Below are 57,671 nucleotides of genomic sequence, written 5' to 3' on the forward strand. Positions count from 1 at the left end.
TGCGCCGCAAAGACCGTTTGCGAGGCAACTCCAGACTTTCTGCTCCCCACTTGCATCATGTTATGCAGCGCTCTTCACTTATCGGTTAAAACAGTTCTGACCCTAGCCCCAGTAGTTAATGCATCTGGAAAATAATGTGAATAGTGGGCTGGAAAGTGCGTCAAAAAAATGTTCCATAGAAAAAGACTTCCAGAGCATTAGCCCCGAAAGTCTTTGAATAAAAACTATTAGTCAAGAATACGAACGTTAACGGTACGTCTTCCCCACTGCAAAGCCTCAGCTACAGTCTGGAAGTGAATGTCAATGATATTGCCACGGATTGCTCCACCCGTGTCTCCGGCAATGTAAACGCCCATGCCTTCTACTTCAACCATTGTTCCCAGTGGAATAATAGACGGATCAACAGCAATGACACGCGGGTTGACTCTTAAATCGATACCTGTCGCTGTATGTGTACTCAGGCTGGGCTGTCGAGTGGAGTAGCCTGTCGCTTGCATGCGCAAGGTTCTGCCTGAGCTCTGCTGGCTACTTGATTCTTCTGCTGGCGCTGAGCTGCTTTCTTGAGCTGGTGCGCTTGCAGTTGAGTTTGATGAGCGGCTGCTTGACGAGCTGTTACTGTTTGATGAGCGGCTGCTTGAACTTGACGCGCTCGCTGTCTGAGAAGATTCGGTAGGTGCCGAAGCGGACGCTTGAGCTGTTGAAGAACTTGTTGAAGAAATAGAAACTTCCTGTTCACTACTTTGCTGCTCAGCTGCCGCTCTTTCTTCTGCTTCTCTTCTAGCTGCAGCACGAGCTGCTTCTGCTCTCGCCACACGTCTGGCTTCTTCAATACGCGCTTCCTCAGCTGCTTCGCGTTCTACCAGCGTATTTAGCTGAGCTTCGTTGTCTCTGATTAAAGCTTGAAGCGAAGCCACCTTTTCATCATAATCAGCTTTCTGCTCCTGAGCCACTTCTCTGCTGTTTTGCAGTTCAGCTTGAGCTGTCAGTAGATTTTCATTTAGCTCGACTAAGACTTGAACCTCTTCTTGTGCAAGTTCAAGCTGCTGGTTACCTGCATCGGTCAGGCGCATAATAACAACGGCACGATTTAACAGATCGCCCAGACTTTGAGCTTCCAGTATAGTCAAAACAATATTCTGGTTGGTTTCGTTCAGCTGCAGGGACTGCAGTCTTTGACGAGCCTGTTCCAATCGTTCCTCAACAATTTTCTCCTGATCGTGTACTTCTTTCTCAGCTGTTTCGATTTCAACTTGCTTTCCATCGATTTCCTGATCAAGTTCAGCCATTTTAGTGCTTAATATGCTGACTTCTTCCATGACGGTATTCATTTCTCTCATCAATGAATCGATTTCAACTTGCTTATGTTCTTGCTGCTCCTTAAGAACTTCAAGGGTATCAGCTGAAGCAGATGGGGCATAGGCAAATGTTATCAATGCGGTCATTGCAACAACCATACCAGCTAAATTCTTTTTCATGGCGATAAAGAACAATCCTCTCTGTTTTGAATTTGAGATATCTTAAAATCAAATGTACAATGCCACGCTATTATACCGATAAATAAAATGAAGTACATTTCTATAATCTTACAATTTATTACAAGAAAGGGATAAATATGTCCAAAAAAACCTATTTATTCAAATTAATACATTGCCTACCAGCGATGTATTCGCTATCATTATTTTTGTAACATTCATGTAATCTTAGTGTGATTTTTGGACATACAGAGGTTAAATCAAGTAAAATAAAGAAGAATAAGTCTAGACAATCGCTTGAATGACTCAATAAGGAGTGTGTTTTAATGAAAAATGAACGGTTCAGTCTGATCGACGTCGGTTCAAATACAATTCGTCTAGTAGTTTTTGAGATGGACGAATACCAGGGTATCACGGAGCTTCAAAACATTAAGACCCCCGCTCGTCTAGTTCAGTATGTCAACGAGCAGAAAAACATGACTCAGGAAGGAATTGATGTTTTAGTCTCCGTCCTGAAGAGTTTTGCAGAAATTTCTCAGCGCTACAATGTGGACGGCTTTCGGGCCATTGCGACAGCAGCCGTTCGCCAGTCCGGCAACCGGAATGATATTATTCAATCAGTCAAAAATGAAGTTGGACTGGAACTGGAACTCCTTTCAGAAGAGAAAGAGGCTTTTTATGGAAATTATGCTGTCCGCCACACAATGGATTTGACCGATGGCATCAGTATCGATATCGGCGGTGGCAGTACTGAACTGACCCTATACAAGAATAAGGAGGTTCAAGCACTGCACAGTTTTCCTTTTGGAGCCGTCTCCTTGCAGAAGCGATTTTTTGAAGGCAAACAACACAGTGACAAAGAGGCTATCAGTAAGGCAGCCAAGTGGGTTAATGAACAGTTTTCCAGCTTCAGCTGGCTGATTGACGCTCAGGTCCCGCTGGTTGGAATAGGCGGTTCAGCCAGAAACTATGCTGAAATTAACCAGCGTCAGACTGACTACCCCATTGCTGGTATTCACCAGTATAAAATGACGCCCGATGAACTGACGGATACTTTTGAGTTACTCCGTTCTACTCCTTCAAAAAATATGGGCAGCCTGGACGGCCTAAGTGAGGACCGCCAAGATATCATTATTCCCGCAGGTATCGTCTTTACTGAATTGATGAAAGTCATCGGTGCCCCTATCTTTGCCATCAGTAATCGAGGTCTGCGGGAGGGGATTATCCTCGAAAGACTGAATAAGGAATACAGTGAACCCTACGATTTATATGGCATCAAGAGGCAGACCGTTCAGCGTCTGTTCAAGCAGTATGATATTCGGCCAATTAGTGCTCATCAGCGAATCATTCTCGCTGATCAGCTTCTGTCCCTTTTAAAAGAAAAGAAACTGCTGTCTATTGATGAGGAGCAGCTGTATTTGGTCCACTATGGAGCTACTCTCTATTATTTAGGCAGTTATATAGAAGATGATTCCAAATCCCAACATACCTTTTACATTATATCCAATACCAACCTCTTCGGCTTCGACCACAAAGACCGGGTCCGGCTGGCCCTAGTTGCCAGTTACAAAAACCGTTCGCTCTTCAAACAGTATGTTAAAGCGGTAGACAGCTGGTTTGAAGAAGAGGAAAAAGAAACCCTGCTCTATCTCGGTTGTGTCATCAAATTTGCTGAAGCTCTGAGTGATTCCCATGTTAACTTTGTCCAGGGTATGGATCTCAAGCAAACAGACAAAGAGAGCTTTGAACTGCATATCACCTATTCAGGCGATGCCATCGCAGAAAAGTATCGGGCAAACAAGCACAAGAATCACCTGGAACGGGTTCTGGGCAAACCCCTTGAGCTCTTTTTCCACAACGAAAATCAGCCTGCGGAAGCCATAAAGGGAGGAGACGCATGAACAGACCACTTCCTGATATCGAACATCCCGATTACTATCAGAACAGGGAGCTTTCCTGGCTCGATTTCAATGCCCGGGTCGTGGAAGAGGCCACGGATGACTCGAATCCTCTTTTAGAGCAGCTGAAATTTCTAGCTATAGGCAGTTCAAATTTGGATGAATTTTATAAAATACGTGTGGCCGGCCTCCAAGATCAGCTGAAGATGGGGGTAATGGAAAAAGACACGAAAAAGCAATGGTCTCCTAAAAAACAGCTGCAGGAAATCACGGCCAAAAATAGGCAGAATGTGGCCCGTCAGTACAGCTTGTTCGATGAGAAAAAAGAGCAGCTGAAAACACGTGGAGTCTTTTTTAAGAGGGTTCAGGATTTAGGAAAAAAAGACTATACGAAAGCCAGAAATCTGTTTGTCAAAGAAATCGAGCCGGCTGTCACTCCTTATGGTATCGATGCCTATCGTCCTTTCCCCCATTTAAGTGACGGGGTTCTCCACCTTTTTGTCACGCTGACAAAAGGCGGCCAAGACTACACGGCCATCATTCCCGTGCCGGCACGCCTGGCTAGGCTGCATTCTATCGACAGTGATGCGCATACCTATCTTCTAATGACTGAAGACATTATCCAATCATTTCTGCCGGACGTTTTTCACGGGTATGAGGTGAGCTGCAGCTTTGCTTTTCGGATTACCCGCAATGCCGATCTGGAAATACAAGAAGAAGGCGCAGATGATCTGCTGTCGGTTATTGAAGATTATCTTGAAAAACGGAAAAACGGAATGGCTGTCCGCCTGGAAATTCAGCAGCCAGCTGACGGAATAGATATAGAAGCAGAAATCAGTGTGCTGAAAAAAGCTTTATCCATTAAACAGCGGGATATTTATGTATTGAACGGCCCCATCGACCTCACCCTTTTATTTGAGGGTGTCGACCTGCTCAAAGACAAACATATTACAGATACTTATGTCCCCTTTGAGCCTTACCTGCCTGACACATATAAAAGAAAGAGCGTACACGAACTGGCAGACCGCTTCGATCTCTTTTTTCATCACCCTTTTGACTCTTTTGAGCCGGTCATCCGCTTTGTTCAAGAAGCTGCCAAGGATCCGGCCACTGTGTCAATCAAACAGACTCTCTACCGGGTAAGCCGAGATTCGCCGCTGATCGAAGCCCTAAAATCTGCTGCCAAAAATGGTATCCAGGTGACCGTTCTTGTTGAACTTAAAGCTCGCTTTGATGAAGCGAATAACGTCCACTGGGCCAAGGAGCTAGAAGAATCGGGTGCCCATATTCTTTATGGTGTCAAGGCACTCAAAACGCATAGCAAGGCTACTCTGATTGTCAAGAAAAGCTCTTCCGGCTTCAGACGTTATGTTCATTTGGGAACAGGAAATTACAACGAACAGACAGCCCGACTTTATACCGATATGGGCCTGATCACGACCAACAAGGAAATCACGCAGGACGTATTCACATTCTTCAACTATTTAAGCGGCTATGTGGAAGACCCCCATTATCATCACTTGCGTGTGTCCCCATTTGATATACGGGATATGTTTATTGAACATATCGAAAAAGAAATTCGCCTGCATAAGCAGTTCGGCAGTGGCCACATTATTGCCAAGATGAATTCACTGACAGATAAGAAAATGCTGCTTAAACTCTACGCTGCCAGCCAGGCCGGTGTGAAAATTGAGCTGATCGTCCGAGGCATTTGCTGTCTAATTCCCGGCATTCCTGGTGTAAGCGACAACATCACGGTCCGCAGCGTCATCGGACGCTTTCTTGAACACAGCCGCATCTACTACTTCAATCATAATGGAGAAGAAAATCTCTACCTGTCCTCAGCTGATATGATGACCCGCAATATGATCAAGCGTGTAGAGATTGCCTTTCCAGTGCTTGACCCTAAACGTAAAAGTCATATTCTGTCCATTTTGAAACTGTATCTTTATGATAATTCTAAAGCCTGGGAACTGGGGGCGGATAGTCTCTACAGAAAAACCCATCCCGGACAAACCAGTGTCCATGTACAGGACCTTCTTATGAGCTTGAGCCGGGAAGTACTGGTCGAAACAAGTAGTGACCGGTTCACCAAGGTTCGTAAACGTAAGCAAACATGGCGAGACCTCTTCCGCTGAATATCCAGCAGTGGATTCTGCCTCACCCCCCATTTGCTGCCTTGTTGAAAACTGCTATATAACGTTTTGCTTCAGGCTTGTCTTCTTTAAGAGGCTCTGCCTGAAGCTTACTTGCGTTCAGAGTCCAATTCTATCTACCCCTCAAACTCTTGGATATTCAACTCAAGAGCTTCCTCTACTGGCTTTTAATCTGCTATAATAAAAACGAAGAGGAGTGGGTAAAATGCCGACGATACAAGACATTGCAGAATATGCCGGGGTCTCTTCCGCGACCGTATCCCGTGTCATAAACTCAAGTGGATATGTCAGCAAAGAAACCAGACAGGCCGTTCAGCAGGCCATCGATCTGCTCAATTACAGCCCCAACAAAAACGCACAGCATCTGCGGACGGGCTCAACAAAAAATTTGGGAATTGTCAGTACCCAGTTCAATGATACAGCGGTGGCACGAATCAATTCTTTTATCAGTACCGCCTATGCAGCCGACTATACAACGACTCTTTTCGTAACCAATGGTGACCGCAGGCGTGAACTCGAGGCCTTTGATATGTTAAAAGCCAAGCAAATCGATGGTATCTTTCTCATTTATCGGGCTAACGACTGGGCTACTCTTGAAGGCTATGCGGCTTTCGGACCGGTCGTGACCCTACATAATGTGGAGTCTGATCAGATTCCGTCTGTCTATATCGATCATTATCAGGGACACCGACTGGCTCTAGACTACCTGTGGCAGACTGGCTGCCGAAACATCCTAAACCTTTACGGCACGGCAGCCGGCCGCAATACAAGGCGACGGGTTCTAGCCTACCAGGACTTCTGCCAGGACAAGCAGATCCGCCCCCATCCAGCTGAACCCTTTATCCATACCCTATCTGCTGAAAAAGTTGACGAGATCATCAACTGGATCCTCCAGCAGCCGAATAAACCGGATGGTGTAGTGACCCACTCAGACTCGATTGCAGCCCTGGTCGTGTCCAGGATTAGGCGAAAAGGATTGCGAGTGCCTGAAGACATAGCCGTAATTGGTTTTGACAACCTCGATGTAAGTGAAGTCATGGACATGACCACCGTCGACTACGGTATAGAAGAACAAGGGCAAAACGCCTGCCGGCTGCTGCTTGAGAAACTGGATCAGCCGACAGAACCCTTAACTCCGCTGTCTTTCCGGCTGATTGAACGGCTGACTACACGATCGAAATAAGCTCCGGCTGCAAAAAAGCTGCGCACCTTTTACAGATGCGCAGCTTTTCTATTTGATTGAAACACATGACCTGTCTTGCTCTCTCGTCCAGCGTTTCTCTTTATCAACAAGACCACTTTTTAGTCAGCTTTTTTGAGCCTGCTTAATCTGACGGTCGATTTTTTTAAGCTCTCTTCTCCGGTTCAAGGAAGCCTTGATCAGCCCTTTTTTGGGAGATAATACAAAGATCAGGAGGGTTGTGAACCCTGTAACGGTGGCAATCATACCCGCTATCGTTGTATCCAGTGCAAAAGCCAGCTGGACACCCACTACACTGTTTACGATAGCCAAGACGATACTTAAGGCGATCATGATATACAGCCGGTCAGTCAGCAAGTAGGCCGCCAGAGGGGGACCAACCATGAAGCCAACTACGAGAATCGAGCCTACAGAGTCATACGCTCCAACAGCAGTCAGTGATACCAAAGTCATCAGTCCATAATGGACCAGTACCGGCGAAAAACCGACGGCTGCTGCAAAGGCAGCATCGAAAGTAGTGAGTTTCAGTTCTTTGTAAAACAAAAAGATGAACAAACTATTTAAAATCAAAATCACCAGCATCGTCCATAAGGCTCGTGGTCCCAGGTCCATCCCCATGAAGACGAAGCGTCTGAACGGGGCAAAGGCGACTTCGCCCATCAGTACAGCATCAACGTCCAGATGAACATTCCCGGCATAACGAGTAATCAGAATGATTGCGATACTGAAAAACAGGGGAAAAATGATCCCGATAGCTGCATCATTTGATAGCAGCTTGGTCTGCTGCAGGGCTTCAATAGCCCAGACAGTCCCTACCCCGACCAAAGTTGCTCCAATCATCAACCAGGGAGATCTCAGATCCTGGGTAATGAAAAAAGCCAGAACGATTCCTAAAAGAACCGTGTGGGTAATGGCATCAGACACCATAGTTGTCCCTCGTAAAACTAGAAAGACGCCGGGCAGGGCACAGGTGACTGCTACAACAACAGCTACCATAGTGATCTGTGTAATCATGCTCATCCTTTACCCTCCTCTAGACTTCTGATCTGCTTCATGAAGGCTCTTTGTCTTTTTTTATAGGCGAAGTGATTGGCCAGAATGCCCCGTTTAGGAGAAAAGAATAAACTGATAAACACAAAGAAACTCACAACGACCACAATGGTTGGCCCCGTTGGAATACGGGCAGCCAGCGAGCTGATAAAGGTTCCCATCACTCCGGAAATAAAGCCAATGACTCCAGCGATGATCATCATCAGACTTAGACGGTCAGTCCATTGACGGGCTGCTACAGATGGCCCGATCAGCAGCGCACTGATCAGGATCACTCCAACAGATTCCAGCCCTAAGATGATGGTGATTACAATCATTGTCGACAGGAGGGTTTCCGTTATCTTACTGGAAAAGCCCAAGGTCCGAGCAAACATCGGATCAAAAGTGAATACTTTAAATTCTTTCCAGAACAGAACAACCAGCATCAGCAAAACAGAGCCTACAACAGCAATCAGCTGAACATCCCGTCTAAGCATCGCGCTTGCCTGCCCGAAGATAAAGTTGCTGAGTCCTGCCTGCCTCGCATTGGGATTGTTCTGGATAGCTGTCAGGATAACCAGTCCTAGACCGAAAAAGCTGGAAAGTACCAGAGACAGGGCACTATCCAGCTTAACGACCGTTTTCCGGCTCATGACCTGAATAATCAGCGTTGCTAGCAAGCCAGCAATCATTGCTCCCAGTAACAGAAGGGACAGCTCTTTCCTTTGAATAAGCAAAAAGGCAATACCTATTCCAGGAAGAGCAGCATGACTCAACGCATCGCCCAGCAAACTTTCTTTTCTAAGCGTAGCAAATGTGCCGATCACCCCGCTTAGTAGACCGAGAAAACCTGTTCCTAATGCAACGACTTGAAAAGTATAGTCATTCAAGAGCAAAACAATCTGGTCGATCATGACGGGTGTCCACCTTCTCCCAGATTTCTGTCCTGATGGTAGGTCTGGTCGATTGCCTCTTCTGTAAAGGCCTCCTTAACAGAGCCTTCAGCAATCACTTCCCTATTGATCAGCACGACATCATCAAAATACTGCTTGACTGTCTGCAAGTCATGGTGGACAACGATTACCGTTTTTCCTTGTCTGACCAACCCCTTCAGTAGTTGCATAATGATTCGCTCCGTCTTCATATCTACACCAGCTAGGGGTTCATCCATGATGTATATATCCGCCTCCTGTGCCAGTGCACGGGCCAGAAACACCCGCTGGCGTTGGCCTCCGGAAAGCTGGCTGATCTGCCTAGAAGCAAAGGTAGGCAGACCGACCTTCAAAAGCATTTGCTTGGCAATTTCCTTGTCCTTTTTACCTGGTCGTCTGATCCAGCCCAAATGACCGTAGCGGCCCATCAGAACGACATCCATAACGGTTGCCGGAAAATCCCAGTCTACTGTCGTATTTTGCGGAACATAGGCGACTCGGTTTTTGACCGCTTTGTATGCACGGTCCTGCTGGTCATCGACGGAGAAACTGATACTGCCTGTAATCGGCTGAATAAAACTCAGCATGGACTTGATCAGGGTGGATTTGCCGGCGCCGTTAGGACCAATCACCGCTGTCAGACGCTCTTTTTTGAATTGGATAGAAATATCCCATAAAACGGGCTTGGCATCGTAGGCAACGGTCAGATGATCGACCCTTATCGCTTCGGCTTTATCCACAACAGTTCCTTCTTTCTCTAATAAATTCTTGCTTCTGCTTAGTTAGTCAGACCATCGACAATCGTGTCGATATTGGCTCTGAACATTTCAATGTAGGTATCTGTTCCGTCATCCGGACTTCCCAAGGCGTCAGAGTAAAGCTCCCCTGCATTTTCCACTTCGTGTCCTCGACTGGCAGCTGCTTCAATCAGGGCTTCGATTCCTCTTGGAGATACCGATGTCTCGACAAATACTGCATTGATTTCATTGTCTGCCAGGAAATCAGCCAGACTACTGATGTCTGCTGTCCCTGCTTCTGTCTGAGGGTTCAGACCCTGAAGTCCCAGCACTTCAAAATTAAATTCTTCGCCAAAATACTGGAAGGCATCGTGTGCAGTGACCAGGTATCTTGACTGTTCAGGTACTTCTTCAATTCTTTCTTCTATATATTCTCTTAACTCGGCCAGTTCGTCAAGGTAGTTTTCTGCATTCTCTCTGAAATAGTCTTCACTTTCCGGCTCTTTTTCACTTAAGCGATCAGCTACATGCTCTGTTACCGTTTCCCAGTGGGCAACACTGAACCAGATATGCGGATCGTATTCCAAATCTTCCTCGTCTTCTTCTGGATCCAGCAGTACTGAGGTGTCCATTGCGTCTTCAGCAGTGATGGTAAAGACACCCTGCTGTTCCAGCTGGTCAAACACTTCAACGAAGCGCTCCTCAAGCATCAAGCCATTATATGCTACGATGTCTGCTTCAGTCATCGCATTGACATCAGATGTAGACGGCTGGTAATCATGCGGGTCGATTCCAGGACCCATCAGGCCTGTGACCTCAACTCGCTCGCCACCAATCACTTCCATCAGATCGGCCATCATCGTGGTGGTAGCAACAACATTCAGCTCAGCTGCTTCTGCAACCTCTTCAGTTGATTCAACTGCTTGCTCATCAACCGCTTCTTCTGTTTCTCCATTTCCACACGCTGCCAGCAGCATGACACTTCCAAATAGTAGACTTGCTCTGATCTTTCTCATTACCTAACACTCCTATAATATTTAAATTTAGTCTTTAACTTTTTTTAGTCTACCCTAAAAATATTTTACAGTCAACCCTAGTTTATTTTTCAGGCTCATTTTGACCTTTCTGCTTAAATATGGTACAACTTTAGAATAGATGAATAATATAAAGGGGTAACTTTATGACACCCAATAAAGAAGATTTTATAAAAGCGATTCATGAACTCGGAGGCCAGGATACTGTGGTCACCAACAAAGAGCTGGTCCGTTCACTTTCCATCTCAGCCGCATCTGTCACGGAAATGAACAACCGGCTGCTCAAGGAAGAGCTGATTACCCACCTGCCTTACCAGGGGGTTCAACTAACTGAAAAAGGGCTGCTTATCGCCAATCAGCTGATCCGCAAACACCGGATATGGGAAGTCTTTCTGGCTGAAAAGCTTGGTTACGACTGGAATGAAGTGCACGCCGATGCAGACTTACTGGAGCACGCTTCATCGGATTTTTTGATTGAGCGCCTGAATATCTTTCTCGGCGAGCCAACTTTCGATCCTCATGGAGGCGTCATTCCGAACAAAGACGGGACTATTCCTGAAATTCACTCCACCCCACTCATTGAATGCCAGACAGGGGACCGTTTCAAAATAAAAGAAGTTGACGACCAAGAAGACTTTCTGGAGTACCTTTTGTACAAAAAGGTCAAACTCGGAAAGGAATATACAATCAGCGATATCGAGCCCTACGATGGGCCCTTTACACTGGAAGCCCTTAATGGAGAGCGGACTCTGATTGGACACAAGGCAGCTTTTAAAATACTTGTTGAACTTCTGAACTGACTGACAGAGGTCTTCCCTGCAAAGGTCAAACCGTTTAAAAAAAGCGCTCCTATGAGCGTTTTTTTTGTTATCCTGATAATATATAAGCATAAAAAGAGAGAGGTGGGGTTGATGTGACAATCATGAACCGGAAGATTGAACAAATAGACGCTCTAAGCTTGCTCAGCCTTCTCCTGTCACTGATTCTTCTTTTTTTCGTGTAGGAGAGTGGAGGCTTTGAATCTCGGGCAAACTTTGTTCGCTAGGTCAAAAGTTTTGGCTCTTGTGCTGTTGTCTTATTTATCCTGCTCCAGATCCTGCAGCTGTTTCTTCCTCTGCTTCCTTCAGCCATGACCGATATAGCCGGAGTCGTCCTTTTCATCCTTGTGATTGGAGTCGTCAATAGTTATGTAAGCATCAGCATGTGTTTTATCCTTGCTTTCCTACAAGTACGCCGCTACGGTGAAACAGCTCTCAGTAGCCTTGTCAGCCAAGCCAGACTTCAAAAATACGAGGCGAATCTAACCAACAGCAAGTCATTCTCACGTTGTTTCACTCTGATCACTTTTCTTCCTTTTGCTCCTGATAATGTTATCTGCTATTTGGCTGGACCCTCTGATATGAGCACGCATCGCGTCATCCTGCCCATTTTGCTAAGAAACCCTCTTTCCGTTGCTTTCTACAGTATCGGCTGGTTCAATCTGCTTCAGTTTATCGGTTTCCTGTGACGCATTAAAGAGACTTGCTCACTTTATTGTCTGGTCTAATTTCTTCTATATAAGTTCTTTCTGCATGGTATACTCTTGTTAGAAAGAGGAAAGGAATTTTGCTATGGATATCAAACAGCCCCTTGAATTGCGCATCCCGTATCTGGAAGACCGCCTGTATGAAAAAAATGATTTGGGTCTCAATTATCATCAGAATTATTCAACGTTTAAAGTCTGGTCTCCCCTTGCCAAAGAAGCCTGGCTCTGCCTATATGACTCCGCTGATGCCTTAGATCCTGTCCGCAAACTCCGCATGACTGCCAGAGAAAATGTCTGGTCTATTAAAGTCAGCGATGATTTGAACGGGTATTTCTATACGTATGTTTTTGTGCACGATAAAAAAGAAGTGGAAACAGCCGATCTGTATAGTACAGCTGTCGGCCTGAACGGTGACCGCTCGGCAATCATCAACTTAAGCGACACCGATCCTGAAGGATGGCAGGAAGATTATTTTGATCAGGTTGATGCTATTACTGAAGCCATCATCTACGAAGTGCATGTGGAAGATTTTTCGAGTGACGAAGCAGCTGATTTCAACCCGGACTTCCGCGGGAAATACTTGGCTTTTACTGAAACAGGAGTGACTGTGGAAGGTGTCTCTGACCAGCCAGCCGGCCTGGACTATCTGACTGACCTGGGTATCAATTATGTTCATGTCTTACCTGCCTTCGATTACCAGAATGATGAAGAATCTAATGCTTACAACTGGGGCTATGATCCTAAAAATTACATGGTACCGGAAGGCAAGTATGCCACAGATCCCGCTGACCCGACTGCACGCATCAGAGAATTCAAGGCCATGGTCGCCAGTCTGCATGCCCGGGGAATCGGTGTCATTCTCGATGTCGTCTACAATCACACCTTTGATCTTGGTCGATCCGCCTTCCAGAAAACCGTACCCGACTATTATTACCGACAGAACCAAGACGGTTCTCCTGCCAATGGTTCCGGCTGTGGCAATGAAACTGCCAGTGAACGACGAATGATGCGTAAATACATCATTGATTCGCTGATGTACTGGATTGAAGAGTACCACATCGACGGTATCCGTTTTGACTTGATGGGCCTGCATGATGTGCAGACGATGAACCTGCTGAGAGAGACGCTGAATGCCAATGGCCATGAAAAGGTCCTAATATACGGCGAGCCATGGAACGCAGGCAGTGTTGCTATATTTGAACCCAATAAGCCCGCGGACAAGTACCATGTGGGAGAACTGGCCGATGGAATTGCGATATTTAATGACGAATTCCGTGATGCTATTAAAGGTCCAGTTTTTGATGCCGGTCAAGGCGCCTTTCTTCAAGGAGCCAACGGTCGTGAAGGCAGTGCCTATTCAAACAGCGATCTGATTGCTAGTATTTTGGCCAATACCCAGCAGCATGTCGGCCGCTTCAGTCTTCCCCAGGAAAAGAACTGGGCCCGTACACCAGCACAGGTCGTTACCTATGCCTCGGCTCACGACAATCTAACACTTTACGACAAGCTGGTCGCATCGCGCACCGATCGCAGCTCCTACGGACGAAACGTCGAGCTGATTCAACTGAATAAAATCAATGCGGCCCTTTTGTTCACTTCCCTGGGCGGTACCTTTTTCCAGGCTGGTGAAGAGTTTGCCCGGACCAAAGCCGGAGATGAGAACAGCTACCGCTCTTCCATCAACATCAATCAGCTGGATTGGAGGCGTGCTTATGATAACAAAGATTTAAGAAACTACTACAAAGGTATGATTCAGATTCGCAGACACTACCGGCCACTTCAGGACAGGACCAACAAGACCGGTGACAATATCACTTTCTCTCAGTTGAGAGAAAACGTCATCGCCTACACCATTCCCAACACGTCGGGTGAAGGCGACTGGTCAATCATGGCGGTGATTGCCAATACAAGCGACCATTCCGACTGGGTCGAATTGAAAAGCAGTTTCCCGCTTCCCGATGAATGGACGATTTTAGCCAACCGGCATACAGCGGGAACCCGTTCTCTAGGAACAGTTATCGGCAATCTTCTGCTGATCAATTCGAAGGAAGTTCTGGTTCTCGTCGCCTGATTGCGCAAAAAACTTTAATGATGAAGGAGATCCTCAGTTATGGATATCAAGCAATTGTCCTATTTTGTAGCCATTGTCGAAGCGGATTTTAATATGTCGCAGGCTTCCAAGTATCTTCACTTGTCCCAGCCGGCTCTAAGTCAGACGATTTCTAACCTCGAACGTAATGAAAATGTCCAGTTGTTCGAGCGCTCCCACGGCAGACTTCAAAATCTAACAGCTGCCGGAGAGATCCTGTTTGCCCACGCTAAAGACATTATCAGCAAATACGAACTCATGATGGAAGACCTTCAAGAAGAGTCCTCCCAGCTTAAAGGCAATCTGAAAATCGGCATTCCACCGGTTGTGATTTCAGTCGTCTTTCCGGAAATTTTACCGAAGCTGCTGTCGGAAAACCCCAAAATCGGCTTCGAAATCAAAGAAGCGGGTGCCGTAGAGCTCAAAAAAGGTCTGCTTCTGCAGGAACTGCCCATTGCTGTCTTGCTAAAGCCAACGGAACTGGACAGCGAGTCTGTAGAAGAGGTTCAGCTGTCCAGAGATACCCTGTCAGCTTTTATGAGCAAAGACCATCCCCTTGCCTTGAAGGACAAGCTGGAGTGGGCCGATTTGCATAATGAGAAAATGGCCCTGTTTGATTCCACCTATATGATCCATCATCAGTTGCAGAAAAAGTTTGCCAGTTTGCAGATCAAGCCGCAGCTCTCCTTGCAGTCTGCTTCGTGGGATCTACTTTTAAATGCCACCCGTAATTCCAGTCTGATCACTATTTTGCCGACTCCAGTCGCCAAGTATTATTCCATGACCGATGTAATCCGAAAGGAATTTGTCCACCCCCTGTACTGGGAAGTGGTTCTTTGCCGGAGAAAGCAGAAGCGCTATTCAAGAGTCGAAAACTATGTCTTCAACTACATGCGTGACTACTATGCTCTGGACAGTCAGTTACAGGCCCGCGTCGGATCGGCAAAGAGCTGATGCAGAGGATCTGCCTCCGCTAAAACTCTGCTCCGAAAAAAAGGCGATACTTTCAGCTATAAACTGAAAGTATCGCCTTTTTTATTTTCGCTTTTAATATATGCCTACTGAAGCCAGTCCAATAGCCACGATAGCAGACAGAATGGGAATAATGATTCCGACGACGGCAATGTCCATGTAACTTTGCTTGTGTGTCAGTGTCGTAATGGTCAAGAGGGTCAATACTGCTCCGTTATGTGGCAAAACATCGAGTCCACCTGAGGAAATGGAAGCAATACGGTGGAAAGCTTCCGGAGCAATACCGGTTGTCTGAGACAGCTGGAAGTACTGTTCTCCCAATGCTTCCAGTGCGATTCCCATTCCCCCGGAAGCTGATCCGGTCGCTCCAGCCAGCAGGTTGACGGCTACCGCTAAAGATACCAAAGGATTACCCGGAATCGACATCAAAGCGGAGGTCAAAACGGCAAAGCCAGGAACGGCCTGAACAATCGTACCAAAACCGACAGCGGCACTGGTATTGATAATAGCGGTGACCGACCCTTTGGCTCCATCGTTGATTGAGCTCGTGATCCCAATACTTTTAATTCTCGGCAAGCTCAGTAGCAGGATCAGTAAAATCCCTGCAAAGAGTGCTACCACAATATTCCACTCAAGTACGTTTAGCGTAACCAGAACGGAAACCAGCGGAAGCAGCGACAGGAAGACATTAGGGACTTCACCTGCTACTTCTACTACAGTGTTGTCTTTAGGTTCATCAAAGACTTCGCCATTTTTAACCAGCTGACTTTGTCTCCACATCAGATAGAAATACCCCCCGATAGCCATGACCAGCGCCGCTGCAATCCCCATAACGGGGGCAGCTGTCGGTGTAGTCTGGAAATACGGCATGGGGATTAGATTCTGGATCTGAGGTGTTCCCGGTATAGCAGTCATCGTAAAGGTAAATGCTCCTAAAGCAATCGTTGCCGGTATCAAGCGTCTAGGCAAGTTCGCCTCTCTAAAGAGCGAAAGAGCCAACGGATAAACGGCAAAGACAACGACGAACAGGCTGATTCCCCCGTAAGTCAGCACAGCCGCTGACAGAAAAACACCCAGAATGGCCCTTTTCTTGCCTAAGAGTCTGGATAAAGTCAAGGCCACCGAACGTGCCATACCTGTATCTTCCATCAGCTTCCCAAAGATTGAACTCAGCATGAATACTGGGAACCAGGTCTGAAGAAAGCCGACCAAGCCGGACATGTAAATGCCGGTATACGCTTCCAACAGGTCCAGCCCGCCTGTCCAGGCGACAAAACCAGCCGCCAGCGGAGCCACCCAGATGATTGAATAGCCCAGATAAGCCAAGCCCATCAATATAAATAAGCCAACAATAATTCCTAATACTTCCACATTTCTCACTCCTCTTTCTACGTAGGTGATTTGTTCGATTCACTAGGCAGTCCCTTACCTAAAGTGTATTCTTTACACACGGAAAGGCCGGTGAAAGCCGACCACAGCCTGCTTCCACCGTCACTCTTTCGCTATTTACTGGGCAGTGTACCCGCCGTCAAGCACAAGTGCCTGACCGGTAATCCCCTGCGCTTTTTCACTGCTGATGAACATGGCATAGTGTGCAATTTCGGATACGTCCAGCAACCGTTTTTGCGGAACCAGCGGATAAATAACATCCTGAAGGACACTTTCCAGGGGTACATTGCGTGTCTGAGCCAGGTCATTCAGTTGTCCTCTGACCAATGGGGTATCCACGTAACCCGGGCAGATCGCATTAACCGTCACACCGTATTCAGCTGCTTCCAAAGCAGCTACTTTCGTCAGTCCAATAACTCCGTGCTTAGCACTGTTATAGGCGGATTTCCCAGCAAAGCCGATCAGACCATTAATGGATGCCATATTCAGGATACGTCCGAATCCCTGCTTCTTCATAATTGGCATAGCATGCTTAATTGCCATGAAAGGAGCCGTCAGCATGACTTTGATCATAAATTCATACTTGGCTGTAGGGAAATCTTCGATAGGTGACACGTGCTGTAAGCCGGCATTGTTCAGCAGTACATCCAGACGGCCGTATTTTTCAACTGTCTGTTCGATGGCAGACTTGATATCTTCTTCAGATGTGACGTCCACTTTGATCCCGAGACAGTCTTTTCCATCCTTTTGAAGTGCGCCGGTCACTTCTTTTACTTTCTCTTCATTGATATCCGTGAAAACGACTTTGGCCCCAGCATTCAAAAACTCCATCCCAATAGAGTGTCCGATTCCACTTGCTGCTCCTGTAATAAATACGACTTGTCCTTCTACCATATCTGATTCCTCCAATTTTTATTTGCTTGGTCATGATTTTCAAAAAGTGCATTTAGATGTCTATCAGACTTGCATCTGCTTGAGGTCTTTATCCACGTACAACTTGGCTTCTGTAGCCTCCTGGACGTCTTCGACCGTAAAGTCAGGATTGATTTCCGTCAGCAGCAGGCCTTCCGTTGTGACCTTGATCACTCCCATTTCGGTAATGATTGTGTCTACTGCCCCCTGAGCTGTCAGGGGAAGATTACATTCCTTCAAGATCTTGTGATTGCCCTTAGCCGTATGCTGCATGGCTACGATTACATTTTTCGCTCCATTCAGCAAATCCATCGCTCCACCCATACCTGGAACCAGTTTACCTGGAATCATGTAGTTTGCGATGTTTCCTTTCTCATCGACTTGCAAGGCACCCAGTACCGTCAGGTCCACGTGTCCTCCACGAATGATCCCGAAAGAGACCGCTGAATCAAAGAAGGCTCCACCCGGCTTGATGGTGACCGGCTGTCCACCGGCATTGACAATATTAGGATCGTGAGTCTCTTCCGTCTGCGATGGCCCCAGGCCAACAAAGCCGTTTTCCGACTGAAACAGCACTTCGATATCATCCGGAATGTAGTTGGCTACCTTAGTCGGCAAGCCAATCCCCAGATTGACGATTGAGCCGTGCTCCAGTTCTTTCGCTACCCGTTTTGCAATAAATTCCTGAATCTCATGTTTATCCATTGACTGCCCCTCCATCCACTATGCGGTTAACGAATACACCCGGCGTGTGCACGAAGTTCGGGTCAAGTTCGCCGTTTTCAACGACTTCGTCCGCTTCAACAATCGTCACTTTGGCTGCTGAAGCCATTACGTTACTGAAATTGTTGGTTGATCCCTGATAAACCAGGTTACCGTTCCGATCTGCCTTAGCTGCATGAATCAGTGCATAATCAGCTGTCAGAGGCGTTTCCAGCAGATACTCCACACCTTCCACAGTGATTTTTTGCTTGCCTTCTTCAACCAGTGTCCCTACTCCAGTTTCAGTTAGGAAGCCACCTAGGCCATAACCACCCGCTCTGATGCGTTCAGCCAATGTACCCTGAGGTACCAATTCGACATCGGTTTCACCCTCGTTCATTTGGCGGCCTGTTTCCTTATTTGTTCCAATGTGTGAGGCATAGAGTTTCTTGATCAGCTTGCGGGCGATCAGCTTACCTGAACCGGTCGTAATCATGCCCGTATCTGAGCTGATAAGGGTGATATCCTTGACTCCTTGTTCAATCAGCGCGTCAATCAGTTTTTCCGGTGCGCCATTAGCCATGAAGCCTCCAATCATCAAGGTATCTCCATCTCTGATATCCTTGATGGCTTCTTTAATGTCCATTACTTTATCCATACTTCTCCTCCTAGCGCTCAACTACCGCAGCGATTCCCATACCACCGCCGATACATAAGGTAGCCAAACCGGTTTTTGCATCTCTTTTAATCATTTCATGAATCAGTGTTACCAAAACACGGGCTCCGCTGGCTCCAATTGGATGCCCCAAAGCGATCGCTCCCCCGTTGACATTGACGATTTCAGTATTCAAGTTCAGATCTTTCACGACGCTGAGTGACTGGGCTGCAAAGGCTTCGTTCGCTTCGATCAGGTCCAGGTCTTCTACTGACATACCGGCTTTTTTCAGCACTTTTTGTGTCGCCGGGATGGGTCCACATCCCATGATTTCTGGACTGACACCTGCACTCGCATAAGCTTTCAGTGTGACAAGCGGCGTCATACCCAGTTCGTCAGCTTTTTCCTTGCTCATCATAATCAGAACAGCGGCCCCGTCATTGATTCCCGATGCATTCCCAGCTGTGACTGAACCGTCTTTTTTAAAGACCGGACGCAGTTTCTGCAGTTTTTCAAAGGTCATGCCGAACTTAGGGTATTCATCGGTATCCACGACTACCGGTTCACCGCGTCTCTGAGGAACCTCGACCGGAATGATTTCATCCTTGAACCGGCCGGACTTGACGGCCGCTTCTGCCCGGTTCTGACTGACTTCTGCAAATTTGTCCTGCTCTTCTCTGGTGAAGCCATACTTTTCATTGATGTTCTCTGCCGTATTTCCCATGTGATAGTGGTTGAACGCATCCACCAGTCCATCTCTGAGCATGGTATCAACGACTTTCATGTCTCCCATTTTCTGACCCCAGCGGGCATTTTCCATTACATGCGCTGCATTGCTCATACTTTCAGTTCCACCGGCGATAACGACGTCCGCGTCTCCCACCATGATAGCCTGAGCAGCCAGGGCTACAGACTTTAGTCCGGACCCACACAGCTTATTCAGTGCAAAGGAGGGCACTTCCTTTGGAATGCCGGAATGGATTGCAATTTGTCTAGCCACATTTTGCCCCAGTCCCGCACTGAGCACGTTCCCAAAAATCAGTTCATCCACTTGGCTTGGATCCAGCTTTACCCGCTCCATTGCTCCTTTGACGACTGTAACTCCTAAATCGACTGCTGATACATCTTTCAGTGCTCCTCCGTGTGAGCCGATCGCTGTGCGCGCCGCTTCAACTATGACTACTTCCCTCATTGTTTTCCTCCTATAAGATTAAGTATATGCAGACCTCTTGTCTGAACTGATTACTTGAGCTTATTCCCTTTTCAAGCAATCGCTTACAATATGATAATAATAGGTTTTTTAAGCTAAGTCTAACTCTTAATAATTATAGACTATATAAGTTACAGTTATATATATTAGCGTGCTTACTGACCGAAGACTTCCCTGATGTTTCTTTTTTATGCTCCAGTGCCCTCTTCCGTTCTTGTCGCCTCAATATCCAGCTGTGAGAGTAAAGTCCACCTTGATTCAAGACATATAAAAACTGGTCTGCTGACCACCTGAATACTGGGAATCACTTCTTGACACTGCACCGCTTTTAAAGCGTTGGCACGAAATATAGACTACCGCAATAGCAGAGTATTGTAAAAGCTGGTGCAACAGTCCGGATTGACTCTGCTAAGGGGATTGTTTATGCTTGAGTCGGTGGTATAAGCCTGTGCACAATTGTCAGGCTGCACATATCCATCTGCGGGCAAACCGTGCATAAGAGCCGCGGATGGTTTATGAAGAACAGACCGCCTCTCTCATCTTTGCACTCAAGCAGGAAGTCCAGCTTTCTATTAATCGGGAACCTGACAGACAATTCAGTACACAAAATAAACTATATGAGGAGAAAAAAATATGGGACTCTTTGATTTTTTAAAAGGAAATAAAAAAGAAGCAGGCACCCCTTATTCCGAAGCAGATGCTGATCCAGATAACCAGGCTCAGGCTGTGCAGTATGAAACCCGCCTGACTGCACACGAGCTACAGGCCGACAAAGAACGTGTTCAGACAATTGTTGAAAAGATGGTCGATGAGGATCCCTTCAAACATTATTATGGTGGACTCAGCTTAAAAGATGTGACTCCCCTGACCCGTCGTACCTTTAAATATGCCGAGGTTACTACAATGAATGTGGACTTTCAGCCGGACGGTCCACATGGTGTCCTAGTGGAAGTCGAAGGGCTGCCGCTCGGCCAGCTGTCAGGTGAAAAGGCAGAAGCAATTAAAGCCTACACCAAGAAGTATGTACCGACCGGTTTTGTTTATGTCTCCGGTGGTCCTTATATCGAGTACAGCCAGGAAGAAGAAGCCGGCATTGAAGGACACACCCCACTCGGACTGGATATTTTTGTTCAATTCAGCTGATTGGTCCTATGTGAGCACACGATCCGGCTGGCTGTCTGTAAAAAAATAGACGACTCCTTATAAGAGGCAACTCAGAGGAGATCACCCTCCACTTGCCGCGCAAACACACTTTGCGGGGCAACTCAGTGGAGATCACCCTTCCACTTGCCGCGCAAACACACTTTGTGGGGCAACTCAGAGGAGATCATCCTCCACTTGCCGCGCAAACACACTTTACGGGGCAGCTCAGAGGAGATCATCCTCCACTTGCCGCGCAAACACACTTTACGGGGCAGCTCAGAGGAGATCCTCCCTCAATTGACTAGTTACAACACTTTATAGGTATTTCTATATTGAATGAGATTGTTTATGTTGAGGAAAAGTCAGCGTGTCGAAACAACTCAGGGGGTGTCTCATAAAAGCAAGGAAAAAGAAGCAGCCCCTGTATGGTTCTCACTGACAAATAGGGGCTGCTTCTTTTTTGTAATCATTAAATAAGGATCTTACCAGATTCTTTCTGATTTTTTGATTCTTACTGGAGGGGCTTGCGTTTGAAAAGGGCCGCTCCTGAAAGAGAAACCACCAGGATCAGCAGACTAGCGAGTATAAAAGCTCTAACCAAAGAAGCGTCTCCTTCAGCCAAGATCAGGATTTCAACGTTACGGGTTGCGAGTTGCAGTGGACTCCACTCCTGAAACAGAGGGAAAAGATTGCCGATAAAGAGTAAGCCAACTAGGCCAGCGACCGCCAGCAGTGGAGCATAACTGCTTTTGAACAGGACGGCAGCTCCCATGAGCACACTTGCCAGCATCAAGCCAAAGGTGTACAAACTTACCGCCGGTAGTATAAGTCCGTCAAGGGGCCCTTCCGGAAAATAAAGGAGTGTATAGCCCAGTGTGACAGTATAGCTGAACCAGTAAGCTGCTGTCCAAGTCAGCAGAAGGACCGTCAGTTTGGCCATATAGATCGTTGTCCGAGGCAAACCTTTGGTCACCATATGGACCAGTGTGCCTTGACTGTATTCTTTGGCCAGAACCGGACTGAACAGCAGGACAAACACGACCAAACCAATCTGATTGATATTTGAAAAAAACTGCATCCAGGAATCGATGTGGGTCGGTTCGGCCAGTATGATGGTCACATTGTCATCGACCAGATTCTCAAGCAGTTCAGGGAGAAAGCGTGCACTCAATGGACTCAAGAGCCCGATAAAAGCAAAGACGATCCCCGTTATAAAGAATTTATAGTTGCGGAGCTGTTCTTTTAGTTCTTTTCTAATAAAGGCGGCATACCGCATCATTGGACCACCTCCATAAACACTTCTTCGATTGTTGGTTCTTTGCGCTCCAGTCTCAAAGGGACGACTGAAAGGGTGTGTACGATACTGAGCACTGTCTTCATAGCTGCTTTGGAATCCGGACTGGTCCCCTGGACCGTGCAGCCCTCAAGGACTGCATTCGCCAGCCTAGCATCAGATTTTAATACGCTGAACACGGTCAGTGCCTCTGCTTCATTTTCCAGCAGCAGGCTCCATTTTTCAGTTTCAGTCTGCGCCTTCAATTCCTGAATCGATCCCTGTCTAACAATCCGGCCGGCATCCAAAATAGCCACTTCATCACAGACCGTTTCCACGTCACTCAGTATATGGGTGGAAAAGATGACTGTCGTCTTATCTTTGACTTTTTTCAGAACCGTCAGGAGTTGCTGCCGTCCAATCGGGTCCAGAGCGGATGTGGGTTCATCACAGATCAAAAGCAGCGGATCATTGATCAAGGCCTGAGCAATACCCAGCCTCTGCTTCATCCCTCTGGAATAATGAGAAATCCGCTTTTTATTGTCCTCCAGGCCGACCATGTCGAGCAACTCCGCAATCTTTTGCTTTCCTCTCTTCCGCTCGATCCCGCTGACATCCAGACACAGCTTCATATACTCCCGGGCAGTCAGGAAAGAATAAAATTCCGGCACATCCGGCAGATAGCCGACTAAACGGTTGGTTGCAGTATCGCCATACTTGACTGTTTCTCCACCAATCGTGATCCTGCCCTGGTCAGCCTTCAACAGGCCGAGGGCGATGTTCATTGTCGTCGTCTTTCCTTCCCCATTTTTTCCAATAAAACCAAAAATCGACCCTTCCCTGACTGAGAAATCCACTCCATCCAGAACCACCTGGTCTCCGAACGCTTTTTTCAGACCAGACACTTCCAGCACTCCCATCAGTCCTCTTTCCTTCCAAAAATCAGGTAGATAATCGGACCAATCAGATTGACAAAGATGATGACCAGAGCCCAGATGATTTTATTGCTCTGATTCAGCTGCTCATTTCTTACCAGGTGAACCAGGGCTGTGATCAGCAGAACCAGTTGTAGTAAAACCAGTGGGATAATGATTGGCAAGTAATCCATCATATTCAGCATCATATCTTTTCCTCCTCATTAACTATTGTTGCCTTAATTAAACCATTTCCGGTTAATTATTTCCAGGGACTTGAGATGTATTTCACACAAGCAATCCCATTGTGGCCCGGTCGTTCTTGTCCTTATCCCTGCACGGATTCTCTAATTTCTTTCACAGGCAATTCAGTTGCTTTCCAGACGCTCTTTGGGGGAGAATGAAGCCAGTACAAATAAACCAGGAGGGGTATAATGAATTACGCTTACGAAGAAAAAAGTACACAGTCATTTGAAGATACACTGCACACACTGAAAGAGGCTATTGCAGACAATGCTTTTGGCGTCTTGTACGAAGTTAATCTGAAAGACAAAATCACAAGCAAAGGCTTTGACTTTGATTCCAATTTTACTGTGCTTGATGTCTGCAATCCTAAACTCGCCAAAGATTTTCTGGACAAGCAGATCGAAGTCGGTTATTTCCTTCCCTGCAAAGTCGTCGTCTATGAAAAAGATGACTCCGTTTATGCCGGCGTCCTGAAGCCGACTATTCTGATTGATATGGTTGAGAATCATGACCTGATGGGAGCAGCAAAGGAAGTCGAGGATATTCTGATTACAGCTGTTAAAACGGCAGTGAAGGCTGACTGATTCACAGAAGAGCTTTTAGCTTGATTAGAAAACCAAACCTTGCAGGTACACTTAAAAGGCCGGGACACTTTTCGTGTTCCGGCCTTTTTCTGTATGTCTGCTCCGGCTATAGTCCATCAGCCTGGAGCAGGAAACAAAGATCCGCCCACCTTCTAGACAGTCAGATCTCTGACACTGCTGTTCCAGATCATTTCGTGCGGAACCGTGATCTGGCGCTCCCCTTCCTTGCCTTCCATAATACGTTGGACCAGCCTGGCTGCTTCATAGCCCATCTGCTGGAAGGGCTGCTTAACTGTCGTAATTGTCGGATGGGTATAGTCAGTGATTTTCAGCCCGTCAAAGCCCGTGAGTGATATATCCTCCGGCACCTGCAGCCCGAACTCTTCAATAGCTTTGAGGGCTCCTAGAGCCATAATATCACTGAAGCAGATGAGTGCGCTGGGCAGGTTTGTCTGGTGTTGTTCTAAAAATGCGCGCACACTGTCATAGGCCGTCTGCTCTTTAAACTCACCATTGATAATTTTGCCGCCCAGATCGATCCCCTTTGCTTCCGCCGCCCGCATGATACCTTTGAGACGCTGACCGTTGACATCCGCTTCCCCTTCTCCTGAAAGCACCGCGAGTCTGGTATGTCCTCTAGCTATGACGTACTGAGCCATATCATACGCTGCCTGAACATTGTCGATGCTGACTCCTCCAATCAGTTTGTTTTCTGTTGGTACTTTCACATCAATCAGCACACACGGAATATTGGTTTCCAGCAACGTTTTGAAGTAGGGATCATCAAGCCTTATGCCAGATAAAACGACCCCTCTGATGTTTCTTTCCCGGCAGAATTTTGCATAGTCTTTTTCCTGCTGTTTCTCTGTTTCAGTAAAGTACATGGCCAGTTCGTAATGATCTTCTTCTGTAGCCTGGTAAACACCTTTTAGCAAATCAAATGAGTTACTGTTGTCCAGACTCTCAGACCTCAAGAAACCGGATGTGATCATCGCTATGGTTTTTTGATTTTTGGAGGAAAGGTTACGGGCCACGACATTGGGAGAATAATTTAATTTCTCAGCGGTTTGTCTTACTTTCTCTCTCGTTTTTTCACTGACGTCCGGATAGTTGTTTAAAGCCTTGGACACCATGGCCACAGACACTCCTGCAGCCTTCGCTACCTCTTTGATCGTCGTCATTGTACTTTCCTCCTTTCAGTATGAATTCAGGTAGATAGTTTCATTAACTTCGTTATTTTATCATAAAAACGGTCTCATCACCTGTTTAATCTTACTTACCGCCAACACTCCGGTCGTTTGCAGCAATAAAGTACTTGTTGAGGAAAATAAACAGTAGGAAGATCGGAATCACCGAGAAGATGGCCCCTGCCATAATAATGTCCCAAGCAGTTATGTTTCTGAACTGGTTGGATAGGGCATTCAGACCTTGCGTCAACATGAAACGGTCTGGACTCGTGATGAAGAGAAGCGGTCGCATAAACTCATTCCATACACCCATGAAAATAAAGATGGCCTGTGTAGCCAGGGCCGGCTTTGCATTCGGCAGGACAATCCGGAAAAATATGCCAATATGGGACAGTCCGTCCATAGAAGCGGCCTCCTCGACTTCCGCTGGAAAGTTGACAAAAAATTGCCGCATCATGAAAATATAAGCAATGTTGATCATCGAGGTCAAAATGATTGACCAGTGAGAATTGATCAGATTCAGGTTTGAGACCACAATGTAAAGTGGGATCATTGTTACCTGTGCCGGAATCATGATCAGCAGCAACATCAGGCTGAACAGAAATTTTCTCCCGAAGAAATCAATTCGGGCAAAGGCATAGCCCGCCATCGTGTTGAAGATCACATTCAGTACTGTCGTAATCAGGGCCACGACCAGAGAGTTTCTTACCCAGGTCGTATACTGTGAGGCAAACAAGGTTTCCCAGCCGGAAAAACTGATTGTTTCAGGAAAGAAGGTCCCCCCGCCGGCAATTTCTGCTGTAGATTTCAGTGAAGTCAGGATGCTCCACACAAAAGGAAACAGTGTAAGTAAACTGTAGAAAATAAGGATTGTGTAGACCGCTGCTTTCAATGTGAGGTTTTCTTTTTTCATTTTTTATCACCCATTCATCTCATCTGCTTTCATTACTTTGTTGATAATCCAGGTAAATGTAAAAATGATCACGCCCAAAATAAAGGACATAGCTGAGGCTCTACCCATATCATTGCTGGTAAATGCCAGTTGATAGATATAGAGCGTAAAGGTCAGCGTGGAGTTCTGCGGTCCTCCGGTTCCTCCCGAAAGGATAAACGCCTGATCAAAAATCTGGAAGGTGCCGACTACACCCATAGTCACCACATAAAAGAGGATCGGCATAAGTTGAGGAATCGTCACATGGAAGAACTGCCTTACTTTAGTAGCGCCATCGATGGCAGCAGCTTCATATAAGTTGGCCGGTATATCTTGCAGGCCCGACAGAAAGACAACCATGAAATGCGGAACAGTAGAAAAGATGTTCATGATCATGATTACGCTTAAAGCCAGATCCGGATTGGTTAAAAACTGTATCCGGGCACCTGTCAGCTGCTGGATCTGATTGACGACCAGGCCGTTATTGTTGAACAGCCACATAAAGATCAAAGTCATTGCTGAGGATGAGGTCAGCGTTGGAATAAACATGACGGTCAGAAACACACGGTTGAATTTGATTTTACTGTTCAAAAGGGCTGCCAGAATAAGCGCAATGGATGTCTGTATCGGCACCACAACGGCTACATAGGTGCTGGTATTTCTCAGAGCCGCCCAAAATCTTGGATCTCCGATTATCTTACTGAAATTGTCAAAGCCTATAAAGGTACGGGTACCTGAAAGAAGATTGATATTGAAAAACATCATAAAGAACGCATAGGCAATGGGGACGACGATAAAGAGAGAGGCGGTCAGAGTCGCTGGAGCCATAAACGTCAGGCCCTGGATATTATTTTTTCTTTTTTTATTCATTTTGACTACTCCCTAAATACAAAGCAACTCCAGACGGTTAGTATGTCCGGAGCTGATCTGTTTTATCTTCTGTCTAATTCTGCATTAGCTTCATTTTCGGCTGCTTCCATAGCTTCTTCCACAGTCATTGTGCCATTGACCGCTGCTTGGAAATAATTGTCGAAGGAAGCGGCGACTACAGGCAGACTCTCGCCTGAGCTCCAGACTGTTCCATATTCAGCTGCCAAGACGTGAGGTTCCAGTACTGGATTGTCAAACAGATTCATTTCTTCAGCGACAGACTCTCTTGGAGGAAGTGTCCCGGACAATTCACTCCACTGCTTTAGTCCGTCACCTGTCATGTAATTGATGAACGCAATGGCTTCATCCCGGTTTTGAGCATCTCTGGCGACGGTGTAGCCGACTGTAAACGTCATCGACTGTTCTTCGCCATTGATGGTTGGCGATTCCAGCACAGTGTAGTTCACGTCAGAGTACTCCTGATTTAATGCACTGATGACCCAGTTGCCTTCGATCATCATAGCTGCCCGGCCCGCGCCAAACGCTGCGCCAGCGGAGTCGATCCCCATATCAATCTGCGGATTTTGCAGAAAACCGGCTTCTGTTCCGTCAACGATAGACTGGAAATATTCCAGAGCTTCCGGGCTGGATGTAAAGTCAGCCTGGCCTTCATCGCCTGCTGGGTCCAGACCATTGTTGATAAAGGCACTGTAATGTCGCGCCAACGTCTGATCAACAATCATCGCTGCCTGATTGTCTTCCAGTTCTCCCTGCAGTTCCTCAGCAAAGACCAGCAAGTCATCCCAGTCACGCGGGATATCCTCCACGCTCAATCCTGCGTCTTCGATCATATCTTCATTAACGTAAAGGGCGAGCGTAGAGTAGTCCTTAGGCACCGCAAACAGCTCGTCCTCTTCTCCTCTAAACACATCAATAAGAGGGTCAAAAAAGTCATCTGTGTTATCCATTTCTCCGGATATATTCTCCAGAACACCACTCTCGATGAACATCGGTGCGGCGAAGGCTTCCAGATAAAAAACATCCGGGGCATTATTTGCCGCAAAGCGGGCTGTCATGGCGTCCTGGAAGTTGTCCTGAATGATCTCCAGTTCCACTTCAATGCCTGTCTCTGCTTCAAAACTGCTGATAGTTTCTTCCAGTGCATTCGTCTCAGCTGGAGAAGAACCCCATACAGCTAGGTTGACATTGCCCCCTTCCATGTTCCCGACTGTTTCCTGACCACTTTCACTGCTTTCATCTTCTGTTGCTGTCTCATTGCCGTTGGTGCATGCTGCCAGTAACGCCAGTGTAGAAACCATACCTAAAGATTTGACAAATTTATTCATTTTAACCCTCCTAGGTTGTGAGTTTTTATAGTGTAATAGCCTGGTTTGATGTGTATACTTTACCGCCTGATTCAAACGTGATTTCCTGATTATCCATCGGCGTCAGTGAGAAGCCGTCTTGCCTGACTTCAAGCTTGATAGCTTGTCCTTGCCAGTTGAATACAAAACTCAGCTCTTCCCATTCATCCGGCAAGTGCGGGTTGACCGTCAGCTTCTGACCATGTATGCGGATACCGGCAAAGCCGAATAAAATGATCTGCCAAATACCGCCAATGGACGCCGCATGAATGCCAGCATCAGAAGAGTGCATATTGGGTCCCAGATCAATCTGCACCGCTTTTGAATAGAGGTCATACGCCAGAGCCTTGTTGCCGATATCTGCTGCTATAATGGCATGGGTAGACAGACTGAGCGAAGAATCATGTGTGGTTCGAGGCTCATAGTATTCAAAGTTTGCCTGCTTCAGTGCCGGGTCAAAAGGCTGAGTCGTCTGGTCCATTAGATAAAGCAAGACCAGGACATCTGCTTGCTTGCTGATCTGCATCTCGTTGACCTGATCAAGATTGTAGTCATCAAACAATTTGCCAACCTTATCCGCATTCTTGTACTGCGTGATGTCCAGTTCCTTTTTAAGTAGGTACGTATCGTCCTGCGGAATAATCAGTGACTCTTTGTCAGGCTGCGGCAGGTAAAGTTTGTCCCTAGCTTCATTGATTTTGAAAATTGCATCAGAGACGGCTGTCTCCTGGTCCAGTTTTTCAAAGAGGTCACTGTCTTTGCTGCTCAGCTCTTCGTAATAATGAACAGCCAAAGAGAGATTGAAGTGAGCCATATAATTGGTGAAGGCGTTGTTATCGACATGCTCCTTGTATTCATCGGGACCAATCACCCCATTGATAACATAACGCTGCTGGCTTTCGTCCCATTCCACACGGCTGGACCAGAATTTCGCCGTCTCAAAAATAATTTCATAGCCGTACGTTTCCATAAAATCAGTGTCGTTGGTGGCTGAATAATACTGGTAGACGGCAAAGGCAATGTCGGCTGTAATGTGCTGCTCTATAAAACCGCTCCATATTTTGGTCTGTTCACCTGTTACAATATCAACTGCTCCCCATACTGGCGTGACTTCCCCATCAGAAGGATAAGCCGCTTCCCAAGGGTACATTGCCCCTTCATAACGGTTATCCGAAGCTTTCTTTTTTGCACCAGTCAGACCATGATACCGGTAGGTCAGTAGAGAACGGGCTATATCAGGATCAAAGAACGTAAAGAACGGAAGGATAAATATTTCTGTATCCCAGAAAGAATGCCCTTTATAGCCTTCTCCACTTAAAGCCTTGGCTCCGATACCCATTTTATCACTATGCGCCGGGACCATTACCGTCAGATGATAAATCGCAAAGCGTGAAGCCAGCAAGTCAAAAGCGTGTTTTGATTTCAAGCTGAAATCATAGGACTGCCAGACCTTGTTTTCCCATGCGCGTTTGTGGGCTTCAAAGCTGTGTTCATACCCTTTCTCACTGCTAGCTTTGAGATCTGCCAAAGCCACTTTTCTCATCTCAGCCAGCTGGTAATCTTTTCTTTCCCATTCCCGGTCCCGGCTGGTATGAATCACGCTCATTTTCTCCAGTTCAAGCGACTCATTTTCTCCAAGCTTGACTGCATAGCTGATTGTCATCTTTCTCCGGTCGATATCCATCTTCGGTTCCGGAAAAACCATCTGCCCCCTCACTTTTAACGTGTGCGCTGTCAGGACTGCAATATCGATTCCCGACTCCGTCGTGGTCTGAATCGTCTCCAGGTATTTCTTGTCATAGATACGCTTTTCGCCTTCGTGGAAATGCTGGGAGCCGGTATTGGTCATCTGCGCATCAATCCCTGATTCAAAACTGATCTCTGCTTCTGCTCCCAGGTTAGTCACATCCACTTTCATTCCAATCAGATGGAGGTCATCTAGCGATACGAACCGTCTGAATTTTAACCGCAGCTGCTTCCCTCTGGGAGAAGTCCAGTCAACTTCTCTCACCAGTTCCGCCTCTCTGATATTCAAATAACGGACATAATCAGTGTATTCCCCTGTCTCCAGAGTAAATCGCTCTCCGTTTACAGCTAGCTTAATATTGGTAACATCTGCTATATTCGGCAGTTCCGGCACTTCAACTGAACTGAAAGTATTGAATGTCCCGTTGACTAGCAAGTTTCTTTGTTCATCCAGGTAAGATTCTTCAGTCGCCGACCTCAGTCCCATGTAGCCATTTCCTAAGGAGAACACCGCCTCCACTTTTCCGAGTTGCTCTGCAGAAAAGCTTTTTTCTGCTACCAGCCAGTTTTCTAATTCATCTTTTCCGTAAGTGTAATCCATCATTATTTATCCAGCCCGCCCTTTCTTCGAAAACGTTTTCGTTAATTCCTAAAAAAATAGGCTCTGTTCTCGAAAACGTTTTAGTTAAATCGCTTACATTTATAATAATCGATGGCTCAAGCCGTGTCAACTATAAATAATGTATTTATTTAAATTTCAATTTTGCACCATATATATGAGCCGTATCAAACACCTAAAAGCGGCTGTTGCGTCTCTTTCAATTTGCTCACAAAGGAGGTGTTCAGCCCGCTCAGTCCCAATCTCTTTTTATTTACTTTTCTGCCTTATGCTATCCGTGCGGGGATAAAAGCCCACTGGCGTGTGCCCACTCGAGCAATACCTGATTCACTATAGACCAATGGGAACGCTTCGTATGCAAACAGTTTGACACCGGTAAGCAATTAAACAAAAACGTACTCTTTTCATGTGTCAGAAAAGAGTACGTGCCCAGAATGAGTCTGTACTTAAAGGTATTCAGCTAATTTTTATTCTGAATAGCCCTCCAGAGAGTGGTTCCTTACCTTCCCCATCACGGGCCGTGGTGACCAGCAAATAGTCCATACTCTTGCCCCCTATACAGCAAGAGGTCACGTTCGTAGCCGGCAAAGCGATTTCTGTCAGCTTGTCTCCTGTTTTTGGATCCCACTGGCAGACCTTCCCGCCGCCAAATTCGGCTACCCATAGTGTCCCGTCCGGTCCGACGCACATGCCATCTGGACTCCCTTCACCAGTGACTTCCACACAGATGCGTTCATTAGACAGTGTCCCCTCTTCAAGGTCATATGCATATTGTCTGACTTTGTTTGTGGGGGTGTCAATATGATAAAAAACCTGACCATCCGCTGACCAACCTAAGCCGTTAGCAATCGACAGGCCGGACAGCAGTTCTTTGTGCCCGTTCCCGTCTGCTGCTACTGAAAACAACGAAGCGGCGCCTTCAATCACGTCCTCTTCTCCCATTGTTCCGATAAGGAGCCGTCCCTTGGGATCCAGCTTACCGTCATTGTAACGCAGACGCTCATCCTGATTGGGCTGCGTTAAAAAAGTACGGGCTTTTGTATCCGGATTGATTCGGTAAATGCCGCTCTTCTCGGCTGATAGCAACTGACCGTCTGCATTCAGAACAGCTGCCCCAACCGGTCCATCTGTTAGATAGGAAGTGACTTCTGTAGTCTTTGGATCGAGCCGGTAGATGATATGATCGTCAATCGACACGCAGTAGATTAACTGCCGTTTTTCATCCCAGACCGGTCCTTCAAGCAATTCACTTCCCGCAAAAAAGATCAGTTCTGCCTGTTCTGTACTTACTGTTTTTAGCGCCATCTAATCTTCCTCCCTCTTCTCATTTACCCTTTACTATACAGGAGTCCAAGCTTTGCTCACAGGAAAAGGCTCCCGTAGACTTCATGAGCCTTTTCATCATCCCTCCCCTTAACCTCTTTCTCTACCAGGGTAGAGGCTGATCTTTGATTTCCCGTTTCCAGAGATTTTCCAGTCTTGTTTTAACACCTTCAGATATCTTCTTGTCAGCTGTCGACAGATTTTCCTGCAGCTGCTGAATACTTTTAACGCCCGGAATTACTGTCGAAACACACGGGTAAGCAAGGATAAAGTGCATCGCTGCCTCTGCCATTGATGTGTCCGGCCCAATAATGTGTCTAACTTCCTCGACCAGCATACTTCTCCGCTCAATGATATCCTGGCTCCACCGGCTTCGGATCCCTGTAAAACTGCTGTTTTTATGGTATTTCCCGCTCAGCCATCCTGAATCAAGCGGTACTTTAGCAATCAGGCCGACACCTTGTTCCTCAGCTCTCTGCATAGATAAAAGGGGCTCCTGATGAAAAATATTGAACATGATTTCAATAACCTCGCTGGCTGTTTCATCTACTATCCGGTCTATTTCCCTTCCTGAGTCCACTGATGCTCCATAAGCCTTTATCTTGCCCTGCTTTTTCAAGTCTTTAAGTACTTCAAACTGAGGCGAGTAGCCATTTAAACTGTCAAAAGGAGGATTATGCAGCAGGAGGCTGTCCAGATGGTCCGTTTTCAGCCTCCTTAAAGATCCTTCAACGGAATGTACCAGCTGCTCTGGCTCGAAAGATTGGACACCATCCACCTGGTGCCCGCACTTGCTACTGATTACGACCTGATCCCTTTTTCCCTGCAAAGCTTCTCCCAGCAGACGCTCACTGTTCCCCGAACCATAATTGGGAGCTGTGTCAAAAAAGGTAACGCCCTGCTCAACGGCCGCGTGTACTAGTGCGATGGCCTCGGCTTTTGTATGCCCACTCCAGTCCCTATCATTTCCTAACTGCCATGCCCCAAAGCCAACTGCTGAAACAATCAGCCCCGAATGGCCCAGCTTGCGCTTATCCATTTTAACTTCCTCCATTATTTTATTTTCTTTATGATACCGTTCTCTTCTTGTATAATCCACCTTCTCTTTTGCGCACAGGTCATGACCACTGTCAGCTGATTCGCCCCCCCCTCCACAGACTGATAGCTTTCGTATACTCTTATTTGCATAATTCTTGTCCGTCTAAACCAGTCTGATTATTTGAACATTTTTGACCTTATGTTACGTTCGGAAGTAATATTTTTATATAAATAAAATAATTTAATTTAAATTTTGCATTGTACAACTATTTGTGTTACGGTTATTTATGGAATGAAAGTTGTATGAAAATTTCATGAAAATCATTATTTACTAATGGAGGACATTAATTATATGAATAAAACGACATCAATCAAGCTCCTGGCATTGGCGTCAACGGCCTTGCTTGTTTCCGCATGTGGAGACAACGGAGATCAGGAGAATGCTGATGCAACAGTTGGTGATCAACTGAATTACACGATAACAGGAATCGAACCCGGTGCGGGTATAACGGAAACAACTGAGCAAGCCTTTAATGCCTACAGTAACCTTGAGGACTGGGAGTTCGAAACAAGCTCAACAGCTGGCATGATGGGAGAATTGTCTTCTGCCATTACCAATGAAGAGCCCATTGTGGTGACAGGCTGGACCCCTCACTATAAATTCGAAATGTATGATCTCAAGTTTCTTGACGATCCTGAAGGGGTCTATGGTGAGACGGAATACGTTCATACCATGTCCCGGATAGGATTTGAAGAGGACATGCCCGAAGCTTATGCTATCCTTTCCAATTTTTCCTGGGAAGTAGAAGATATGCAGGAAATTATGCTGGAAGCCCAGGATATTGAATTTGATGAAGCGGCTTCGAACTGGATTGAAGAGAATCGTACTACCGTAGATAGCTGGATAGAAGGCGTCGATGAAGTCGACGGAGATCCAATCGAACTCGGTTCTTTCCCGTGGGATTCGGAACGTGCCTCGTCCGCAGTCATCGTCCAGGTGCTGGAGGAGCACGGCTTTGACGTGACGATTTCTAACGTCGATCCCTCAATCCTGTTCCAAGCACTGGCTCAAGGTGAAGTCGACGCAACAGTCGCGCCATGGCTGCCAACGACTCAGGGCGCCTATTTGGAACAATACGGTGACGACATCGTTGACATGGGGCCGAATATGGAAGGAACCGTTATCGGGCTAGTCGTTCCAGAATACATGGATATCGATTCCATTGAAGATCTGAACGCATTAGACGAAGAGTAGAAACGCATTGACAGTTGACTAAAAAGAGCTTTCTGGATAACCCTTTAAGCTCTTTTCTTTTGGTCGAAAATCACTAATTTAGGTGGAAACACTCGCTCCCTTATGAACAGGGATTTGATTTCTGTCAGCAAACCCTCTACCATAGAACAGTCGGAAAAAACAGACAAATATAAAAAGGAGATTATTATTTTGCAAAACGAAGACATTAAAAAACCTAGTTTTTTATTTGCCTCATCCATGCTGCTAACAATCATCGCAATCATTTCAGTAGGGATCCTGGTCTTTGATGCCCCGATCCAGATACTAATGTTCATTGGTATGTTCGCCTTATTTCCATTCATGATGAAACTGGGCTACACTTATTCCAAAGTACAGGACGTCCTCTTCAAATCGATGGGTCAATCACTTGAATCGGTACTGATATTGGCCAGTGTTGGTATACTGATTGGAACCTGGATTGCTTCCGGAACGGTACCCGCGCTTGTCTACTATGGAATCAACATGATTTCACCACGGTTCTTCTTGTTGACTACGCTGCTCTTTACCGCAGTAGTCGCAACAACGACTGGAACCTCTTGGGGAGCTATCGGTACAGCCGGTGTAGCCATGATGGGGGTTGGTGCAACGATTGGTGTACCGGCAGGAATCACGGCAGGTGCTATCCTTTCTGGTGCTTACTTTGGAGACAAGATGTCCCCATTATCTGACACAACGAATCTGACACCGACAGTGACTGGAGCCACTTTGTTCGGCCACATCAAGCATATGATGTATACAGCCGCTCCAGCTTTTCTAATCACTGCTGTCCTTTTTACCGTCATCGGTCTGCAGTACAGTGTTGACAGTATTGACTCTGAACATGTTGATACGCTGCTCGTTCAGCTATCAACCAACTTTAATATTAGCTGGGTTGCCTTCACACCAATCATCCTGCTTATTGCCTTGATGATGATGAAGAAGCCCGCTGTTATCTCTATTTTTACCGCTGCCATGTACGGTGGTGTACTGGCTGCCTTTTCTCAAGGCTACAGTTTCTCAAATGTCTTTAACATTATGTATGACGGCTATACTGCCGACCTTGGAAATGAAACAATCAATGAACTGCTGCAGCGTGGAGGAATTACGGACATGCTGCCGCTAATTGTTCTGTTCCTGTTTGCACTCGGTCTAGGTGGCTTGCTGGCCGAATCTGGTGCACTGGAAGCCATTATCGGTTCATTTGCCCACAAGATCCAGTCACACTTCTCGCTGACTCTAGTCACGCTGCTAGTGGGTTACTTCTCACTGGCTATCGGTGGAGCCATTTACTTCTCATCTGTGATGACAGGTACAATTATGAAGCCACTGTATGACCGCATGAACCTAAAACCTGAGAATCTGTCCCGTACAGTTGAAGCAGCAGCTACCCTGTCTGGTACGCTTTTCCCATGGGTCGGAGCAGGTATGTTTGCTACAACTACACTGGGGATTCCGGTAATGGAATACCTGCCGTTCACTTTCCTGGCCTTCATTACACCAGTCATTACGCTGATTTATGCAGCGACTGGCTTCACGATGACTGAAAAAGAAGAAAGCCCCGTCAAGAAGAAAGAAAAAAACCGAAACAAAGCGACTGGAAAAGCGCACCTTGCGTAATGCTTTCTCGCTAAATAGCCGACTAAAATAACCAATCAAGTCCTGGAACTCTGATATAGAGTCCCAGGGCTTTTTTATATCAGCGGCTTCTAAGCAAGCAAAGCTCTCGCTCCTTTTCCTTTGTAGCGGGAGAGCTTCACCAAAGCTTCATCAGATGCCTCTTTATTGACAAAAAGTAAGGAAATGATATAATGGTATCAAGATAATACGAATTCGAAATAAGAGGAGACAGTCACATGAAAAACACTACAGGTATTCATCATATCACTGCAATCGTTGGACATCCTCAAGAAAATGCCGACTTTTATACCAAAAGCCTTGGCCTTCGACTCATTAAAAAAACCGTTAACTTTGATGATCCACACACCTATCATCTGTACTTTGGAGATCAGCAAGCCAACCCAGGCACAATCATTACTTTCTTTCCCTGGGTTGAAGCTGAACAAGGAAAAATCGGAGGCGGACAAGTCGGGGTCACAAGTTTTGCCGTTCCAGCAAACAGCTTGAGTTACTGGGAAAAACGTCTAGCTGAAAAGGGCGTGCCTCTGACACGCACTGTCCGCTTTTCTGAGCAGGTTCTTCAATTTTCTGATCCCCATGGCCTGAAGCTGGAGCTGGTTGAACGTAGCTACGACAACAGTCATTCCTGGTCGGAAAGTGACGTCGATCCGGCATATGCCATATCAGGTTTTGCTGGTGCCACCCTTTATTCAACCAATCCCGAGGCTACAGTCGAAACCCTGACTGAAACAATGGGTCTTAAGAAACTTGGGGAGGAAGACCGAGTCCTGCGCCTAAAAACTAATGGAGACTTAGCCAGTATCATCGATATTCCTCTTGATCCCGTCATGGCTGGTGAAATGGGCGTGGGAACAGTCCACCATATCGCGTGGCGTGCAGACGATGACGCAGATCATTTAAAATGGCACGAGCATGTGTCAGCCAATGCCTATCAAGTCACTGATATCAAAGACAGAAATTATTTTAAGGCCTTGTACTTCAGAGAATATGGCAATATACTTTTTGAAATTGCCACAGATACGCCAGGCTTTACGGTAGATGAATCGCTGGAAGCGCTCGGTGAATCCCTGAAACTTCCTGAACCGCTGGAAAAAGACAGAGAAAATCTTGAACGTATCCTGCCTCCTATTGTGCAGGACTAAAAAAGGAGTGTATTTATGAAACATGTATTTAAAAAAGGCAAAGATCTTAAAGGAACAACCCTGCTCTTGCTTCACGGGACTGGAGGATCTGAACGCGATTTGCTGCCTCTTGCCGATGCTATTGATCCAGAAGCGAACATCCTCAGTGTACTCGGCAATATAAACGAGAATGGGATGGCCCGTTTTTTCAAACGTCTAAGTGAAGGGGTATTTGACCTAGAGGATCTGAAGTTTCGAACAGCCGAACTCTATGCGTTCCTGAATGAGTCTGCCAGAGAATATGGCTTTGACCGCAGCAAGGTTGTAGCCGTTGGTTATTCCAATGGAGCAAATATTGCAGGCAGCCTGCTCTTTCATTATCAAGATGCTTTAGCAGGGGCAATTTTACATCATCCGATGGTTCCAATCCGAGAGCTTGAACTACCGGATATGACTGGCTTGCCCGTCTTTATCGGTGCTGGAACGAACGATCCTATCTGCCCTTCTGAAGAATCGTCCGAGTTAAACACGCTTCTAAGCGGGGCCGGTGCTGAGGTCCTGCTTCACTGGGAAGATTACGGGCACCAGCTGACTGCTCCAGAAGTTAAAGCTGCAGCTGACTGGTACGCTGAGTCCTTCTCACACAACACTTCAAACTGAAGGCAGCTGTTTTTTATCATAAATAAAGTATCCACCCCACTGCACATGAAAGCTCAGTGGGGTGGATTTGTCTTTTGCAGTATTTATTGTAACTATTTCACTGCTTCACAATCTTTTTCACCTTATCTGCCTGCTTACTTTTTACATTACCTGTATCAGACCGCCATCTGCTACAAATTCGGCGCCAGTCGAATAACTGGATTCATCCGACGCGAGGTAGAGCACCAGGTTAGAAATTTCTTCCGGTTCTGCTATCCGCTTCATCGGAATCTCCTTTTCCATCGCCTTGACCAGATCCCGGACATCTTCTTGTTCAGTCATCGGTGTACGGATGGTTCCAGGATGAACTGAATTGACCCGAATATTGAACTGGGCAAACTCAGCTGCAGCTGCCTTGGTCATTCCTCTGACAGCAAACTTGGAGGCAATGTAGGCAATATTATTTTCAGCCCCAACGATGCCGGCAATGGAGGAAATGTTGATGATTGATCCATTTTTCGCCTTTTTCATAGACGGCAGCACATGTTTCATCCCTAAAAAGACCCCATCCTGATTGATCATGGTTGTTTTACGGTAGTCTTCAAGAGACGTATCTGCAATCGACTGAGACACAACGATGCCGGCGTTATTAATCAGCACACTGATAGGACCGAATGTTTCCTCTGTTTTCTGCACGACCTTATCCCAGTTGTCTGGATCCGTAACGTCCAGCGCTATAAACAGCGCATTGTCTCCTAGCTCGTCAGCTAACTTCTGTCCATCGGATGTGTCCAAGTCTGCGACAACAACTTTTGCTCCTTCTCTGACAAAAAACTCACTGTGCTTCTTGCCCATCCCGCCTGCGCCACCTGTAATCACTGCAATTTTACCGTCTAAGCGTCCCATGTCAACAGCTCCTTTGCAGATTTTTACCTCTATAACAAACATACCAATCATGTATCAGATAAGCAAGAGAAAGGGCTTTCAAACACCCATAGCCTTTTCCTGCCGCTCTCAGAAAACATTAGTTCCATTCACAGCCTATTTGTTCAAGAGAAGCCTATCTCCCCTGCTCCTCTATCAGTCTTACTGTCGCTGAATGCTCTCCTGCTTCTAATCCATTAACTCTGGTTAATCAGCGGAATGATCACTTGCAAAAAGTAAGCTTTTATTTAATAATGAAAGATGGACAGAAGGATAAAGGAGCATGCTGATTATGAAAAAAGTAGTCATTATACATGAAAACATGGACTGGACGAAGCATTTGATAGGCCGCTTGGAAGAACTGAAAGTGCCTTATGAAGATTGGGACTTGTCAGAAGGCTTAGTGGACTTGGAAGCCCTGCCGGAAGAGGCCATCTACTACAACCGCATGAGTGCTTCCTCACACACAAGAGGCAACCGGTATGCACCTGAACTTGCTGATCAGATTTTAAGCTGGCTGGAATATAAAGGTGCACGGGTCGTTAATGGAACAAACGCTATTGGTCTTGAAATTAGCAAGTTAAAGCAGTATCTCGCGCTTCAAGCAGCCGGTATCCAGACCCCTAAGACTTTCGGGGCCGTGGGGAAGAAACAAATCATTCAAGCAGCTGAAAAGCTTAATGAGTTTCCATTTATCATCAAGCACAATCGCGCAGGAAAGGGGCTCGGTGTCCGTCTGCTCTACACACTTGACGAGCTGAAAGCTTATATCTATGGGCCTGAATTTGAAGATTCTGTCGATGGTCTCTCTCTTATCCAGCAGTATATTCAGTCTCCAGATGGCCATATTGTTCGCTCCGAGTTTATTGGTGGCCGCTATTTCTATGCTGTCAAAGTTGATTCAAGCGACGGCTTTGAACTTTGCCCTGCAGACGCTTGCCAGATTGATCCAGATGGTGAGGTCATCTCTGAAGAAAGCAAGTTCAGCATCATCGACCGTCTGCCAGAAGAGCAGATCAGACGATCTGAAGCTTTCCTGAAAGAACAGAAAATTGAAGTCGCTGCCCTGGAGTTTATTGTCGACGGGCAAGGAGACGTTTATACCTATGACGTCAATACCAACACCAACTACAATGAAGAGGCCGAACAGGCTGCTAACCAATTTGCCATGCTCGAACTGGCTAAGTATCTGAAAGCTGAACTTGCCAAGTTAGGCTAAAATAACCGTCAGAAAAAGGAGACACAGCTCCTGGTTCTGACGGTTTTACTGTTTTCATTTTTCCTTAATGGCGCACCCCTGTACCCGAACACCAGGCTGATTTTACCTTCTTTGCTCTCGCATCAAAAGCCGCTTGCGTTATGTCTCTGTTCCAACAGCTCTTATGGGTCCTTTACTCTACAATATTTTCAGGATGGCCTTCAAGATAAGCCAGGGTGTTATTGAAGACAATCCTGGCCCTCGCTTCCATGGCTTCATCTGTCAGATAGGCCACATGCGGAGTTAGGACAGTGTTTTGGGCAGACAAGAGTGGATAGTCAGCGGGCAGCGGGGCTTCCCTGTCAAATACATCAATACCGGCCCCAGCAATTTCTCCAGTATTCAACAGGGTGGCAAGCGCTTTATTGTCAACGATGGGCCCACGTGCACAGTTGATGAGGACTGCATCAGATTTCATCAACTTCAGCTTTTCTTCTGACACAAAACCTTTAGTCTGCTCATTCATAGGCAAATGAACGGAAACGATATCACTTCTGGATAAAACGTCATCGAGTGATGTGTACTCCAGTCCCATTTGCTTCGCCTCCTCTTTCTGTGAACGGCTGAAGCCAATCAGTTCAGCCCCAAAAGCCTTAAATAGCTGTGCCGTCTTCAGACCAATCTGTCCCGTTCCTATGATACCGACAGTCTTCCCTCTGATTTCTCTTCCCTGGATCAGTCCAGGAAAGTTTTCCGCCTTTTTCACATCCGAGTCTCCTCTGGAAATTGACCGGTACACATCAAGCGTCAGGCCCAGGACCAGTTCAGCTACAGACTGATCCGAATAGCCGGCAGCATTGGCCAGCTTGATTCCCCTGCGATCAGCTGCTTGCTTATCCACATGATCGATACCCGTAAAGGCAATATTGATTAGCTGAGTCTTTTCCAGTCTGCTGATTACTTCTTCGGGGTAAGAGGTATTGGCTATCATTACGATATCAGCATCCCGACTTCTGCTGTAAAGTTCGTCTGAATCTGTTGTTTTCTCGTTATAGTAAACAAACTCGTGGCCTTTAGCTCTAAGTGGCTGAGCCAGTTCTTCTATCAGCTTTTCACTCACTCTCAATGGTTCGAGTAATGCAATCTTCATTTTATCTGCTCCTCACTAAATGCTCTCTACTGGTTACTATATCATTTATGAATAAAATGATAAAACTTCTCATTTCTTTTTAATTAAATTTGCTCATCTATATTACTACTTGTATTCTAATATGATACAATGTGAAAACTAGCTCAGGTGAGCTGGAAAAAGGAGTATTTATTTATGGAGGAGATTGAATATGAGAAAGTTGCCATTTGTTAAACTCGGCCTAGTGCCGAAACTGTTAATAGCCATCATACTCGGAGTAGCGGTCGGCCAGTTGACCTTTATTCCTGAATTTGTCCTGCAGATTCCCATAACCATTTCCGACTTGTTCAGCAGCCTGTTAGGGTTTGTTATTCCGCTGATGATTGTCGGTTATGTAGTCAAAGGGATTGCCGATCTGACTCAAGGCGCCGGCAAGCTTTTAGGGCTAAATGCGATTTTGGCTTATGGTTCGACTCTTTTTGGAGGTTTTGTTGCCTACCTGCTGGCTTCCAGTTTGTTCCCGCTTTTTATTGACCCCTCAGTCAGAGACACGGTCCAGGAAGAAACAGCGGCGCTGGAGCCTCTGTTCGAACTACCTCTGGAGCCCCTGCTGGAAGTGACATCCGCAATCATCTTTGCCTTTATGTTCGGCATTTTCATTTCCTGGTTACGGCAGGAAGGGAAAGGCGAAGTCATGTATGGCTTCTTTACTGAATTTGGTGATATTATTACAATGATTTTGAAAACAATTATTATTCCAGGATTGCCAATCTATATTTTCGGTAATTTTCTGAATCTCAGCTATACAGGAACTGCCTTTTCACTGCTTTCCGTTTTCTGGCGTGTTTTCCTCGTTGTGATTGGCTTGCAGCTCTTGATGATCACAGCGATGTTTATTTTAGCCGGTCTCTATACAGGCAAGAATCCGCTGACGTTAATGAAGAATCAGATCCCAGGATACTTTACTGCTCTAGGTACACAGTCCTCAGCGGCTACCATCCCAGTCAATATGGCTTGTGCTGAAAAGAACGGGGTTTCTGAAGAAATTCGGGAGTTTGTTATTCCTTTGAGTGCAACCATTCATCTGATGGGCAGCATCATTACCATTATTTCCTGTGTCACTGCCGTCCTACTGATGTTCGACATGCCGCATGGTTTTGGCATGATGGCAAGCTTTATTGCCACATTAGGTGTTGCGATGGTTGCTGCCCCAGGTGCCCCTGGTGGAGCCATTATGAGCGCCTTGCCGTTTGTTTACATGGTCGGTATGGATCCGACAGGCACAATGGGGAACTTGCTGATTACATTGTATATCACTCAGGACAGCTTCGGTACTGCCGCCAATGTTTCTGGAGACAATGCGATTGCGCTCGTGATAGACAAAGTTTACAACACTTACTTGAACAAGGGTACAGCTGAAGCCTCTCAGTCTGCTCAAGGCGTAGCTGTCCGCAATGAACAGCTTGTAAGAGACTAATCCTTGACTGATCGCCTCAACATTGAGCCGCTACTTCCAGTCCAATCTATAGCAAGCTGATATATAAAAGCCGAATGCAACGTGTCTGAAAACACGGGGCATTCGGCTTTTCTGGCGAGCGCAACATCTACAATGTTCTCTGCCTGAGTTTATCTGGACAATTCTTTCAACAGGCGCTCTGCACTCTGCTGCCCGGAACGCACAGCCCCTTCCATAAAGTGCGGAAATCGGGGAGCTAGTTCCGTTCCCGCAAAGACTATCCGTCTGAACGGCTGACTGAGCTGCTGATTCGCTTTGCTGTCGCCTTCTGGATGAATCATCGCACCGTATCCACCTCCTGAGTAGCGGGAGTTGACCCAGATACTTTCCTCAATATCCTGAAAGTTCTCTGCATCATCTCCAAAGACTTCAGACAAACGGTCCAGTGCATAATTTTCTCTCACCTCAGCTGTAACATGAACCAACTCACGCGCCTTGTCCCCGCCGATGAACAGCGTTAGCCGATTCTCGCCTTCCGGCTGAGAGGCATCCATCAGGTTGACTCCCTCATTTCCTGCATAAATCACACCAAATATTTTTCTCTCTTTGCCTCTTACTTTCTTGTGACGCCAGAAATCATCATCATATACCAGCGTCATTTTGATTACTGCACCGTCAATATAACTGCTCAGCGCCTCTTCAAAATGTACTTTAACCTCATCTGGCAAGGCGATGCGTCTGGCTACTGTCGGTGGAATCGCTAGAATCACAGAACGGGCATGGTACTGATTACCGTGCTCGGTCGTTGCCTTGTACATTCCATCGACTGTTTCAATCGATACCACAGGCTCACAGTAGTAAATCTGATCACTCAGTTCATCCTCTAAAAAATGAATCACATTATTGAGAGGCCCACTTGCCTGATACTTCAGCTCATTCTCCTGTGTGGTGACCCGGCTGATCATCCTATTGGCCGCTGCTGCATTGATTTGATCTGTATTGACTGTCGTTTCAGCTGCGATATAACTACTAATCATTTTCTTTTCCCACTTGTCCTTTACGACTTCATCGAGGGCGCTAGACAATGGTTTGTCACTGTCTACAGTATACTGATTCAGCAACGCCGCTCCTCTGGTTGAACCCAAATCAATGGCTTTGGCATTTTTTTCATTGATGACAATCGAATCCTTATCCAGGTTCGTCTGTTTCAATTCCATGCCTGCTTCCTGAATAAGGCTGATCATCTCAGTCATATCCCGATTGACATACTGTGCACCCTGTTCAAAAAAACGCTTGCCGTCAGCTGAGAATTCCGTCTGAACTTTCCCACCTCCACGATTGCTCGCTTCAACGACCGCAAACGAGATCCCTTCTTGCTTAACTTTTCTGGCAGCAGACAGCCCTGCTAGCCCCGCCCCGATGACCAGTACATCGACCGGCTGATTTTGATTTTCACTCATACATGATTCCTCCCAAAAGGCATTCCCTTACCTTATTAATTAATTGCGCTTGATGATTGCATGTGTAACATATTTTTCAATTTCAACAACGATAAAAACCATGATCCCTATAGCTACCGGGAAAATCCAATACATGGCTTCAATGGGATACAAACCTATTGCTCTAGTCAAGAAAGGCACATAGGTGACCGTCAGCTGAAAAACAACCAGCAGAGCAGATGCAGCAAATGCTGCCTTGTTTTCAAAGAAGTGACGGTTCAAACTAAAGTGCCGTTCATTCCTTACATTAAAAAGATGGAAGAGCTGAGCAAAAACAATGGAATGCAAGGTAACTGTATTGACATGTTCAATGGAATAGGTTGCCTGGAGAGCCCCATTCATCCATATAATGGAGCCTCCGATAAGTAAAGAAACAAAGAGGATCCGAAAGACGTAATAGCGGCTGAGCAGCTGCTCTGTGGGCTTCCGGGGTGGACGGTCCATTGTTCCTTCTTCCAGTGGTTCAAACGCCAGCGCCAAAGCGACAGTTACCGCAGTGACCATATTGACATAAAGGATCTGAACCGGTGTCAGTGGCATCTCCAATCCTAAAAGCAAGGCGGAAAGCACAAGAAAAGCTTCGGCACCGTTAGTCGGTAGAATAAACAGAATCGTCTTTTTCAGATTGTCATAAACTCTTCGCCCTTCACGTACAGCATTAATGATAGTAGAAAAGTTGTCATCTGCCAAGACCATTTCAGAAGCTTCTTTGGCGACTTCAGTTCCTTTGATTCCCATAGCAACTCCGATATCTGCCCGTTTCAATGCCGGTGCATCATTGACACCGTCACCCGTCATTGCGCTGATATGTCCATGCGCCTGCAGTGCTTCAACCAGCTGGAGCTTGTTTGCCGGACTCGTCCGGGCAAAAACGTCGGAAGCCAGAACCGCTTCTTTCAGTTCCTCACCCGTCATTTGATCTAGTTCACGTCCCTCGATTACATCATCATGATCCGTTATGCCAAGCTGCCTCGCAATGACCAAAGCGGTTTCTTTATGGTCACCCGTAATCATTTTGACTTGAATGCCTGCTCTTTTACAAGTTGCTATCGCATCAATCACATTTTCCCGCGGAGGATCGATAATGCCGGTCAGCCCCAGGATCGTGAGTCCATGGGACACATCCTCATGATCTATATTCATACGGTCATTCTCAACATCCTTGACAGCAGCAGCCAGGACCCGCTCGCCTTTTCTGGACTGCCGACTCATTTGCTCTTCCCAATACTGCCTGTCATGAGAGGTTGGGTGCAGCCCAGCCATGTCAAATAAACGGTCCGGAGCGCCTTTGATATATATTTTTTTCTTTCCATCAACTTCAACCAGTCCGGCCATATACTTGTACTCTGAGTCAAAAGGAATTTTTGCAATTAGCTCAAGGGACTCGACTGGCTCACTGGCCTTTTCTGCCAATGTAATCAGGCACCCTTCCGTCGGATCTCCCCTGACGAGCCAGTGGCCGTCTGTCTGCAGAATATCTGAATCATTTACTGAACGCATGGCCAGCAGCAGCTCCTTTAGCTCTTTATGCGCTGACAGCTCCACCTCTCTTTCCTTGCAAGAGATACTCCCTTGAGGGGCATAACCAATTCCAGATACTGTATAGTAGTGCTTTCTGGTCATAACAGACCGCACAGTCATTTCATTTTTAGTCAGTGTACCTGTTTTATCGGAACAAATCACCGTCACCGCTCCCAGCGTTTCAACAGAAGGTAGGGTACGCATGATGGCTTTTTTGTCTGCCATAGTCTGAACCCCAAGTGCCAAGATGATGGTCAGGATGGCGGGCAGACCTTCAGGTATGGCGGCCACTGTGAGTCCAATGACGGCAAGTAGCAATTCGCCCCACTGATAGTCATGGAAGAGCAGACCGAAAGCAAACAGGAGCACAGCTAATGCTAGAATCACCACTGAAATGATCTTGCCGAATGTTTCGATCTGCTTGAGCAGCGGCGTCTTCATACCTTGCACTTCACTCATAGAGCGGTTGATCTGGCCGATTTCTGTTTCTTCACCCGTCGATACAACAACACCTATACCAGAGCCGGAAGAAACAGCCGTGCCAGAATAAGCCATATTAACTCGGTCTGCCAGCACCGTATCTTCAGGCAGGCTAGCCGTCTGTTTCTCCACTGAAGTCGACTCCCCTGTCAATGGGGACTCCTCGACTTTCAAATGATCAGCCTGAATCAGCCGGATGTCCGCCGGGATTTTATCTCCGGCCTTCAAAAGAACAATATCTCCCGGAACGACCTCTGTTGAGGCAATCTCTTCTCTTGATCCATTTCGGATCACCGTAGCCTGGAGAGAAAGGAGCTGTCGAATCCCTTCCAGAGCCTTTTCAGCTTTATTTTCCTGAACATAGCCAATCAGTGCATTGACTACAGCCACCAGCAGAATCACGACCGTATCGACATAATGCCCTAGAATCAAAGTAACGATTGCAGCCACCAGCAGGATATATATCAGGATGTCATTAAAGTGACTGAAAAACTTGACCCACTTCGGTGTTAATTCCTTTTTCGGCAGCTCGTTCAGCCCGTATGAACCAAGGCGACGTCTAGCTTCAGCTGTACTCAAGCCCGTATTCGCCTGTGTTTGAAGCTTTTCAATCGATTCTTCTCTAGATAAGTGAAACCACAAAGTGTCAAACATACATACACCTCCGACTTGTTCCATACTGTTTTCGCACTGGTCTAATCAGACTTATCGTCCATCGTTCCTCACTTAAAGAATACCATAGATGCCGGGCTTTCTCCCTTCAAACCATCAGAAAACAGCTAGTTTGAAAGAGAGCACCGTATGGACTGACCGAAAATAGATAGTTTCCCCTTGGCTGCTTCACGTTATTTAAATGGATCATGGGTTATCAGTATATACACTACAGCCTAACAAGCTATAATAGAGCTGAACAACTGATTTTCATTTCATAATCGGTCGTGCCCCCTCCACTATCGCGCTGCACCCGTATGTGCGAAAAGAGCCCAAAAAAAGGAGTGCTCCTACATGTCCGCTATCATCCAGGTAAAGGATTTGACAAAGTATTATGGTAATGTGAAAGCGGTGGACGGCATCAGCTTTCGCGTTGAGGAAGGCCAGCTGTTCGCCTTTCTCGGCCCCAACGGCGCAGGTAAGTCCACAACAATCGATATCATTAGCACCCTCCTCAAGCCTGATAGCGGAAAAGTAAGGGTCAACGGCTATACACTCGGCGAGAACAACCAACTGATCAAGTCTTCTATTGGAGTCGTTTTCCAAACCGGCCTTCTGGATCATCTACTGACAGTCAGGGAAAACCTTCGTATACGCGGTAGCTTTTATTCTCTGGACAAGGAGCAGATTAATAGTCGGATTGAAGCCGCAAGCGAAGCGGTCTCCCTCTCTGACTTTATTGACCGGCCTTATGGAAAGCTCTCAGGTGGACAGAAGCGGCGGGCCGACATTGCCCGGGCCCTGATCAATCAGCCGAAGATCCTGTTTCTGGACGAGCCAACGACTGGACTGGATCCTCAGACGCGAAAGAATGTGTGGGAAACTATCCGTAGTCTTCAGCAGCAGACTGGCATGACTATTTTCCTGACCACTCACTATATGGAGGAAGCTGCCGCAGCTGATTATATTGTCGTGATTGATCACGGAAAGGTTGCTGCAGCCGGCACCCCCGAAGCACTGAAAGAGCAGTACAGCAGCGACCGGCTGATCCTCTACACTAAAGATCCTAAGGCAGTATTCAAGAAACTGTGTACATGGGGACTCACTTTTGAGCAGAAGGGCGCGGTCTTCAGCGTCCCTGTCGCTTCCACTTTTGATGCGCTACCGGTTGTATCCGCACTTACCCCTTGGCTGGATAATTTTGAGATTCACATGGGATCGATGGACGATACCTTTATTCATATCACCGGAAAGGAGATGCGCTCATGATTCCTTTAATCCGCCGTAACCTTCTTATGTTTTTTCGCGACCGGGCTGCTGTCTTTTTCTCTCTGCTAGCCGTACTCATTATTTTTGCCCTTTATCTGCTGTTTCTGGGAGACAACTTACGCATGGGGACTTTAGGCGAACGGGAGGGCTCCCGCTTTTTGACAGACAGCTGGCTGATTGCAGGGCTACTTGCCGCCGCTTCGATCACTACAACTCTAGGTGCTTTTGAAATCATGGTCAGCGATCAGTCGAAGCTGATCATCAAAGACTTTGCTTCTTCACCTATTACTCCCAGTAAATTGACCGCTGGCTATTTGCTTAGCGCCTTTGTGGTCGGTTTAGCGATGACCCTGCTTACCTTGCTGTTTGGTCTACTGTTTATTGTCGTTAACGGGGGCAATTGGTTGTCGTTATGGCGTACCCTGCAGGTTTTGGGTATCATTTTTTTGTCTGTTTTAACTAATACCGCACTTGTTTACTTCCCTATCTCTTTTATTAAAAGCGACAATGCCTTCAGCACCGCTACATCGATTATCGGGACCCTGACCGGTTTCATTGCCGGAATTTATCTGCCTATAGGTGTATTACCCCAAATCGGCCAGCGTTTCGTCATGCTTTTCCCTATTTCACATTCTGCCAGTCTTTTGAGACAAATCATGATGGCTGAGGCTCTGGACACTGTTTTTCAACAAGCCTCAACGGACATGCAGACAGAATTCATGACCTTCATGGGCGTTCAATTCAACTGGGAGGGAACTCTTATTTCTCCCTGGATCAGTATTCTTTACCTGGCCGGGACTGCCCTTGTCTTTTACCTGCTGTCCGTCTGGCAGTTTGCCCGTCGCCACTGAATCAAAAGGCACTGCTGACGGTATGCTAAAAAGTACAGCCCCCGTATGCACGGGTCTGTACTTTTTTCTTTATTGAACTGATTCTATCCTGCGTCTACTCAAGTTCCAATCAGATTTGCCTTGTTCATGCTTTCCGCAAATGCTTTAATCGCTTCCTCATCGACTGTAGACACATCTTTATTCACCTTCGCCACTTTTTTCGTAATCACTTTTTCCATCAGACTCATCCGGTCGAAATGGTACTCTCCACCAAAGCAAGCTCTCGTTTCAGCGATATCCAGCAGCTCTTTCGGATAATTGCTTTCGATCTGCTCTTTGGCTCGCCACTGATCCTGCATGCCGCAGGTGAACAGCCCCAGTTTCTTCTGCTTCAGCTTATAGCTTTCACTTTCTGCAAACACCTTGACTTCCTTAGCGATATTCCCGTAATATACCGGACTGCCTAAAATGATGCTGTCATACTTCAGTACGTCGACATCTGATGCTGAGCTTCTGCTCAAATCGATAAAATCGATTTCACTGTCAAGATAATCAGCCAGTATACCGACACATTTCTTGGTACAGCCGTGCCTGCTGAAGTAAGCAATCAGCGTTTTCATGAGCCTCTCCTCCTTCGGTCCGTCTGATGAGCGACAGAAATTCTTCTGTGATTAAGTGTACCCTCGTCTGCTTTGAACGGTCAGGACGAAAAACATAGTCATTTAGCTTATATTTTAGCTGGTTTCTACACTTTTTTCAGCACATAAGACTTGACTAGGCTCAGCACGCCCGTAAGCAGCATTCCCCCTGCAATAGAAGCAAGGATAATGGCACCAGAAGAAGCCGGTATGCCACTCCACTGTTCATAGTTGTTCTGATAAAGGAAGGGGAACAGACTCATGCAGACCCCAATAAGCAAGGGCCAGAGATAAACAATCGGGTGATATTCAAGAGCAACCGCATCTCCTGCTTTCACTTCCAGCTTGTTGCTTTTATATAAACCGGAACGCACCTGTAAAACGGCTGTTTCCTTTTCCATTTTCAGTACAATACTTTCCCCGCTTTCTATTTTATGGACCAGCTGCCCACTTAGCTTCAACTTTAAATCAACGTTCCTATTATAATATTCGTCTGCCCGAATGACTCTGATCTGCATCCGTTACGCCCCCTGTCTTGTTCTTATGCCTCTCTATGCCGAAAGTAAGTTTCATGAATAAGTCAGACTTTTCTCAGCTGATATGATGCGAACAGGCTGAAGGGGACACTGACCATGACTCCCGTCAATACGCCTGTTAAAATCGGCATGATAAAAATCGACTCAAACAGCCAACTGACCTCGCTGAATAGCCTTGAGTAAGCGATGGGAGACACGCCTCCTATCAACCCTACTGCCATGGGCAAAAAATATATCCATTTTCTCGTATCGATCACCACTGCATCACCTGCCTGCACGTCAAGCTTGTTACTTTTGGCAAACCATTGCTTGATTTGAAGGGTTGCTGGTTGCTGATGCGAGTCGAGTTCGATGGTTTGGCTGTCACCATTTTTAATTTTACAGACTAGTTCCCCGTCCAGTCTGACTTTTAGTCTGCTCAGCGCTGCATAGAAACGGTCCGGTCGAGTAAGCTTTATGTACATTTTTTCAGTCTCCCTTGTTAAAGATTAACCTGTATTTATTTCCGTTAACTCTTGCATTAGTCAAGCACGTTCGCGTCACTGAATCAGGAAAACATAGAGCATAAAGATACCCAAAGCGATAACTGTCAGCCGGGCAGTCAGCCGCCCTTCCCGAGTCTGCGTATACCATAATAACAGCAGTATGTGAATATTGATAACTGCCATCAGTTCAGAAACATACTCTCCTTGCAACTGTCTGAACAGCGCAATACCAATCGTAAAAAACATCACAGCCTTATGTGCACTTTTATAAGCCTTTCTTTCTTTCAGCAGCTCTTTTTGATCCACTCAGTCCCCCCCTTGTCTTTAGATCAATTGTACAGAATTCCTTTCTCTTCAGCAAATATAATCATAAACTTGTTGTCATCACTATTTATGTGCGTAAGCACTGCTTCTATTATACTAATACCGCACATGTGGTCATCAGCCTTTATCGGAGCACTCACAACTACCTGGCCTAATTAAAAGCACACAAGTTGAACGGGAAACAAACGAACGGGCTCCTGCAGGTTTTAGATTGTGAAGTCCAGCATCACGGCCAGCTGATCCGATTTATCTACGGCAACCCACTCTCTTTTCTTAAAAGCTGGCATCAGCGCTAGACGGCCCAAATGATTTTCAGGTAAAAAATGGTCTTATGTAGCAGGATTTGCGCTGTTTCCCAATAAAAAAGCAGCCCCCCCTCTTAAGGTGGCTGCTTTTGATTATAAGCTGAAATCTAATTCTGGACCAACTGGGACAATCCCTGTCGGATTGATGTTTTTGTGACTGCGGAAATAGTGTTCCTTGATGTGGCGGAAATGAATGGTATCGGCTACCCCAGGCATATTGTAGATGGTTCGGGTCAAGCGCCACAAATGCTCATAGTCAGTAATCCGCTTAATATTACACTTGAAGTGGGTGTAGTAAACACTGTCAAAGCGGACCAGCGTTGTGAAGAGCCGGATATCTGCTTCAGTCAGCTGATCGCCTGTAAGGTAAGGCTGATTTTCGAGTAGCTTTTCCAGCTCGTCCAGGGTACCGAAGAGTTTAGTAACTTCTTCCTCGTAGACGCTTTGCCTAGTTGCAAAGCCCGATTTATATACGCCATTATTTACCGCCTCATATACCTGACTGTTGATTTCATCGATGGCTGCTCGCTGATCTTTGGGATAGTAGTCGCCGGCCTTTGCCCCAATGTCGTCAAAAGCGGTATTCAGCATACGCATGATTTCAGAGGATTCATTGTTTACAATTTTATCCTGTTTCAAATCGTACAATACCGGAACCGTCACCCGACCGCTGTATTCCGGTTCGACATGCGTATAAATTTCATACATATAGCGGGCATCGATAAGCGGGTCTTTGACGATATCCGGATCATCGTCTTCAAATGTCCAGCCATTTTCAGCCATTAGAGGATGCACAACTGAAATCGAAATTATATCTTCCAGCCCTTTGAGTTTGCGCATAATCATCGTGCGATTAGCCCACGGACAGGCATTGGACACGTACAGGTGATAACGCCCAGCCTCTGCTTTAAAGCCGGCTTCTCCACTCGGACCGGCACTGCCATCCGGTGTGATCCAGTTTCTGAACTGAGACTCTTCCCGAATGAATCGTCCGTCATTTTTTTCAGTATCGTACCACTTGTCGTGCCATTTTCCTTCTACTAGTAATCCCATAATATCCTCCTTGAATAAATGTGTTCACTCTGCCATGATCTCAATCCGGTTGTCTTCGGGCTCCAACATGACGGCTTCATAGTAGCCATCTCCTGTTCTTCGTGGACCGTTAAGCAAGGAAAAACCGTCAGCTTGAAGCCACCGCATTAAGGTATTCACGTCTTGTTCATTACCGGCCGAGAAGCCCTATGCACATAGCCCAGGCTTTCCTGTCCTTTTCGGGCTATGTCATCTCTATGCATCCGTTCCAGCTGGCTTCCAAAATTAAATGTCAGAAAGTAGGACGTAAACTGATTTTTAGAATTGCAGTAAAGCGGCCCGCTTGCTGCCTGGAAATACGTTTCGTAAAAAGATTTTATTCTTTCCAGATCCTTTACCCAAAAGCCGATGTGCTCGATTTTCACAGCTATCTATCACTTACTTTTTGTCTTCTTTTTTATTATAGACAATTTCAGCAGTTGGAACGAATCATATGCACTTCTTTTTTGTCAGTAACGGGTTCTTTCAATCTGGTCCTGCGCACCTGTGCCTTCTCCCTGTCCCCTCGTACGCTAGGCTAAAATGAACCTTCTGTGAGGAGTTTGACTTATCTTTTGATTCTCCGTCTGACGATAAAAATCAGTGCCCCAATGACCCCCGCAATGATCAGATAAGGTAAGGCATAGATGAGACCGATAAACAAATCCTGCATGATAAAGTAAAAGGCAAAAAAGGAATCAGCCAGTGCTTCCTGTAGCCTTCTGAGGAAGGATACCTGGTCTCCCCGTTCCCTCGTCAGCCGAGCCCGCTCGGTGACTGTTAGGCGGACAACCGTATAGTCGATTAGATCATCATAGTAATCGAGCTGCGACTGCAGGCTTTCTCTTTCTGCAATGGTTTCGCTTAAGCTGTTTTCGATCTGAATGATCTCCTCAATGGTGTCTGCCTGTTCCAGCAGTTCAGTCAGCCGTCCTTCCTTGCTGGTCAATACCCTAACCCGAGCTTCAGTATCCCGGTAAAACTGGGTGACATCTTCAGTCCCTCTCTGCTCACTGATTTTCTGTGCCTGAACGCCCTCCAGCTCAGCCAGAAAGGTATCCAGCTGGTCTATCGGAACTCTCAGTGTATAGTTGATCATCCGATAAGAACGGGACGTTTGGCCTGATGGGGTGTAACTCGTTTCATAGGAATGCTCGATAAAAGCCCCCTGCTTGGCTACCGTCTGCCGGATATATTGGGTCGTCTCTGTAAAATCCAGTGTTTCATAGTCCAGACTGACATTGCGGATCACTTTCTCCCCAATCAGTCGCCCACCTTCACTATCCCCATCCTCCATTCTGCCCATCTCCATGTCTCCGGCATCCGAGAACTCTTCCATCACAAGTCCGCCTCCGGGCCTCGTCACACTGTCCTCGGCTGTATCTTCTCCTGTTTGGGTACATCCTGAAATAAAAAGGATCATAGCTGTCAATATACTCAGCCAAAGCGCTGCAGGTGCTTGCTTCATCCTCGACACTCCCCGTCCAGACTCTTTGTTAAGCTGATTTTACCATATCCTTTCGAATGAAAGATATCGATAACCGGTGTTCTCTCTTCCCCTCTGCTGTTGAATACGTTTTATTTTTTATAATACAGGATTTGACTTTATGCTTGTCTGTAGCAGCTACACCAACTTTTATCCACGAGATCAAGCCGGGCATAAATCCCCTGACCTAAAAGGAAGCTGTAATTCAGACAGACCATCCGAACTACAGCTTCCCTTTTACTCCCTCTTGTTTTTCATGTCGCTGCTTCCGTTTCAGCAGCTGCATTTCTTTAGGCGAGCTGTTCGATCAGCTGCTCAGCAGCAAATGTTCCGGCTCGGGCAGCACCTTCCATAAAGCCAGGGAAAGCTTCGGCCAGTTCTGTGCTGGCAAACACACACTTTTCAAAGGGCTGTCTCAGCTGCTCAGGCGCATCAGCTATGCCGTCTACATGAACCTGAGCGCTGTAACCTCCGCCGCAGAAGGGATGATCCACCCAGATGCTCTCCCGGTAGTCCACATACTCGGCTGCTTCTTTACCGAGCACTTCATGCAGCCGGTCCAAAACAAACTGCTGGCGGGCGGAAGCGGGTTGCCCAGCCAGATCTTTGGCCAGATCGCCCCCGATAAAAGCTGTCAGCCGAGGCGTATCTCCCTCTTTAGAGGAATCCGAAATACTCAGACCCTGAAAGCGGCTAAAGACGATTCCTTCTACAGGTAGCTTTTCTTCTTCCAGTTCAACTGCGGTCCAGAAAGACTGATCATAGCTGAGGGTCACCTTGATTACCGACCCATCCACAAAGCTTGACAGAAGCGGAGCAAAATGCGCATGCAGGTCTTCTGGTAAAGATAGTCTCGACGCAACAGTCGGCGGTACTGCAAGAAGCAGACCTTTTGCTCTGTACCTGTCACCAGATTCAGTAGTCACTTCATAGTGATCTCCCTGCTTTTCTACTTGCCTGACGGGCTGACTGAAATGGACTGGCACTTTCAAATTGTCCACGAGATAAGCGATGACTTGGGAAAGTTGACCAGACGCCTGATGCGTCAGGTCATCCTGCTCTGACGTGTAGCGCTCGCTTACGTCGATGTAACTCTCTGCCGACATATAATCGGTATCGACTGTTGCTTCTTCAGTGATGAAACTTTTGGCCACAGCCGCTTCCTCGGTAGTATCCGTCAGTTCTTCGATGACCTCTGACAACGACAAATCTGAACTCTCCAGATCCCCCAGCAGATCCTCGTCTACGGCTTCAATCAAGTCTCCCACCGGCTCCATAGTCTTGGCATGTAAAAAAACACTGTTTGGTTGGGCATGCGTCTTGACCAAAGACATCCCACTCGCTTCAATAAAGCGAACCATTTCAGTCATGTCTGTATTGACGAACTGGGCCCCCAGTTCAAGCCAGTATTTACCTTCTGCATTGGTCCCTGAATCCACTTTCCCTCCGGCCCGACTTGCTGCTTCCAGGACACAGTAGTTAAGGCCCGACTGATCAATCCTTTGTGCAGCGGCCAAGCCAGACAGACCTGCACCGACTATAAGCACATCGTATATAGGCATCTCTTTTTTCATATTAAACTCCTCCTGTTGACTGAACAATTTTTAATCTATTTTTTTTATTTTATCACAGGGAAGTCCCCGTCCGCCTTTTTGAAGTCTGTATCTGCTTACTAGATGCTGCAGCCTGATAGGGTGGAACGGCTCGCATTTTTTTGACTACGACAACTGACTAAGAACGATTGCCTTGCTGAGCCAACTTATATTCAAAAAAACCCCTGACCAAATGATCGATCAGCACATGCAGGCCGATAAAGGATTTATGCTCGACACCAAACGCAAAGCCAAAATCGGTCGATTGGAAGTACAACTGATAGGTACTCAGCTCGGCCAGATTGTTGTTTTTGAAGCTAGTAATCGACAGTGTGGGAATCCCAGCATGGCTGATTTTCTTGAGATCACTAGTAATATCCGCCAGGTCTCCACTCAAAGAAGCAAAAATCACTAAATCAGCCGAACACATGTGCCGGCAGGACACTTGCAGCTCCTTCAGGGACGGAATCAGGTAGACCTGCTTTCCCATCGATACAAGGTAGCGGTTCAGTTCCTGCAGGGCATTCTGCTGTCCCCAGCCCGTCCCGTAAGCATATATCGTCTGAGCCTGATCGATGCGCTCGTAAATTTTTTCCTTGGCCTGACTTTCAAAAAGCTGTATTGTCCGTTTGATATCCGTTTCGCTGGACTGAAAAGCACTGCCTGCTGCTTGTTGTGCTTTATCCGTTTGAGCGTCTCTCAAGTAAAACTTAAATTCGCTGAAACCGGAAAAGCCAAGTTTCTTGGTTAGCCGAAGAATAGAAGACTTTGAAATATTGCAGTGTCCGCTCAGCTCCATGATGGTCATATCCTTGACCGCTTCTGCATGGCTGTCTATATAATCAATGATGTGGTAGTCGTTCTCAGATAAATGCTCGGCATATCTGTTGACGAGTTCGTACAGCATAATGGGCCCACCTTCTTTATAAGAGTCTGTTCTCTTTTATATTATCACAGTTTATGTACTTCCTGCTCAAGTTGGTATAAAAAAGGACGCCGGCCAAGCCCTGCGTCCTTTTACCGGACTTCTTGCCGGCTTTCTATTTTGAGTTTAAAGCGTGTACTGTCGCTGTCTTCTTTGACTAGCTCCATGCCTAGCGTTTCCAGAATCATTTCCGTATAAATATCCTCTACTCGACAGTCTGTCACAACGACTTTAACGCCTCCAAAGGTAAAAATCCAGTTGAACAGTTCTTGCATCGCTTCTACAGCGTAGCCTTTATTTCGGGCGTAAGAGAGAATTTCAAACTGCATTTCGACTGTTGCTTCTGTTTCCACACAGCCAGCCAGTCCAATATCTCCTATAAGAGTACCTTCACTTTTTTCAATCAGAAGCCAAGTCTGACTGTTTACACACTTCCCACCTGCGTTGATTTTATCCAGACATTTTTTTATGTTGTTTGTAACATCTGATGTACAGCATACGTACTTCAGCACCGACTCCTCTGAACAGGGAACCAGCTTAAGTCGATCAGTTATCAGTTCCATTTTTCTACCCCTTTGAATAGTTTCCCTATCTTGCTTCATGCTTCTATCTATGTATTAAGACTACTGTTCCTACTTATTTTATTTTAACCTTTCAGACTGTCAGCTGCTAATTATTTGCTCAAAAATCAGTGATTTCTATATCCAAAAACGGACTTGCTTCCTGAAGTGGACTTGCTGTGCTTTTTCTGATAAAAAATCCTTGCAAGCCGTCAAGCGGCCTGCAAGGGTATCTCTTTTCTACTAGTTCATGACCGGCCAGAATTCTCCATTGGCTTCGATCAGTTCTTCCATCAATTCTTCGGCGACACGTCCGTTTGGAACGGTCCGCGAAAGAGTCAGTGCCTGCCATAGTTTCTGGCGCGAGCCCTCTTCCCAGGCTTCTACGACCAGTTTTTCGACGGCAACTTGCTGCTCCATCAGACCTTTCTGGAAACGGGGGATTTCTCCCTGTGTGATAGGCTCCGGTCCGTTTGAGCCTACGATACATGGGACTTCAACCATGGCTGTATCATCAAAATTGGCAATGGCCCCTTTGTTTTCCACGATCAGGAGCATACGTTCACCAGTATTGTAGGCAATCGCTCTGGCCAGGTCGACAATGTAGGAAGCGTGCTCGTCAATTTCAAGTGTAGATCCTTCTGTCGTCTGATTAGCTGCAATTTTTCTGCATTCGCCGAAGACATGCTTCTCGCGGCCATCCATGACTTCATTGGCCCGAGTATAGGTCGGGTCAGCCTTGGCGACTTCGTCCTGCGGATACATGTAGTACTTCAGGTAGGTGTTCGGCAGCGTATCCGGATCCAGGGCATAGACATCCTTCACTTTTTTGAATGTATCCTGCCAGCTGCTGTCCACGTGCTGACCGGAATCATCAAAGTTGACGGCATAGCCATTTTCACTAACGTGCTGTTTCAAGGCCGGCATCAAATCATTGCCTTCTTTATCTGTAATGGATGTCCACCAGCCA

51 protein-coding genes and 1 pseudogene (1 of these 52 running past the window's edge) are annotated in these 57,671 nt (G+C 46.5%); 17 read left to right on the top strand and 35 right to left on the bottom strand.

Annotation, left to right across the window (positions count from 1 at the left end; translation table 11 throughout):
• Positions 1 to 227 precede the first annotated feature (227 nt).
• On the bottom strand, positions 228 to 1,475 hold the full coding sequence (locus ADIAL_RS11115) for a 3D domain-containing protein (RefSeq protein ID WP_051503801.1): 1,248 nt from the start codon (positions 1,473 to 1,475) through the stop codon (positions 228 to 230).
• A 323-nt stretch (positions 1,476 to 1,798) separates the two neighbouring features.
• Here ADIAL_RS11115 and ADIAL_RS07180 point away from each other — a divergent pair, with 323 nt between their 5' ends.
• The 3 genes from ADIAL_RS07180 to ADIAL_RS07190 all read left to right on the top strand — a co-directional run bounded on the left by ADIAL_RS07180 (position 1,799) and on the right by ADIAL_RS07190 (position 6,709).
• On the top strand, positions 1,799 to 3,373 hold the full coding sequence (locus ADIAL_RS07180) for a Ppx/GppA family phosphatase (protein ID WP_051503802.1): 1,575 nt from the start codon (positions 1,799 to 1,801) through the stop codon (positions 3,371 to 3,373).
• Positions 3,370 to 5,508, top strand: a complete 2,139-nt coding sequence (gene ppk1, locus ADIAL_RS07185) for a polyphosphate kinase 1 (protein WP_034301925.1) — start codon at positions 3,370 to 3,372, stop codon at positions 5,506 to 5,508. The genes ADIAL_RS07180 and ppk1 overlap by 4 nt, the downstream gene beginning before the upstream one ends.
• 223 nt (positions 5,509 to 5,731) lie before the next feature.
• Complete coding sequence (locus ADIAL_RS07190) at positions 5,732 to 6,709, top strand: LacI family DNA-binding transcriptional regulator (RefSeq protein WP_034301927.1); 978 nt, start codon at positions 5,732 to 5,734, stop codon at positions 6,707 to 6,709.
• Between the two features lie 123 nt (positions 6,710 to 6,832).
• On the opposite strand, the gene ADIAL_RS07195 is transcribed toward ADIAL_RS07190, so the two are convergent.
• The 4 genes from ADIAL_RS07195 to ADIAL_RS07210 are packed head-to-tail and all read right to left on the bottom strand — an operon-like array spanning position 6,833 to position 10,441.
• Positions 6,833 to 7,747 (bottom strand): metal ABC transporter permease, encoded by a 915-nt coding sequence (locus tag ADIAL_RS07195; protein WP_034301929.1) that lies wholly within the window; start codon positions 7,745 to 7,747, stop codon positions 6,833 to 6,835.
• The gene (locus ADIAL_RS07200; RefSeq protein ID WP_197017775.1) at positions 7,744 to 8,670 is read right to left on the bottom strand and encodes a metal ABC transporter permease; all 927 of its coding nucleotides are present in this window, start codon (positions 8,668 to 8,670) and stop codon (positions 7,744 to 7,746) included. Before ADIAL_RS07200 ends, ADIAL_RS07195 begins: the two co-directional genes overlap by 4 nt.
• Complete coding sequence (locus ADIAL_RS07205) at positions 8,667 to 9,428, bottom strand: metal ABC transporter ATP-binding protein (protein WP_034301930.1); 762 nt, start codon at positions 9,426 to 9,428, stop codon at positions 8,667 to 8,669. Before ADIAL_RS07205 ends, ADIAL_RS07200 begins: the two co-directional genes overlap by 4 nt.
• A gap of 38 nt (positions 9,429 to 9,466) precedes the next feature.
• The gene (locus ADIAL_RS07210; protein ID WP_034301932.1) at positions 9,467 to 10,441 is read right to left on the bottom strand and encodes a metal ABC transporter solute-binding protein, Zn/Mn family; all 975 of its coding nucleotides are present in this window, start codon (positions 10,439 to 10,441) and stop codon (positions 9,467 to 9,469) included.
• Between the two features lie 164 nt (positions 10,442 to 10,605).
• On the opposite strand from ADIAL_RS07210, the gene ADIAL_RS07215 reads away from it, so the two are divergent.
• From ADIAL_RS07215 to ADIAL_RS07230, 4 genes are all read left to right on the top strand, one after another.
• Positions 10,606 to 11,259, top strand: a complete 654-nt coding sequence (locus tag ADIAL_RS07215) for a metal-dependent transcriptional regulator (RefSeq protein WP_034301934.1) — start codon at positions 10,606 to 10,608, stop codon at positions 11,257 to 11,259.
• A 329-nt stretch (positions 11,260 to 11,588) separates the two neighbouring features.
• Positions 11,589 to 11,966 carry a VTT domain-containing protein gene (locus ADIAL_RS11620; RefSeq protein ID WP_034301936.1) on the top strand — a complete coding sequence of 126 codons (378 nt, stop codon included), beginning with the start codon at positions 11,589 to 11,591 and terminating at the stop codon, positions 11,964 to 11,966.
• A gap of 103 nt (positions 11,967 to 12,069) precedes the next feature.
• Positions 12,070 to 14,055 carry a type I pullulanase gene (pulA, locus tag ADIAL_RS07225; RefSeq protein WP_034301938.1) on the top strand — a complete coding sequence of 662 codons (1,986 nt, stop codon included), beginning with the start codon at positions 12,070 to 12,072 and terminating at the stop codon, positions 14,053 to 14,055.
• A 39-nt stretch (positions 14,056 to 14,094) separates the two neighbouring features.
• Positions 14,095 to 15,027: a LysR family transcriptional regulator gene (locus tag ADIAL_RS07230; protein WP_034301941.1), complete on the top strand. Its 933-nt coding sequence runs from the start codon at positions 14,095 to 14,097 to the stop codon at positions 15,025 to 15,027.
• Positions 15,028 to 15,120: 93 nt separating this feature from the next.
• Here ADIAL_RS07230 and ADIAL_RS07235 read toward each other — a convergent pair whose 3' ends face one another.
• The 5 genes from ADIAL_RS07235 to ADIAL_RS07255 form a co-directional block, all read right to left on the bottom strand.
• Positions 15,121 to 16,416 carry a GntP family permease gene (locus tag ADIAL_RS07235; protein WP_197017776.1) on the bottom strand — a complete coding sequence of 432 codons (1,296 nt, stop codon included), beginning with the start codon at positions 16,414 to 16,416 and terminating at the stop codon, positions 15,121 to 15,123.
• Between the two features lie 135 nt (positions 16,417 to 16,551).
• The gene (locus tag ADIAL_RS07240) at positions 16,552 to 17,328 is read right to left on the bottom strand and encodes a 3-hydroxybutyrate dehydrogenase (protein WP_034301944.1); all 777 of its coding nucleotides are present in this window, start codon (positions 17,326 to 17,328) and stop codon (positions 16,552 to 16,554) included.
• A 63-nt stretch (positions 17,329 to 17,391) separates the two neighbouring features.
• A complete protein-coding gene (locus ADIAL_RS07245) occupies positions 17,392 to 18,051 on the bottom strand; it encodes a 3-oxoacid CoA-transferase subunit B (protein ID WP_034301947.1) in 660 nt (219 codons plus the stop codon).
• Positions 18,044 to 18,706, bottom strand: a complete 663-nt coding sequence (locus ADIAL_RS07250; protein ID WP_034301951.1) for a CoA transferase subunit A — start codon at positions 18,704 to 18,706, stop codon at positions 18,044 to 18,046. The genes ADIAL_RS07245 and ADIAL_RS07250 overlap by 8 nt, the downstream gene beginning before the upstream one ends.
• A 10-nt stretch (positions 18,707 to 18,716) precedes the next feature.
• The gene (locus ADIAL_RS07255; protein ID WP_034301953.1) at positions 18,717 to 19,895 is read right to left on the bottom strand and encodes an acetyl-CoA C-acetyltransferase; all 1,179 of its coding nucleotides are present in this window, start codon (positions 19,893 to 19,895) and stop codon (positions 18,717 to 18,719) included.
• Positions 19,896 to 20,546: 651 nt separating this feature from the next.
• Between ADIAL_RS07255 and ADIAL_RS07260 the strand changes: the two genes are divergently transcribed.
• Positions 20,547 to 21,056, top strand: coding sequence for a hypothetical protein (locus tag ADIAL_RS07260; protein ID WP_034301955.1), 510 nt, complete (start codon positions 20,547 to 20,549; stop codon positions 21,054 to 21,056).
• 511 nt (positions 21,057 to 21,567) lie between these two features.
• Here ADIAL_RS07260 and ADIAL_RS07270 read toward each other — a convergent pair.
• From ADIAL_RS07270 to ADIAL_RS07280, 3 genes are read right to left on the bottom strand one after another with little or no spacing between them, the layout of a single operon-like run.
• Entirely contained in the window at positions 21,568 to 22,335 is a 768-nt protein-coding gene (locus ADIAL_RS07270) for an ABC transporter permease (protein ID WP_034301960.1), read from the bottom strand.
• A complete protein-coding gene (locus ADIAL_RS07275; RefSeq protein WP_034301962.1) occupies positions 22,332 to 23,249 on the bottom strand; it encodes an ABC transporter ATP-binding protein in 918 nt (305 codons plus the stop codon). Before ADIAL_RS07275 ends, ADIAL_RS07270 begins: the two co-directional genes overlap by 4 nt.
• Positions 23,249 to 23,452, bottom strand: a complete 204-nt coding sequence (locus ADIAL_RS07280) for a PLD nuclease N-terminal domain-containing protein (RefSeq protein ID WP_034301965.1) — start codon at positions 23,450 to 23,452, stop codon at positions 23,249 to 23,251. The genes ADIAL_RS07275 and ADIAL_RS07280 overlap by 1 nt, the downstream gene beginning before the upstream one ends.
• A gap of 225 nt (positions 23,453 to 23,677) precedes the next feature.
• Here ADIAL_RS07280 and ADIAL_RS07285 point away from each other — a divergent pair, with 225 nt between their 5' ends.
• Positions 23,678 to 24,073 (top strand): DUF302 domain-containing protein, encoded by a 396-nt coding sequence (locus ADIAL_RS07285; protein WP_034301967.1) that lies wholly within the window; start codon positions 23,678 to 23,680, stop codon positions 24,071 to 24,073.
• Positions 24,074 to 24,225: 152 nt separating this feature from the next.
• Here the strand turns inward: ADIAL_RS07285 and ADIAL_RS07290 are convergent, their stop codons facing one another.
• The 7 genes from ADIAL_RS07290 to ADIAL_RS07320 all read right to left on the bottom strand — a co-directional run bounded on the left by ADIAL_RS07290 (position 24,226) and on the right by ADIAL_RS07320 (position 33,152).
• Positions 24,226 to 25,254 carry a LacI family DNA-binding transcriptional regulator gene (locus tag ADIAL_RS07290; protein WP_034301969.1) on the bottom strand — a complete coding sequence of 343 codons (1,029 nt, stop codon included), beginning with the start codon at positions 25,252 to 25,254 and terminating at the stop codon, positions 24,226 to 24,228.
• 91 nt (positions 25,255 to 25,345) lie between these two features.
• Entirely contained in the window at positions 25,346 to 26,173 is an 828-nt protein-coding gene (locus ADIAL_RS07295; RefSeq protein WP_034301971.1) for a carbohydrate ABC transporter permease, read from the bottom strand.
• A gap of 6 nt (positions 26,174 to 26,179) precedes the next feature.
• Complete coding sequence (locus tag ADIAL_RS07300) at positions 26,180 to 27,061, bottom strand: carbohydrate ABC transporter permease (protein WP_034301974.1); 882 nt, start codon at positions 27,059 to 27,061, stop codon at positions 26,180 to 26,182.
• A 62-nt stretch (positions 27,062 to 27,123) separates the two neighbouring features.
• Positions 27,124 to 28,407 carry an extracellular solute-binding protein gene (locus tag ADIAL_RS07305; protein WP_034301976.1) on the bottom strand — a complete coding sequence of 428 codons (1,284 nt, stop codon included), beginning with the start codon at positions 28,405 to 28,407 and terminating at the stop codon, positions 27,124 to 27,126.
• A 25-nt stretch (positions 28,408 to 28,432) separates the two neighbouring features.
• The gene (locus ADIAL_RS07310; RefSeq protein ID WP_197017777.1) at positions 28,433 to 30,772 is read right to left on the bottom strand and encodes a glycoside hydrolase family 65 protein; all 2,340 of its coding nucleotides are present in this window, start codon (positions 30,770 to 30,772) and stop codon (positions 28,433 to 28,435) included.
• Between the two features lie 474 nt (positions 30,773 to 31,246).
• Entirely contained in the window at positions 31,247 to 32,095 is an 849-nt protein-coding gene (locus tag ADIAL_RS07315; RefSeq protein ID WP_034301981.1) for an SMP-30/gluconolactonase/LRE family protein, read from the bottom strand.
• 121 nt (positions 32,096 to 32,216) lie between these two features.
• Positions 32,217 to 33,152: an aldo/keto reductase gene (locus ADIAL_RS07320; protein ID WP_034301983.1), complete on the bottom strand. Its 936-nt coding sequence runs from the start codon at positions 33,150 to 33,152 to the stop codon at positions 32,217 to 32,219.
• 351 nt (positions 33,153 to 33,503) lie between these two features.
• Between ADIAL_RS07320 and ADIAL_RS07325 the strand changes: the two genes are divergently transcribed.
• The 4 genes from ADIAL_RS07325 (at position 33,504) to ADIAL_RS07340 (ending at position 37,843) form a co-directional block, all read left to right on the top strand.
• Positions 33,504 to 34,406 carry a glycine betaine ABC transporter substrate-binding protein gene (locus ADIAL_RS07325; RefSeq protein WP_034301985.1) on the top strand — a complete coding sequence of 301 codons (903 nt, stop codon included), beginning with the start codon at positions 33,504 to 33,506 and terminating at the stop codon, positions 34,404 to 34,406.
• A gap of 189 nt (positions 34,407 to 34,595) precedes the next feature.
• Positions 34,596 to 36,041 carry a Na+/H+ antiporter NhaC gene (gene nhaC, locus ADIAL_RS07330; RefSeq protein ID WP_197017779.1) on the top strand — a complete coding sequence of 482 codons (1,446 nt, stop codon included), beginning with the start codon at positions 34,596 to 34,598 and terminating at the stop codon, positions 36,039 to 36,041.
• A gap of 236 nt (positions 36,042 to 36,277) precedes the next feature.
• Complete coding sequence (locus ADIAL_RS07335; RefSeq protein WP_034301988.1) at positions 36,278 to 37,204, top strand: ring-cleaving dioxygenase; 927 nt, start codon at positions 36,278 to 36,280, stop codon at positions 37,202 to 37,204.
• Between the two features lie 15 nt (positions 37,205 to 37,219).
• Positions 37,220 to 37,843 (top strand): alpha/beta hydrolase, encoded by a 624-nt coding sequence (locus tag ADIAL_RS07340; protein WP_034301991.1) that lies wholly within the window; start codon positions 37,220 to 37,222, stop codon positions 37,841 to 37,843.
• 141 nt (positions 37,844 to 37,984) lie between these two features.
• Here the strand turns inward: ADIAL_RS07340 and ADIAL_RS07345 are convergent, their stop codons facing one another.
• On the bottom strand, positions 37,985 to 38,728 hold the full coding sequence (locus ADIAL_RS07345; RefSeq protein WP_034301994.1) for a glucose 1-dehydrogenase: 744 nt from the start codon (positions 38,726 to 38,728) through the stop codon (positions 37,985 to 37,987).
• Between the two features lie 310 nt (positions 38,729 to 39,038).
• Here ADIAL_RS07345 and ADIAL_RS07350 point away from each other — a divergent pair, with 310 nt between their 5' ends.
• Complete coding sequence (locus tag ADIAL_RS07350) at positions 39,039 to 39,965, top strand: ATP-grasp domain-containing protein (protein ID WP_034302056.1); 927 nt, start codon at positions 39,039 to 39,041, stop codon at positions 39,963 to 39,965.
• Positions 39,966 to 40,137: 172 nt separating this feature from the next.
• Here the strand turns inward: ADIAL_RS07350 and ADIAL_RS07355 are convergent, their stop codons facing one another.
• On the bottom strand, positions 40,138 to 41,094 hold the full coding sequence (locus tag ADIAL_RS07355; RefSeq protein WP_034301996.1) for a 2-hydroxyacid dehydrogenase: 957 nt from the start codon (positions 41,092 to 41,094) through the stop codon (positions 40,138 to 40,140).
• 190 nt (positions 41,095 to 41,284) lie between these two features.
• Between ADIAL_RS07355 and ADIAL_RS07360 the strand changes: the two genes are divergently transcribed.
• Positions 41,285 to 42,550 (top strand): dicarboxylate/amino acid:cation symporter, encoded by a 1,266-nt coding sequence (locus ADIAL_RS07360; protein ID WP_034301999.1) that lies wholly within the window; start codon positions 41,285 to 41,287, stop codon positions 42,548 to 42,550.
• A gap of 149 nt (positions 42,551 to 42,699) precedes the next feature.
• Here the strand turns inward: ADIAL_RS07360 and ADIAL_RS07365 are convergent, their stop codons facing one another.
• Both ADIAL_RS07365 and ADIAL_RS07370 read right to left on the bottom strand, forming a co-directional pair.
• Positions 42,700 to 43,989: a flavin monoamine oxidase family protein gene (locus tag ADIAL_RS07365; RefSeq protein WP_034302002.1), complete on the bottom strand. Its 1,290-nt coding sequence runs from the start codon at positions 43,987 to 43,989 to the stop codon at positions 42,700 to 42,702.
• 39 nt (positions 43,990 to 44,028) lie between these two features.
• On the bottom strand, positions 44,029 to 46,683 hold the full coding sequence (locus tag ADIAL_RS07370) for a cation-transporting P-type ATPase (protein ID WP_034302004.1): 2,655 nt from the start codon (positions 46,681 to 46,683) through the stop codon (positions 44,029 to 44,031).
• Positions 46,684 to 47,034: 351 nt separating this feature from the next.
• Here ADIAL_RS07370 and ADIAL_RS07375 point away from each other — a divergent pair, with 351 nt between their 5' ends.
• Positions 47,035 to 47,949, top strand: coding sequence for an ABC transporter ATP-binding protein (locus ADIAL_RS07375; RefSeq protein WP_034302007.1), 915 nt, complete (start codon positions 47,035 to 47,037; stop codon positions 47,947 to 47,949).
• On the top strand, positions 47,946 to 48,800 hold the full coding sequence (locus ADIAL_RS07380; RefSeq protein WP_034302009.1) for an ABC transporter permease: 855 nt from the start codon (positions 47,946 to 47,948) through the stop codon (positions 48,798 to 48,800). The genes ADIAL_RS07375 and ADIAL_RS07380 overlap by 4 nt, the downstream gene beginning before the upstream one ends.
• A gap of 98 nt (positions 48,801 to 48,898) precedes the next feature.
• On the opposite strand, the gene ADIAL_RS07385 is transcribed toward ADIAL_RS07380, so the two are convergent.
• The 11 genes and pseudogenes from ADIAL_RS07385 to ADIAL_RS07435 form a co-directional block, all read right to left on the bottom strand.
• The gene (locus ADIAL_RS07385) at positions 48,899 to 49,399 is read right to left on the bottom strand and encodes a flavodoxin domain-containing protein (RefSeq protein WP_034302011.1); all 501 of its coding nucleotides are present in this window, start codon (positions 49,397 to 49,399) and stop codon (positions 48,899 to 48,901) included.
• Positions 49,400 to 49,524: 125 nt separating this feature from the next.
• Positions 49,525 to 49,935 (bottom strand): hypothetical protein, encoded by a 411-nt coding sequence (locus tag ADIAL_RS07390; protein WP_034302014.1) that lies wholly within the window; start codon positions 49,933 to 49,935, stop codon positions 49,525 to 49,527.
• 62 nt (positions 49,936 to 49,997) lie between these two features.
• Positions 49,998 to 50,417, bottom strand: a complete 420-nt coding sequence (locus ADIAL_RS07395; RefSeq protein ID WP_034302017.1) for a hypothetical protein — start codon at positions 50,415 to 50,417, stop codon at positions 49,998 to 50,000.
• A gap of 75 nt (positions 50,418 to 50,492) precedes the next feature.
• On the bottom strand, positions 50,493 to 50,744 hold the full coding sequence (locus tag ADIAL_RS07400; protein ID WP_034302019.1) for a hypothetical protein: 252 nt from the start codon (positions 50,742 to 50,744) through the stop codon (positions 50,493 to 50,495).
• A gap of 416 nt (positions 50,745 to 51,160) precedes the next feature.
• On the bottom strand, positions 51,161 to 52,120 hold the full coding sequence (locus ADIAL_RS07405) for a glutathione S-transferase family protein (RefSeq protein WP_034302021.1): 960 nt from the start codon (positions 52,118 to 52,120) through the stop codon (positions 51,161 to 51,163).
• Positions 52,121 to 52,144: 24 nt separating this feature from the next.
• Positions 52,145 to 52,524 (bottom strand): annotated as a pseudogene (locus ADIAL_RS07410) (VOC family protein).
• 182 nt (positions 52,525 to 52,706) lie between these two features.
• The gene (locus tag ADIAL_RS07415; protein WP_034302023.1) at positions 52,707 to 53,606 is read right to left on the bottom strand and encodes a DUF4349 domain-containing protein; all 900 of its coding nucleotides are present in this window, start codon (positions 53,604 to 53,606) and stop codon (positions 52,707 to 52,709) included.
• 308 nt (positions 53,607 to 53,914) lie between these two features.
• Positions 53,915 to 55,198, bottom strand: coding sequence for a flavin monoamine oxidase family protein (locus ADIAL_RS07420; RefSeq protein WP_034302025.1), 1,284 nt, complete (start codon positions 55,196 to 55,198; stop codon positions 53,915 to 53,917).
• Between the two features lie 157 nt (positions 55,199 to 55,355).
• Complete coding sequence (locus ADIAL_RS07425) at positions 55,356 to 56,123, bottom strand: MurR/RpiR family transcriptional regulator (protein ID WP_034302028.1); 768 nt, start codon at positions 56,121 to 56,123, stop codon at positions 55,356 to 55,358.
• Between the two features lie 110 nt (positions 56,124 to 56,233).
• The gene (locus ADIAL_RS07430) at positions 56,234 to 56,704 is read right to left on the bottom strand and encodes a GNAT family N-acetyltransferase (RefSeq protein WP_034302030.1); all 471 of its coding nucleotides are present in this window, start codon (positions 56,702 to 56,704) and stop codon (positions 56,234 to 56,236) included.
• Between the two features lie 240 nt (positions 56,705 to 56,944).
• On the bottom strand, positions 56,945 to 57,671 hold the 3' portion of the coding sequence (locus ADIAL_RS07435) for a 6-phospho-alpha-glucosidase (protein WP_034302032.1). The gene runs 602 nt beyond the window's last position; 727 of the gene's 1,329 nt are visible here — the last part of the coding sequence; its start codon lies beyond the right edge, outside the window; it ends in the stop codon at positions 56,945 to 56,947.

The organism is Alkalibacterium sp. AK22 (assembly GCF_000585255.1).
Lineage (GTDB): Bacteria > Bacillota > Bacilli > Lactobacillales > Carnobacteriaceae_A > Alkalibacterium.

What these genes read in the sequence shown, in the direction of transcription:
- ADIAL_RS07275 (WP_034301962.1), bottom strand. Translation starts at nt 23,249, where the DNA reads ATGGGAGTGCTGGAAGTGTCTGGTCTGAAAAAAGCGTTCGGAGACCAG.
- ADIAL_RS07260 (WP_034301955.1), top strand. Translation starts at nt 20,547, where the DNA reads ATGGGACTCTTTGATTTTTTAAAAGGAAATAAAAAAGAAGCAGGCACC.
- ADIAL_RS07195 (WP_034301929.1), bottom strand. Translation starts at nt 7,747, where the DNA reads ATGAGCATGATTACACAGATCACTATGGTAGCTGTTGTTGTAGCAGTC.
- ADIAL_RS07200 (WP_197017775.1), bottom strand. Translation starts at nt 8,670, where the DNA reads ATGATCGACCAGATTGTTTTGCTCTTGAATGACTATACTTTTCAAGTC.
- ADIAL_RS07385 (WP_034302011.1), bottom strand. Translation starts at nt 49,399, where the DNA reads ATGAAAACGCTGATTGCTTACTTCAGCAGGCACGGCTGTACCAAGAAA.
- ADIAL_RS07425 (WP_034302028.1), bottom strand. Translation starts at nt 56,123, where the DNA reads ATGCTGTACGAACTCGTCAACAGATATGCCGAGCATTTATCTGAGAAC.
- ADIAL_RS07250 (WP_034301951.1), bottom strand. Translation starts at nt 18,706, where the DNA reads ATGGATAAAGTAATGGACATTAAAGAAGCCATCAAGGATATCAGAGAT.
- ADIAL_RS07300 (WP_034301974.1), bottom strand. Translation starts at nt 27,061, where the DNA reads ATGAATAAAAAAAGAAAAAATAATATCCAGGGCCTGACGTTTATGGCT.
- ADIAL_RS07305 (WP_034301976.1), bottom strand. Translation starts at nt 28,407, where the DNA reads ATGAATAAATTTGTCAAATCTTTAGGTATGGTTTCTACACTGGCGTTA.
- ADIAL_RS07215 (WP_034301934.1), top strand. Translation starts at nt 10,606, where the DNA reads ATGACACCCAATAAAGAAGATTTTATAAAAGCGATTCATGAACTCGGA.
- ADIAL_RS07390 (WP_034302014.1), bottom strand. Translation starts at nt 49,935, where the DNA reads ATGCAGATCAGAGTCATTCGGGCAGACGAATATTATAATAGGAACGTT.
- ADIAL_RS07285 (WP_034301967.1), top strand. Translation starts at nt 23,678, where the DNA reads ATGAATTACGCTTACGAAGAAAAAAGTACACAGTCATTTGAAGATACA.
- ADIAL_RS07370 (WP_034302004.1), bottom strand. Translation starts at nt 46,683, where the DNA reads ATGTTTGACACTTTGTGGTTTCACTTATCTAGAGAAGAATCGATTGAA.
- ADIAL_RS11115 (WP_051503801.1), bottom strand. Translation starts at nt 1,475, where the DNA reads ATGAAAAAGAATTTAGCTGGTATGGTTGTTGCAATGACCGCATTGATA.
- ADIAL_RS07180 (WP_051503802.1), top strand. Translation starts at nt 1,799, where the DNA reads ATGAAAAATGAACGGTTCAGTCTGATCGACGTCGGTTCAAATACAATT.
- ADIAL_RS07405 (WP_034302021.1), bottom strand. Translation starts at nt 52,120, where the DNA reads ATGGGATTACTAGTAGAAGGAAAATGGCACGACAAGTGGTACGATACT.
- ADIAL_RS07335 (WP_034301988.1), top strand. Translation starts at nt 36,278, where the DNA reads ATGAAAAACACTACAGGTATTCATCATATCACTGCAATCGTTGGACAT.
- pulA (WP_034301938.1), top strand. Translation starts at nt 12,070, where the DNA reads ATGGATATCAAACAGCCCCTTGAATTGCGCATCCCGTATCTGGAAGAC.
- ADIAL_RS07190 (WP_034301927.1), top strand. Translation starts at nt 5,732, where the DNA reads ATGCCGACGATACAAGACATTGCAGAATATGCCGGGGTCTCTTCCGCG.
- ADIAL_RS07430 (WP_034302030.1), bottom strand. Translation starts at nt 56,704, where the DNA reads ATGGAACTGATAACTGATCGACTTAAGCTGGTTCCCTGTTCAGAGGAG.
- ADIAL_RS07230 (WP_034301941.1), top strand. Translation starts at nt 14,095, where the DNA reads ATGGATATCAAGCAATTGTCCTATTTTGTAGCCATTGTCGAAGCGGAT.
- ADIAL_RS07315 (WP_034301981.1), bottom strand. Translation starts at nt 32,095, where the DNA reads ATGGCGCTAAAAACAGTAAGTACAGAACAGGCAGAACTGATCTTTTTT.
- ADIAL_RS07365 (WP_034302002.1), bottom strand. Translation starts at nt 43,989, where the DNA reads ATGAGTGAAAATCAAAATCAGCCGGTCGATGTACTGGTCATCGGGGCG.
- ADIAL_RS07340 (WP_034301991.1), top strand. Translation starts at nt 37,220, where the DNA reads ATGAAACATGTATTTAAAAAAGGCAAAGATCTTAAAGGAACAACCCTG.
- ADIAL_RS07345 (WP_034301994.1), bottom strand. Translation starts at nt 38,728, where the DNA reads ATGGGACGCTTAGACGGTAAAATTGCAGTGATTACAGGTGGCGCAGGC.
- ADIAL_RS07325 (WP_034301985.1), top strand. Translation starts at nt 33,504, where the DNA reads ATGAATAAAACGACATCAATCAAGCTCCTGGCATTGGCGTCAACGGCC.
- ADIAL_RS07420 (WP_034302025.1), bottom strand. Translation starts at nt 55,198, where the DNA reads ATGAAAAAAGAGATGCCTATATACGATGTGCTTATAGTCGGTGCAGGT.
- ADIAL_RS07395 (WP_034302017.1), bottom strand. Translation starts at nt 50,417, where the DNA reads ATGTACATAAAGCTTACTCGACCGGACCGTTTCTATGCAGCGCTGAGC.
- ADIAL_RS07350 (WP_034302056.1), top strand. Translation starts at nt 39,039, where the DNA reads ATGAAAAAAGTAGTCATTATACATGAAAACATGGACTGGACGAAGCAT.
- ADIAL_RS07355 (WP_034301996.1), bottom strand. Translation starts at nt 41,094, where the DNA reads ATGAAGATTGCATTACTCGAACCATTGAGAGTGAGTGAAAAGCTGATA.
- ADIAL_RS07245 (WP_034301947.1), bottom strand. Translation starts at nt 18,051, where the DNA reads ATGGATAAACATGAGATTCAGGAATTTATTGCAAAACGGGTAGCGAAA.
- ADIAL_RS11620 (WP_034301936.1), top strand. Translation starts at nt 11,589, where the DNA reads ATGACCGATATAGCCGGAGTCGTCCTTTTCATCCTTGTGATTGGAGTC.
- ADIAL_RS07270 (WP_034301960.1), bottom strand. Translation starts at nt 22,335, where the DNA reads ATGATGCGGTATGCCGCCTTTATTAGAAAAGAACTAAAAGAACAGCTC.
- ADIAL_RS07415 (WP_034302023.1), bottom strand. Translation starts at nt 53,606, where the DNA reads ATGAAGCAAGCACCTGCAGCGCTTTGGCTGAGTATATTGACAGCTATG.
- ADIAL_RS07290 (WP_034301969.1), bottom strand. Translation starts at nt 25,254, where the DNA reads ATGACGACGATCAAAGAGGTAGCGAAGGCTGCAGGAGTGTCTGTGGCC.
- ADIAL_RS07310 (WP_197017777.1), bottom strand. Translation starts at nt 30,772, where the DNA reads ATGGATTACACTTACGGAAAAGATGAATTAGAAAACTGGCTGGTAGCA.
- ADIAL_RS07320 (WP_034301983.1), bottom strand. Translation starts at nt 33,152, where the DNA reads ATGGATAAGCGCAAGCTGGGCCATTCGGGGCTGATTGTTTCAGCAGTT.
- ADIAL_RS07380 (WP_034302009.1), top strand. Translation starts at nt 47,946, where the DNA reads ATGATTCCTTTAATCCGCCGTAACCTTCTTATGTTTTTTCGCGACCGG.
- ADIAL_RS07210 (WP_034301932.1), bottom strand. Translation starts at nt 10,441, where the DNA reads ATGAGAAAGATCAGAGCAAGTCTACTATTTGGAAGTGTCATGCTGCTG.
- ADIAL_RS07240 (WP_034301944.1), bottom strand. Translation starts at nt 17,328, where the DNA reads ATGGTAGAAGGACAAGTCGTATTTATTACAGGAGCAGCAAGTGGAATC.
- ADIAL_RS07295 (WP_034301971.1), bottom strand. Translation starts at nt 26,173, where the DNA reads ATGAAAAAAGAAAACCTCACATTGAAAGCAGCGGTCTACACAATCCTT.
- ADIAL_RS07280 (WP_034301965.1), bottom strand. Translation starts at nt 23,452, where the DNA reads ATGATGCTGAATATGATGGATTACTTGCCAATCATTATCCCACTGGTT.
- ADIAL_RS07255 (WP_034301953.1), bottom strand. Translation starts at nt 19,895, where the DNA reads ATGAGGGAAGTAGTCATAGTTGAAGCGGCGCGCACAGCGATCGGCTCA.
- ADIAL_RS07360 (WP_034301999.1), top strand. Translation starts at nt 41,285, where the DNA reads ATGAGAAAGTTGCCATTTGTTAAACTCGGCCTAGTGCCGAAACTGTTA.
- ADIAL_RS07375 (WP_034302007.1), top strand. Translation starts at nt 47,035, where the DNA reads ATGTCCGCTATCATCCAGGTAAAGGATTTGACAAAGTATTATGGTAAT.
- ppk1 (WP_034301925.1), top strand. Translation starts at nt 3,370, where the DNA reads ATGAACAGACCACTTCCTGATATCGAACATCCCGATTACTATCAGAAC.